This window comes from Massilia sp. YIM B02763 (assembly GCF_030412015.1).
GTDB lineage: Bacteria > Pseudomonadota > Gammaproteobacteria > Burkholderiales > Burkholderiaceae_D > Telluria.
The window spans coordinates 458,428-514,507 of sequence record NZ_JASNRD010000001.1 but is presented as its reverse complement, the minus strand read 5'-3'; the positions used below and the strand labels follow the sequence as shown (position 1 = coordinate 514,507).

Genomic DNA, 56,080 nt, shown 5'->3' with positions numbered 1-56,080 from the left:
ACCACATGAGCGAGGCCGGGGCCGATGTGGATGTGGATGCGGATGCGGACATGGCGCCGCGGGCCGACGTGCTGCCGCCCTACGAACTCGATCCCCAATACAGCCTCAAGCTGGGCGAGCTGGCGTCCTTCCTGAAGCAGCCGGCGCGCTACTTCTTCCGGCGCCGCCTGGCCGTGAACTTCAACGACCTGGAAGTGGTGGGCGAGGACGAGGAACCGTTCGCGCTGAACGCGCTCGACCGCTACTTCCTGGAAGACACGCTGCTCGACGACAGCGGCATGCCCGAGCCGGAGCACGAGGTGCGCCAGGTGCTGGAAGCGCGCGCCGAACGGGTGGCGCGCGAAGGCGTGCTGCCCATCGGCCTGGTCGGCCGCCAGTGGCAGCAGCAACTGGTCGAGGAGCTCGTGCCCGTGCGCCGCGCCTGGCTAGCGCTGGGCGCCCGCTTTCCGCAGGCGGCGCCGAAGCTCGCAGTGGACCTGCAGCTGGGCGACATCCGCCTGGACGACTGGATCGACCGCCTGCGCACGGACGGCACATCGACCGTGTGGCTGGTGCAGATCTCGTCGAAGGTGCTGGACCGCAAGGGCGCGCCCCGCGGCGACAAATTGATCGCGCCGTGGCTGCGCCAGCTGGCCGCGTCCGCCATGGGCGCGGGCGTCACGGGCCACCTGGTGGCGCGCGACGGCATGGTCGAGATGGCGCCCATCGCCCAGGACATGGCGCTGGCCCGCCTGGAGGAACTGGCGCGGCTGTGGCGCGCCAACCTGGACCGTCCGCTGGCCGTGGCCTGCAAGACGGCGCTCGCCGAACTGTCGGGCGGCGATGCGCGCGAAGCCTATGACGGCGGCTTCGAGATCGACGGCGAGGTGGCCGATCCGTGCCTGGCGCGCCTGTGGCCGGAATTCGACCTGCTGCGCGCCGCCGGCGACTGGCCGGCCGTCGCCCGCGCGCTGTATGGCCCCCTGCACGACTGGCTGCAGGAAGGGGTGAGCGTCACCCGCTTCGACGGCGGCGCGGACGGAGGTGCGGCATGAGCCAGCTGCTGGACGCCCTGACGTTCCCCCTGCACGGCTCGCGCCTGATCGAAGCCAGCGCCGGCACGGGCAAGACCTGGACGATCGCCGCCCTGTACCTGCGCCTGGTGCTGGGCCATGGCGGCGCGGACGGCTACGCGCGTCCCTTGCTGCCGCCGGAAATCCTCGTGATGACCTTCACGCGCGCCGCCACGCGCGAGCTGTCGAACCGCGTGCGCGAGCGCCTCGTGCAGGCCGCGGCCTTCTTCCGCGGCGAGGAATTCTTCGACGATCCCTACCTGGAAGCGCTGGCCGACAGCTACACGGACGAGGCCCAGCGCCTGGTCGCCGCGCACCGCCTCGTGCTGGCCGCCGAGACGATGGACGAGGCGGCCATCTTCACCATCGACGCCTGGTGCCAGCGCATGCTGCGCGAGCACGCGTTCGACAGCGGCAGCCTGTTCGACGAGGAACTGGTCAGCGACGAGCGCGGCCTGTTCGAGGACGCGGCCCACGACTACTGGCGCCAGCACGTGTACCCGCTGGGCGGCCGGCTGCTGGCGGCGCTGCTGGGCGCCTGGCCGGACGTGGAGGCGATGAAACACGGCGTGCGCGAGCTGGTGCAGCGCGCCGAGCTGCTGGGGCCCGACTGCCTGGACGAGGAGGGCGGTCCGGGCGGCATGGAGCCGCTCGGCAAGCTGGTGGCGCGCATCGAGGCGCGGCGCCAGGCCGAACTGGCGCGCGTCAAGGAAGGCTGGGCCGAACGGGCCGACGCGATGGAAGCGTGGATCGATGCCCAGCGCGGCGCCCATCCGAAAGCCTTCAACGGCACCAAGATGCGCCCCGACACCCTGGTGAAGTGGTTCGAGGCGCTGCGGCGCTGGGCCGCCGATCCCGCGCTGGCGGAGCCGGACCTGACCGACACGGCCTGGCGTCGCCTGACGCCGGACGGCATCATCGACGCCTACGGCAAGGACTTCGACGCCGCCGTGCCCGAATGCTTCGAGCATACGGCCAGCCTGCGCGCCGCGCTCGACGCGATCGAACCGCTGAAGCACCAGCTGCTGCGCCACGCCGCCTGCAATATCGCGCGGCGCATGGTGGAACTGAAGCGCCGCAACCGCCAGTTCGGCTTCGCCGACATGCTCGCGCGGCTGAAGACGGCGCTGGAAGGACCCAACGGCGAGGCGCTGCGGCGCCGCATCGTGGAGCAGTTCCCGGTGGCGATGGTCGACGAATTCCAGGACACCTCGCCCGAGCAGTACCGCATCTTCGACCTGCTGTACCGCGTGGCCGACAACGATGGGGGACGCGGGCTGTTCCTGATCGGCGACCCGAAGCAGTCGATCTACGGTTTCCGCGGCGCCGACATCCACAGCTACCTGTCGGCGCGGCGCGCGACGACGGGTCGCCACTACCAGCTCGGCACCAACTACCGTTCGACGAAGCAGCTGGTGGCGGCCGTCAACCGCCTGTTCGACTACGCCGAGGGTGGCTATGCGGCGGGCGCCTTCCGTTTCCGCAAGGATGGCGAGAACCCGCTGCCGTTCGAACCCGTCGACGCGGCGGGACGGCGCCAGCAGCTCGTGGGCGTCGAAGGCGCCTACCAGGCCCTGGCCATCGGCATGACGGAGCGCGACGACCTCAAGGCCGAGGACTACCGCGAATTCTTCGCCCAGCACTGCGCCGAGCACATCGTCGAACTGCTGAACGACGAGCGCGTCGGTTTCGCGGACGATGAAGGGAACTTCAAGCGCCTGATGCCGGCCGATATCGCGATCCTCGTGCGCGACCGCCGCGAGGCGGGGGCGATCCGGCGCGCGCTGGTGCGCCGGCGCGTGGCCAGCGTCTACCTGTCCGACCAGGACTCGGTGGTCGAGAGCGAGGAAGCGCGCGACGTGCTGCGCTGGCTGCAGGCCGTGGCGAATCCGCTCGACGGCGGCCTGGCGCGCGCGGCGTTCGCCACCGCCACCTGCGCGCTGCCGCTGGGCGAGCTGGCGCGCCTGTCGAGCGACGAGCTGGCCTGGGAGGCAAGGGTCGAGCAGTTGAAGGCCCTGCACCAGGCCTGGCAGCGCCAGGGCGTGCTGGCCATGCTGCGCCGCTTCATCCACGAGCTGGGCCTGCCGTCGACGCTGCTGCGGCAGACGGGCGGCGAGCGCAAGCTGACCAATCTGCTGCACCTGGCGGAGCTGCTGCAGGAAGCCAGCCGCGAACTCGACGGCGAACAGGCGCTGATCCGCTGGTTCGCCGAACAGATCGAGGGCATGGGGGCGAGCGGCGACGAGCGCGTGCTGCGCCTGGAAAGCGACGCGGAGCTGGTCAAGGTCGTCACCGTGCACAAGTCGAAGGGCCTCGAGTACCCGCTCGTGTACCTGCCGTTCGCTGTCACGGCGCGGAAGACGGATAAACGCAACCGCGCCTTCTTCGAATACGTGGACGAGGGCGAGCGCCGCATCGACCTGGGCCTGTCCGACGCGGCACTGGAAGCCGTCGACCGGGCGCGCCTGGAGGAAGACCTGCGCCTGCTGTACGTGGCGCTGACGCGCGCGCGCCACTTCCTGTGGCTGGGCGTGGCCGCCGTGGCGGGCCGCAGGAAGGGCGAGAACCGCCTGCACGACTCCGCGCTGGGCTACCTGCTCGCGGGGGGCGAACCGGTGGCGGCCGCCGACATGGGCGCGCACTGGGAGCGGCTGCGCGGCGACGCGGCCGGCATCGAGCTGCGCACGCTGGACGAGCCGGGAGGCATCACCGTGCTGCGGCGCGCCGACGTGCGCCCCGAACTGGTGGACGCCGCCCATTTCGACGGCCGCTTCGAGCGCAACTGGGCGGTGGGCTCGTTCACCTCGCTCACCCGCCACACGGTGGCGCCGCCCACGCGCGCCCAGGACGAGAACCTGATGGAAGAAGCGGAGCCGGGCACGGTGGAGCCGGTACGCGCCGAGGACGCGCCGTGGCATCCGCCTTGGCACCGTTTTCCGCGCGGCTCCACGCCCGGCAACTTCCTGCACGAGCAGCTCGAATGGATGGCGCAGGAAGGTTTTTCCATGGTCGACGACGAAGGCTTCCAGGAACGCCTGGCGCAACGTATCGGGCGCGCCGGCTGGGGCAACCGCCTGGACGATGCGCTGGCCTGGCTGAGGATGATCGCGACGACGCGCCTGCCGCCGTTCCAGGCCGCGCTGGCCGACATCGCCGCGCCGCTGCCCGAGATGGAATTCTGGTTCCCCAGCCGCCAGCTCGACGTCGGCGCCCTGGACCGCCTGTGCCGGCGCCGGCTGCTGGGCAACGTGGCGCGCCCCACGCTGCCCGAGCGCCAGCTGCACGGCATGCTCAAGGGATTTACCGATCTCGTGTTCGAGCACGAGGGGCGCTACTGGGTGCTCGACTACAAGTCGAACGCGCTGGGTCCGGGCGACGCGGCGTACACGCGCACGGCGATGGCGGCCGGCATGGCCGAGCACCGCTACGACATCCAGGGCGCGATCTACCTGCTGGCGCTGCACCGCCTGCTGCGCGCGCGCCTGGGCGAGGACTACGCGCCCGAGGAGCAGCTGGGCGGCGCCGTGTTCCTGTTCCTGCGCGGGATCGCCAACCCGGCCACGCACGGCTGCTACCTGATCGAGCCCGACCTGGAACTGCTCGACGGACTGGATCGCCTGCTGGGCGATGGACGACACCATGAAGATTGAAGAAGCACACCCGGCGTTCTGGCACGAGGTCGAGCGCCTGACCGAGGCGGGAGAATTGCGCCGCCTGTCCGGCGCCTTTTCCCGTTTCGTCGCCAGCTTGGGCGCCGCCCCCATGCCGTTGCTGCTGGCGTCCCTGGTGCTGTCCGAACTGGAAGGGCGTGGCCACAGCTGCCTGCTGCTGGACGACCTTGCCAGCGAGCCGGCCACGCTGCTGGGCTGGGCCGACGAGGACTGGAAGGCGCTGGCCAAGGCCGCCAAGCCGCTGCCCAAGGGCGCCAAGGGCTGGATCGCGCAACTGTCCAACGTGGAGCAGGTCTGGCGCGTCGGCGACCTGGACTACGGCCAGCCGCTCGTGCTGGACGGCGCGCGCCTGTACCTGCGCCGCTACTGGCGCGACGAGACGCTGGTCGCGGCCAGCGTGCGCGAACGGGCGCTGGCGCGCCGCGCCGTCGACCCGGCGCCGGTGCGCACCTGGCTCGACGTGCTGTTCACGTCGCCGCGCGCGTCCGACCAGCAGCCCAGGCCCGACTGGCAGAAGCTGGCCTGCGCCATCGCGCTGCGCGGGTCGATCGCCATCATCACGGGCGGCCCCGGCACCGGCAAGACCTATACGGTGGCGCGCCTGCTGGCGCTGCTGTTCGCGACGGCGCCCGATGCCGGCCGCCAGCGCATCGCCCTCGCGGCGCCCACCGGCAAGGCGGCCGCGCGCCTGAAGCAGTCGATCGACAAGGCGCTGACCGAGCTGGCCGACCGCGTCGGCGGGGCGCTGCCGCTGCGCGAGCTGACGGCGCGCATGGGCGCGGCGCGCACGCTGCACAGCCTGCTGGGCGCGCGCCCCGACACGCGCGCGTTCGCCCACCACCGCGGCAATCCGCTCGACGTCGACGTGCTGATCGTCGACGAAGCCTCGATGGTGCACCTGGAGATGATGGCCGCGCTGCTGGACGCGTTGCCGCCCGAGGCGACGCTGATCCTGCTGGGCGACAAGGACCAGCTGGCCTCGGTGGAGGCGGGCGCCGTGCTGGGCGATCTGTGCCACGACGCCCAGGCCGGCAACTACGACGGCGCCACGCTGGACTACGTGCAGGCAGCCAGCGGCGAGGCCATTCCGGACGCGTATGCCGGCGCGGGCGGCCCGCTGGCCCAGCAGACCGTGATGCTGCGCCACAGCCGCCGCTTCGGCGGCCCGATCGGCCGGCTGGCGCTGGCCGTCAACGGCGGCGACGTCGATGGGACCATGGCCGTGCTGCGCGACGAGGCCGACGCGGATGCGCTGCGCTGGATCGAGCACGCGCACCAGCACCACCTGCTGCAGCTGGCCGGCGACGGCTACCGCCCCTACCTGGAACTGCTGAAGGCGGGCCCGCGGGGCGCGCACGAGGACTGGGTGCGCGGCGTGCTGCAGCAGTTCGAGCAATTCCGCATCCTGTGCGCGCTGCGCGAAGGCGAGTGGGGCGTCGAAGGCCTGAACACGGCCATCGAGGGACGCCTGGACCACGCCGGCTTGATCTCCCGTTCAGGCGAATGGTATGTGGGCCGTCCCGTCATGGTGACGCGCAACGACTACGGCACCCGCGTCTTCAACGGCGACATCGGCCTGACGCTGGCCGACCCGGACCGTCCCGGTTCGCTGCGCGTCTACTTCCTCGAAGGCGACGAGGTGCGCAGCGTGCTGGCCACGCGCCTGCGCCACGTCGAGACGGGGTTCGCGATGACGGTCCACAAATCGCAGGGCTCGGAATTCGCGCACACGGTGCTGGCGTTGCCCAAGGAGGGCGGGGCGGTGCTGGCGCGCGAACTGGTCTACACGGGCATCACCCGCGCCAGCCGCATGTTCACGCTGACGACCCCGACCCCTTCCGTGCTCGGCGACGCCATCCTGCGCCGCACGCACCGGGCCAGCGGCTTGCGGGGCATGATCGAGCGCTGAGCGCTTGTCGCCCCGGCGCAGGCCGGGGCCCGATTTTATTCGCGGGCCGAGCGATGAGCTTGTGCCCCGGCTGCGCCGGGGCGACGCGTTAGCGCCCCAGTTCGATCGCCGACAGTTTCCAGCCCCACAGCCCGTGGCGCGTGAAGACGAGGCCGCCTTCCGACCCCTTCCACGTCAGCGCGAACCGGTTCCAGCCGCGGTAGGCCGCAGCGTATTCCGGCTTGCCGTGTTCGTCGCGCTGCGGCTGCGCATCGTCCGCCCCGCGGCGCTTGGCCAGGTTGACCTTGCCGTTTTCCATCATTGCGATGACGCCCGCCGGCGACACCAGCGCGTCGACCATCGGATTCAGGAAGGCGAGGGCCAGCGACTTGCCCAGGCCCGCCAGCGGGTTCGTGCTCGTATCGGCCGCCAGATCCTTGCTGACCGATGCCATCAGCTGGCCCTTGACGCTGTCGCGCAGGGCCGGGAAGTCGACGTGGGCCGAGACGGCATCGGCGTCGTGGCGCTCGACGGCGGCGCGCAGCTGGCGCAGTTGCCAGTACGGGCTGGCGTAGACGGAGGCGGCCAGCAGGGCCAGGATGACGGCGCCGATGGCGAGGAGACGATGGCGTTTCATGGAGTCAGCGGGAATGGCAAAGCCGTCATCATAAACAAAAAGCCGGAACGGTTGCCCGTCCCGGCCTTGTCGCGACGACGCCTGGGCGCCGATCAGCGGTGCTTGCGGTGGCGTACCACGGCCTTCTTGCGCGCGCTGCGGGCCGAGGCCTTGACGCGCACGCCGCCGGCGGTCGCCTTGATGCGCGGCGCCTTGGTGGCGGCCGTCGCGGTCGGGATGGTGTCGCCCAGCACGTGGCGGCGGATGTTCAGCGCGTCCAGCATGCGCACCGACGAGGCGCCGGCGTTGAGCAGCACCAAGGTCGCGTTCTTGCCGGCAGCCTTGATGCGCATGATCAGGCAGCGGCCCGCTTCCTGCGTGTAGCCGGTCTTCGACAGGCCGATGTCCCAGCCCTTGGCGCCGACCAGGCGGTTGGTGTTGTGGTACTCGATCTCGCGGCCCTTGATGTTGACCATGTGGTCCGACGAGGTGGTGATGCGGGTGATCTCGGCGTAGTTCGAGGCGGCGGTCGCCATCTTGACGAGGTCGGCGGCGGTCGAACGGTTATGCGGGCTGAGGCCGGTCGGTTCCTCGATCACGGTCTGGTGCATGCCCAGCGCGGCGATCTTGCGCTTGACGGCCGCCGTGAAGGCCGGCATGCCGCCCGGATAGGTGCGGCCCAGGGCGGCCGCGGCGCGGTTGTCCGAGGACATCAGTGCCAGCTGCAGCACGTCGCGGCGCGGGATGGTCGAGCCGACCGGGACGCGCGAGCTGCTGTGCTTGAGCATGTCGACGTCGCTCTTGTCGATTTCGATCATCTCGTTCATGTCCTGGTGGGCGTCGAGCACCACCATGGCGGTCATGAGCTTGGTCAGGGAAGCGATGGGCACGACATTGTCGGCGTTCTTTTCGAACAACACCTTGCCGGTATCGTCTTCCACCACCAGCACCGATTGCGATCCGAACGGCACGGCGAGGGCGGCCGCACTGGAAAGCGTCATCAGCACGGCGGCGAGGAATTTTTTGATCATGGGTATCGTGTAGGTACGGGTTAATGGTCGGGCGCCGATTGGCGGCGGAGCATCAAAACGTCAAGCCAGCTATTAGCGTCGCGCTAAATAGCGAAATTTTATTGGTCTTGCGCCAATGAATGACATATATCAATGTCTCTCAAAGGAAATCAAGATCAACGGCAAGATTCTACAAGAAAAAAAGGCCTCGCGTTGTCGCAAGGCCTTATTTTCGAACGGAAATTTAATTGATGAGCAATTTATGTTCGTTAAAAAACCACTCAGCAATCGTTATCTGCGTTCCCGGCTGTATATTTGTACAGCATAAAATGCTTTATCGGTGCCGGAACTGTATATCTATCCAGCCAATTCCTTGCCGAGTATTTATCGGGATTATTTCGACTGGTAGATCTTGTCGAATTCGCCGCCATCGTCGAAGTGGCGTTTCTGCGCCGCGCGCCAGCCGCCGAACACGTCGTCGACGGTAAACAGCTGGATCGGTTTGTAGTTGGCGGCGAACTGCTTCATCACTTTCTCGTTGCGCACGCGCATATAGTGCTTGGCGCCGATCGCCTGGCCCGTTTCCGAATACAGGAAGTTCAGGTAGGCGGTGGCCTGCTTGCGGGTACCGTTGCGGTCCACGACCTTGTCGACGACGGCCACCGGCGATTCGGCCAGCACGGAAATGCTCGGGTAGACGACCTCGAAGTCGTTGCCGAATTCGGCACGCACCAGGTTCACTTCGTTTTCGAAGGTGACGAGGGCGTCGCCGATCTGGCGCTGGGTGAAGGTCGTGGTGGCCGCGCGGCCGCCGCCGTCCAGCACGGGCACGTTCTTGAAGATGCGGCCGACCAGGTCGCGCGCCTGCGCTTCGGTGCCGCCCTTCTTGACGACGGCGCCCCAGGCGGCCAGGTAGGTGTAGCGGCCGTTGCCGGCGGTCTTCGGATTCGGGATCACGACCTTCACGCCCGGCTTGGCCAGGTCGGCCCAGTCGCGGATCTGCTTCGGATTGCCCTTGCGGACCAGGAACACCATGGTCGAGTAATAGGGCGCCGCGTTGTTCGGGAACTTCTTGGCCCAGTCCTTGGCGACGAGACCGCGGTCGGCCAGCATGTCGATGTCGTTGGCCTGGTTCATCGTCACGACCGAGGCCTGCAGGCCGTCGGCGACGGCGCGCGCCTGCTTGCTGGAGCCGCCGTGCGACTGCTTGATGACGATGTCCTCGCCGGTCGTCTTCTTCCATTCGGCGATGAAGGCGGGGTTGGCATCCTTGTACAGCTCGCGTGCCACGTCGTAGGACACGTTCAGCAGCTCGGTCTGGGCGGCGCGCGCCTGCACGGCCGGCAGGATGGCGCTGCCCAGGGCCAGCGCCAGCAGCAGGCGGCGCAGCGGGGAGGTGGTCGGGGTCATGTTGTTCTTCCTCGGGGAGGTGCAATGGTAACGGGGGCATGATCCGTTAATAAATGGCAAAACAAAAGTACATTTTCATCATATGCTTACAACCAAATCCGGAATGCATACCTGGACAGCAGAGATCCCGGGATTGCGTTATAGTCCGGCCTTCGCACGGCTTTCTTATTGCATCGACGTTTTTCCAGCGCTAGATCATGGGTATCGACATTCGCCAGGCACGACCTTCCGACGCAACCGACGCGTGCACGCTGCTGCGCCGCTCGATCGAGGAAGGTTGCGAGCAAGACCACGGCGGCCGGCCCGAGATCCTGCAGGCCTGGCTCGGCAACAAGACCCCGCAGAACGTCCTGGGCTGGTTTTCCTCGCCCGCGAACTACGCCGTCGTGGCCGAGATGGGCGATGGCGAAGGGCGCGAACTGGTGGGCCTCGCGCTCGTGAACCAGGCCGGCAAGCTGGCGCTGTGCTACGTGCGCCCGGACCAGGTCAAGAACGGCGTCGGCCGCCTGCTGCTGGATGCCGTCGAGGCCCAGGCGCGCGCCTGGAACATCAGCAAGCTGCATATGCACGCGCCCAGTTCCTCCAGCCCCTTCTTCGAACGCCTCGGCTATATCAATGCGGGCAAGGACAAGGCCTGCTTCGGCATGGAATGCGATTTCCTCTGGAAGCAGGTCGATGCCTGCGCGGCGCCCGCCAATAAACGCTTTTGCAAGTGCACTGGCTGACCCGCGCATCGTTCGCGGTTCCGCGCTATTCAGGCTGTCGCAAAAGGCGCATGGCAGCGTTGCGGCGCCTCGCCGTGCACTCGCACTGTCTTCAGCGCCGCGCCTTGCCCTGCACCTTTTGCGGCAGCCTCTGTTGTGCGGACCGCTGTCGCGCGCATCTGTAATGTGTGCTCATCTTTTTTCCTGTTATTGCTTGCGTTATAGTAAGCAGGTTGCAACGATGAGTAACTTATGGCTTCCCGTAGAGATTTCCTTCACAAGGGCTTGCGTCTGACCGCCGCCGGGCTGGTCGCCGTGCCGCTGCTCGATGCGCGCGCCCGCGCCGCAGCCCAGTCCAGCACCGAGCTGGAACCGCCTCCCGATCTGTTCGACGCCCAGGTGGTCGACCTCGACTTCTGGGTCAAGCCGCGCACGCTGTCCGTCATCCGTCCGGCCAGCGGCGAGCGTACCAAGGTGCTGTACTGGAAGGACGGCGAGATCATCGATTCGGCCTACCAGGAGCTGTGCCACATCCTGCGCGACGTGAACGGCAAGGCGTCGATCCCCATCGATCCGAAGCTGTTCGAGACGCTGTGGGCGTCGCAAGCCTTCGTGGCCCGCTACGGCCTGGAGCATCCGCTCGAGATCCTGTCCGGCTACCGCACGCCGGCCTCGAATGCCCGCCTGCGCGAGCAGGGCGTGCCGGCTGCGCGCCAGTCGCTGCACATGTCCGGCAAGGCGGCCGACGTGCGCATCGCCGGCCTGACCGAGGAAGTGCTGGGCGGCCTGGTGAAGAGCTTCCGCAAGGGCGGCGTCGGCTTCTATTACCGTTCCGGTCCGAAGGGCGGCTGGATCCATGCGGATACGGGATTGAACCGTACCTGGCAAGGCTGAGCGGAAAAGGGGAAAGGGGCCGGCGCCGTCCCATGGCGGCGCGCGCCTCCCCGCGTTTTTGCTATCTTTACGTGACGGCCGGCGGACCGCGGTTCCGGTTCGCCCCGTTCACTGACCCGTAACCTTCCACGGAGGACATGATGGCAACCATGAACGCACCCACGATGGAACGCCGGCACCTGCCGGAACGGCGCGCTGCCGTGCGCGAAGGCACGACATCGATGTCGGCAGTCGACTATATCGCCATGGCGCTGCTGATCGTCGGCGGCTTGAACTGGGCCATGGTCGGCCTGTTCGATGTCGACGTCGTCGCCACGCTGTTCGGCGCCGGCAGCCCGGCGACCCGCCTGATCTACGTGCTGGTCGGCATCTCCGCCCTGTATTCGATCTGGACGGCGATGAAGATGGGCCGCAGGCATTGACGCGGCTGCGCATCGGCCTCGTCTCCGATACCCACGGCCTGCTGCGTCCGGAAGCGCTCGACTTCCTGGCCGGCAGCGACCACATTGTCCACGGCGGCGACATCGGCGGCCAGGAGATCCTGGCGCGCCTGGCGCAGATCGCGCCGTTGACCGTGGTCCGCGGCAACAACGACACGGCCGCCTGGGCCGATGCCTTGCCCGAGACGGACACGCTGGACGTCGGCGGCGTGCGCCTGCTGGCGATCCACGACTTGAAGGCGCTGACGATCGAGCCGCGCGCGGCCGGCGTGCGCGTGGTCGTGTCCGGCCATTCGCACCGGCCGTCCTGCACCGAGCGCGACGGCGTGCTCTACGTGAATCCGGGCAGCGCCGGCAAGCGCCGCTTCAGCCTGCCGATCGCGGCGGGCGAACTGCTGGTCGACGCCGGCCGCGTCGAGGCACGGCTCGTGACCCTGGTGCCGGCGACCTGAGGCATGGCCGAGTGCGCCAAAATGCCGTAGCATACGCGCCGTCTCATTCACTCCCGCACCCCTTTACCTATGACGCAAGACGCCAAGCCCGACTCGAACTCCACCACGCGCGACGGCGAACGTCCACGCTTCCGTCCCGTCCCCTGGACCCCGCTGGAAACGCCGCAGGACGTGGAACTCTGGATCGAGGAGCACAACCGCACGATGCAGGAACTGGTGCGGCCCCAGGAAACGGGCGTCGGCGTGCGCTTCCAGCTGGCCGTGGGCGGCGACATCTACATGCAGACGCTGGACGATGCCGTGATCCTCGACGTCGAGCCGGACGCGAGCTGGGTCGCCCCCCTGATCATGGCCGCCACCGGCGCCGAGCAGCCCAGCGGGCAACTCTGGATCTTGCCAAACGACAAGCTCGTGCAACTGCTGCTGGGCCTGTCCACCCTCGTCGAGACCTCGCTGATCGTCACGGGCCACAATTTCGGCAAGCACGGCCGCCAGCGCTGGTGATGCGCTCCTGATATTATTCGGTGACAACTTCTGCCTTGCGCTGCGCTGTGCGCCGGTGCGGGGCGGTCTTCGATCCGTGTTGTCTTCGACTGGAGTGTTGAACTACATGCAAATGGTATCCCTCACGCGTGGCGGCAAGCGTCGCTCCCTGCTGGCCGGCGCCGGCCTGCTGGCACTTGGCCTGGCGTTCCCCGTCCACGCCGCCGACCTGCTCGACACCGTCAAGAGCCGCGGCACGCTGCGCATCGCCCTCGAGGGCACCTATCCGCCGTTCAACTTCAAGGATGCGAAGACGGGCCAGCTGTCCGGCTACGACGTCGATGTCGCCAAGCTCGTCTGCGCCAAGCTGGGCGTGAAGCCGGAATTCGTCACCACCGAATGGGCGGCGATCCTGGCCGGGCTGGGCGCCGGCAAGTACGACGCAATCGTCAGCCAGGTCGGCATCAACCCCCGCCGCCAGCAGGCGTTCGACTTTTCCCAGCCCTATACGTATTCGTCGCCGCAACTCATCGTGCGCAAGAACGAGCGCAACGAGTACGCCAGCCTGAACGACCTCAAAGGGAAGAAGGTCGGCGTGGGCCAGGGCAGCGTCTACGAGCAGCAGGCCAAGGCCGTGGCGGGCATCGACGTGAAGAGCTATCCGGCGGCGCCGGAAAACCTGCAGGACCTGGCATTCGGCCGCATCGACGCCGCGCTGAACGACAGCCTGATGGTGTCCTACCTGCTGAAGAATTCCCAGTTGCCGATCCGCCCCGGCGCGCGCGTGGGCGCCGTCGAGCGCATGGGCGTGGCAATCAAGAAGGGCAATCCGAAGCTGCTGGCCGCCATCGACAAGGCCCTCGACGACGCCCGCGCGGACGGCAGCCTGAAGCAGGTATCGCTCAAGTGGTTCGGCAGCGACGCCAGCCGGGCGCCCTGAGGAGTTCCCGGCCGCGATGGATGTCCATGAATTGACGGCGCTGCTGGCCGAGGCGGCGCCGACCATGCTCAAGGGGGCCGGCTATACGCTGGTCTTCGCCGTGGCCGCCATGGCCGGCGGCCTGGTGCTCGGTTTCCCGGCCGCCGTGCTGCGCGTGGTGCCCTGGGCGCCGTTGCGCTGGCCGGCGGCGCTCTACGTCAGCCTGTTCCGCGGCACGCCGCTGCTGGTGCAGCTATTCGTCATCTATTACGGGTTGCCCAGCGTGGGCATCGAATTCACGCCCGTCACGGCCGGCATCCTGGCCTTGTCGCTCAATTCCGGCGCCTACCTGTCGGAGAGCCTGCGCGGCGCCGTCCTCGGCGTCGCCCAGGGGCAGTGGCGCGCCGCGTTCAGCCTGGGCCTGACCTGGCCGCAGGCCCTGGGCCACGTCGTGCTGCCCCAGGCATTGCGCATCGCCGTACCCGCGATGAGCAATACGCTGATCAGCCTGATCAAGGATACGTCGCTGGTTTCCGTGATCACGATGACGGAACTGATGCTAGTCACCAAAGAATTGATCTCGGTCACATTCCAACCTTTGCCCTTGTACATCGCAGCCGCCATCATCTACTGGTTGCTGAGCCTGTCTTTCGAGGCACTGCAGCGCCGCGCCGAACGCCGCTTCAACCGGGCCCACCAGCCTCATTAGAGCGCGCCCGGCAAGCGCCTCGTGCAAGGCCGACGAGGCGCTTGCCGGGCGCCCGGGCGTCGGCGCATCGTGTTTCCGAACGCAGCACCGACGACGAGCGAGGCGCAATGGACAAGGACGTGCAGGCCGGCCGGCGGGCCGCGGACCGGATGGGCGACGCGCAGGATCCCTACGACGAGCTGCACCTGCTGGCGCCCGGCGGCCATCTGTTGGCCGGCGCCGACGGCCGCATCCTGCGGGCCAACGTGGCGGCCGCGCGCATGCTGGGCATCGACCGCTCGGGCAGCGGGCGGCAATTGCGCGACTTCGTGGCGCCCGGCAGCCGGACGCGCTTCGATGCCTTCTTCCACGCCGCGCTGGGCAGCCACCTCCCCCTGCCGTGCACGCTGGAACTCGCGTGGACGGGGCGCGCGGAGGTGCTGAGCGTGGCGCTGGCCGCGCACGCGGACGGCAGCGGCCAGGCCTGCCGCATCGCCATCGAGCCGGGCGACCCGGCCGAACGCCTGGCGCTGCTTGCCAGGAGCGAGGAACGCTTCCGCCGCATCGTCCACTGCGCCGACGTGGGCATCTGGGAGACCGACGCGCAAGGTCGCATCGCCTTCGTGAATCCGCGCATGGCGGCGCTGCTGGGCTGCGCCATCGAGGACCTGCTCGGCCGGCCGCTGGCCGACTTCATGGACGAGGAGGGGCGGGCCCGCCTCGACGCCCACGGCGTGCGCCGGCTGCCTTCGCACGCGGCGGGCATCGGCGCGCGCGCCGAGCTGACCTTTATCCGTAGCGACGGCGCCGTGCTGTGGGCCAGCGTGGCGACCACGCCGATCGTCGACGCGCTCGGGGGCGTGACGGGCACGCTGGCCCTCGTCACCGACATCACGCGCCAACGCGCCTCGGCCGAGCGCATCTGGCACCAGGCCAACTACGACGAATTGACGGGCCTGCCGAACCGCCACATGTTCCGCGACCGCCTGCGCCAGGAAATGCACCGCTCCGACCGCAATGCCACCTTCCTGGCGCTGCTGTTCATCGACCTGGACCGCTTCAAGGAGGTCAACGACCGCCTCGGCCACGCGGTGGGCGACGTGCTGCTGGCCGACGCGGCGCGCCGCATCAAGGGCTGCGTGCGCGCGTCGGACACGCTGGCGCGCCTGGGCGGCGACGAATTCACGCTCATCCTGGCGGGGCTGGACCGGGTCGGCAACGTCGACCGCATCGCCCAGGCCATCGTCGACGCGCTCGCGCGGCCGTTCGAGCTGCCCTGCGGCCAGGCCGAGGTGTCGGCGTCGGTCGGGATCGCGCTGTACCCGGCCGATGCGCACGACCTGGGCGAACTGCTGGCCAGCGCCGACCAGGCCATGTACGCGTCCAAGAACGGCGGCCGCAACCGCTACTGCTATTTCACCCCGGACCTGCAACAGGCCGCGCTGCGCCGCCAGGCCATCGGCGCCGACTTGCGCCGCGCGCTGGACGGCGGCCAGTTCGAGATCCTGTACCAGCCGATCGTCTCGCTCCGCAGCGGCGCCGTGCGCAAGGCCGAGGCGCTGCTGCGCTGGCGCCATCCGCGCCGGGGCCTGCTGCAGCCGGCCGAATTCATCCCGTTCGCCGAAAGCTCGGGCCTGATCGTCGAGATCGGCGACTGGGTGTTCCGCGAGGCGGCGCGCCAGGTGCAGGCCTGGCAGCGCAGCATCGCGCCCGACTTCCAGGTGAGCGTGAACAAGTCGCCCGTGCAGTTCCGGCGCGACGCGGCGCTGTACCAGGGCTGGTTCGACTACCTGCAGGAACTGGGCCTTCCTCCGCGCAGCATCGTCGCCGAGATCGGGGAGAACGTGCTGCTGGACGGCACCGAGCGAGTCGTGGAACGCCTGCGCCAGTACCGCGCGCTGGGCCTGCAGGTGGCGCTGGACCACTTCGGCAGCGGCCACGGCTCGCTGGCGCACCTGCAGCGCCACGCGATCGACTTCGTGAAGGTCGACGCCGCGACCGCCGGCGCGGCCGACGGCGAGGCGGCGCTGGTCGAGGCGATCGTAGCCATGGCGCACAAGCTGGGCCTGGAAGTGGTGGCGGAAGGAGTGGAGACGGAGGAGCAGCGCCGGCTGCTGGTGCAGGCGGGGTGCGACTACGGGCAGGGCTATGTGTTCGGGGCGCCGATGACGGCGGGGGAACTGGAGGCGATGGCGGTTGAACGCGTGGACGGGAAACCCGTCCACCCTACGTAGGGTGGACGGCTCGGCCGTCCACGCGTTCAACGAACGTGGACGGACCAGCGCTTACATGTTCGGGTAATTCGGCCCGCCGCCGCCTTCCGGCGTCACCCACACGATGTTCTGCGTGGGATCCTTGATGTCGCAGGTCTTGCAGTGCACGCAGTTCTGCGCATTGATCTGCAGGCGATCCTTGCCTTCGTCCGTCTTCACGAACTCGTACACGCCGGCCGGGCAGTAGCGCTGCTCGGGGCCCGCGAACTTGGCCAGGTTCACCTCCACCGGCACGCTCGGGTTCTTCAGCGTCAGGTGCACGGGCTGGTCTTCCGCGTGGTTGGTGTTCGAGATGAACACCGAGGACAGGCGGTCGAAGGTCAGCTTGCCGTCCGGCTTCGGGTACACGATCGGCTGGAACTCGGAGGCCGGGCGCAGGCATTCGTGGTCGGCGTGCTGGTGGTGCAGCGTCCACGGCGCCTTGCCCTTGAAGACGATCTGGTCGATGCCCGTCATGATCGTGCCCAGGTACAGGCCCTTGCTCATCCACGGCTTGAAGTTGCGCGCCACGTGCAGCTCTTCCTTCAGCCACGATCCCTCGAAGGCGGCCGGGTAGGCCGAGAGTTCGTCGAACTGGCGGCCTTCGCCCAGCGCGGCGAAGGCGGCGTCGGCGGCCAGCATGCCGGTCTTGATGGCGGCGTGGCTGCCCTTGATGCGGCTGACGTTCAGGAAGCCGGCGTCGCAGCCGAGCAGGGCGCCGCCCGGGAACACGGTCTTCGGCAGCGATTGGAGGCCGCCCGCCGTGATGGCGCGCGCGCCGTAGGAGATGCGCTTGCCGCCTTCGAAGAAGCCGCGGATGCTCGGATGCGTCTTATAGCGCTGGAATTCCTCGTACGGCGACAGGTAGGGGTTCTGGTACGAGAGGCCGACGACGAAGCCGACGGCGACCTGGTTGTTCTCCAGGTGGTACAGGAAGGAACCGCCGTAGGTGGAGGAATCCAGCGGCCAGCCGGCCGTGTGCACGACGAGGCCCGGCTGGTGCTTGGCCGGGTCGATCTCCCACAGCTCCTTGATGCCGATGCCGTAGACCTGCGGGTCGCGGCCCTTGTCCAGGCCGAACTTGGCGATCAGCTGCTTGCCCAGGTGGCCGCGCGAGCCTTCGGCGAACAGCGTGTACTTGGCGTGCAGCTCCATGCCCAGCTGGAACGCGTCGGTCGGCTCGCCGTGGCGGTTGATGCCCATGTTGCCGGTGGCGACGCCCTTCACGGAACCGTCCTCGTTGTACAGGATCTCGGCGGCCGGGAAGCCCGGGAAGATCTCGACGCCCAGCGCTTCCGCCTGCTGGCCCAGCCAGCGCACGACGTTGGCCAGCGAGATCACGTAGTTGCCGTGGTTGGTCAGCGCCTTGGGCACCATGAACGAGGGCGTGGCGTAGGACTTGGTCTCGGTGAGGAACAGCACGCGGTCTTCGGTGACCGGGGTGTTCAGCGGCGCGCCCAGTTCCTTCCAGTTCGGGAACAGTTCGTCCAGCGCGATCGGGTCCATGACGGCGCCGGACAGGATGTGCGCGCCCAGTTCGCCGCCTTTTTCGAGCACGCAGACCGATACCTCGCGGCCTTGCTCCGTGGCCAGCTGCTTCAGGCGGATGGCCGCTGCCAGGCCGGCGGGACCGCCGCCCACGACGACCACGTCGTACTCCATTGCCTCGCGGGGGCCGTACTGTTCGAGGATGCTGTTGGTCTGTGTCATTGTTCTAATTGGTGTCAAAAAAATTTAAGCACGAGTGTGCACTTTTTTGCGTTGCTTGGCAACGGCGTGCGCCATTGTAGGGCAAGTATTAGATGCGGCAATCTAAACAGCGCGAATTTGGTGAAGTATGTAATCATTATGTCTTCGCAACAGAATATAGTTCGGGCTCGTCCGCGCGGAGGATCGTAAAGTGGGTATTGAAGTCAACTTCGAAGGCAAGATCGCGATGGTCACGGGGGCATCCAGCGGGCTGGGCGCGCGTTTCGCCAAGGCGCTGGCCGGCGCCGGCGCCCAGGTCGTGCTGGCGTCGCGCCGGCTCGAACGCCTGAAGGAGTTGCGCGCCGAGATCGAAGCCGACGGCGGCGCCGCCCACGTCGTCTCGCTCGACGTCACCGACCTTGCCAGCATCAAGGCCGCCATCGCCCACGCGGAAACGGAAGCGGGCCCGATCGACATCCTGGTCAACAATTCCGGGGTGCAGAACACCCAGCGCCTGCTCGACGTGAGCGAGGACGACTACGGCTACATCATGGACACCAACCTGCGCGGCGCCTTCTTCATGGCCCAGCAGACGGCCAAGCGCATGATCCAGCGCGCCAAGGGCGACCCGCGCAAGCAGCACCGCATCGTCAACATCGCCTCGGTGGCGGGCCTGCGCGTGCTGCCGCAGATCGGCGTCTACTGCATGAGCAAGGCGGGCGTCGTGCAGATGACCAAGGCCATGGCCGTCGAATGGGGCCGCTACGGCATCAACGTCAACGCCATCTGCCCAGGCTATATCGCTACCGAGATGAACGAGGATTATTTCGAGACCGAGCAGGGCAAGCGCCTGATCGACATGCTGCCGCGCCGCCGCACCGGCCGCCCGGAAGACCTGGACGGCCTGCTGCTGCTCCTCGCGGCGGAAGAGGCCCACTTCATCAACGGCGCCATCATCACGGCCGACGACGGCATGACGGCGCAATGAGTTTGCAATGAGCGCGCAATGAACGATCCACTCGTCGTCGTCCACGGCCTGTTCAACGCCTTCGCCCCGATCGAACCGCAGCGCCTGCTGCCGGGCGTGGACGTGCGCGTGCCCGACCTGGCCGGCTACGGCCGCCTGCGCAGCCAGGAGGAGGGCATCGACCTGCCGTCCCAGGCGCGCGCGCTGGCCGCCTACCTGCGCGACGAGGTCCGGCAACCGGCCTGGCTGCTCGGCCACAGCGTGGGTGGTGCGCTCGCATGGCTGGTGGCCGACCTGGCGCCGGACCTCGTGCGCGGCATCGTCGACGTCGAGGGCAACTTCACGCTGAAGGACGCCTTCTGGTGCGGCCGTATCGCCGCGTTGCCGGACGCGGAATGGGCGGCCGAGTATGGCGCCATGGAAGACGCGCCCGCCGCCTGGCTGGAACGGATGGGCATCGAGGCCAGCGACGAGCACATCGCCTTCGCGCGCGAGATGCTCGCCAACCAGCCCTATACGACGCTGCAGCGGCTCGCGCAATCGGTGCTGGACGTGACCGGCGTGGCGGACTACCTCGAACTGGTGCGGCGCGTGCTGCTGCGCGGCACGCCCCTGTGGCTGGTCGGCGGCGAGCAGTCGGCGGCCGGCTGGGACATTCCCGAATGGGTGATGACGGCGGCGCGCAGCATCCACATCCAGCCGAAGACGGGCCACATGATGATGCTGGAGGACCCGGTCGGTTTCTGCGCCATCGTCGCGCGGATCCTGGCCGAGGGGAACCCGGCCTGAACGATTTTTTCAACGAAGCATTGCAATCGAAGCGATTAACAATAATGAGCGACAAGAAACTGGTTCACACGATGCGTCAGGCCATCCGCTGGGGAGACATGGATGCGCTGGGACACGTCAACAACACCGTCTATTTCCGTTACATGGAAAGCGCCCGCATCGCCTTCCTGGAAGAAGCGCAGGGCAGCATCGATCCGAAGGGCGAAGGCCCGGTGATCGTCACCGCCTACTGCAACTTCATGAAGCAGCTGACCTATCCGGGCGACATCGAGGTGCGCACCTTTGCCGGCACGCCGGGCCGCTCGAGCGTCGAGATCACGCACGAGATGCGCCTCGTCGATGCGGAAGGCAAGGCCGAGGTCGTGCATGCCGAAGGCGGCGCCAAGGTCGTGTGGGTGAATTTTGCGGCGGAGAAGTCGGTGCCGTTGCCGGAGGGGTTCAGGGCCTTGTTGGCCGGGAGCTGACGCCATACTGCAGTACGGGACGGCACGCCGTCCCATCTCATCGCTGTCGTTGCACAGCCACAAACAGCAACATCTGCAAGCCATTGTGACATTTGGTGAGCTTTTGGTGCCTTGCGATATGGCAATATCGCAACCGTCAATAACAGGCGCCAACCTGCGGTAATCCGTCCGACTCGCTCGCCTTTGGCACATTCCCCAAGTCATGAGTTCGCGTTGCACGCGCGTGCAGCGGGTGTCGTCCTCGCGTGTCATTCATGCGCATTGCATGTTGCAAAACCGCGTGTGAATACGGAAAGTTGTTCCCGCAGGGAAATCCGACGATTATAATATTTACCAGTTTTGCGCGTCGCACGGTTGCGCCACCTCTCATCTTTGCTGTGATTTATGTCTGACAACGAGGTCGTCTTTTCCATCGCCCGCCATGCAGCCTGGGCACCCGGCATGGCCTCGTCCGAGCGCTGGGCCGCGTGGGCGCGCGAGCCGTGGCGCTTCGACGGCGACGACGAACCGAAGGTTGCGGCCATGCCGGCAATGCTGCGCCGCCGTGCCGGCTTCCTCGGCCGAATGGCGCTCGAGGTGGCTTACCAGTGCCTGGGAGAGGATGCCGGCGTGCCGACCGTCTTCTGCTCGCGCCACGGCGAAGTGGCGCGCTCGCTCGACCTGCTGGACGACCTGGCACGCGGCGAACCGCTGTCCCCGACCGCATTCGGACTGTCCGTGCACAATGCTAGCGCCGGCCTGTTTTCGATCGCGCGCGCCGATCGCGCCAACCACGTCGCTCTGGCCGCTGGCACCGCGACGCTGGAACATGCCGTTATCGAGGCGTGCGGCCTGCTGAACGATGGCGCGTCGATGGTGCTGGTGGTGGCGTGCGACATGCCCTTGCCGGACGCCTATGCGCAGTTCCAGGATTGCGACGAGCAGCCCTATGCCTTCGCGTGGGCGCTGGTGCCCGCCGGCGCGGAGCCGCTGCGCCTGTCGTGGCGGGTCGAAGCGCCCGGCGCCGCCGCGCCGCGCATGCCGGGTGCGCTCGAGGTGCTGCGTTTCCAGTTGGGGGCCGACGCGGTCCTGGTGCGCCACGCGGCGCAGCAGCGCTGGACCTGGAGCCGCGATGCTTGACGCGCTCGGTCGTGGTTGGCGCGTGCTCGCGACCGGCTTGAGTTTCGCCTTGTTCGGCCTGGGCGGTCTGCTGCTGCGTGTGCTGGTCTTTCCCCTGCTGACGCTGTGCGTCTCCGATCCCGAGGCGCGCGTGCGCGCCGCGCGCGCCACGGTGCGCCTGAGTTTTCGCGCCTTCGTGGGCACCATGCGCCTGCTCGGCGTGCTGCGCTATGAAGTGCGCGGCCTGGACAAGCTGGCGCGCGAGGGCCAGCTGATCCTCGCGAACCACCCGACCCTGATCGACACCGTGTTCCTGATGGCGTTCGTGCGCAACGCCGACTGCATCGTCAAGGGCGGCCTGTGGAACAACCCGTTCACGCGCGGCCCGGTGCGTGCCGCCGGCTACATCTGCAACGACCGCGGGCCGAAACTGGTCGACGACTGCATCGCCTCGCTGCGCGCCGGCGGCAACCTGATCATCTTCCCTGAAGGGACGCGCACGCCACGCGACGGCAGCATGGAACTCAAGCGCGGCGCCGCCAACGTGGCGGTGCGCGGCGAGCGCGCCGTTACGCCGGTGCGCATCTCGTGCGAGCCGCTCACGTTGGGGAAGGGCGACAAATGGTGGCACGTGCCGCCGCGCCAGGCCGCGTTTTGCATCGAAGTCATGGACGACATCGGTCCCGAGCGCTTCCTCGGTCCGGACGTCACCGACGTGCTGGCCGCGCGCCGCCTCACTCAATACTTGCAACATTATTTTATGGAAGAAGGCCAGCAACATGCTTGAACAGCAAGTGAAGGAACTGATCGTCGACGTGCTCCAGCTCGAGGACATCGCCCCTGCCGACATCGACAGCGACGCGCCGCTGTTCGTCGAAGGACTCGGCCTCGATTCGATCGACGCCCTGGAAATCGGCGTGGCGCTGCAGAAGCGCTACGGCATCACGCTGCCGCCCGAAGCGCAGGAAACCCGGCGCCATTTTGCCTCGGTGCGCGCGCTCGCATCGATGATTGAAACCCACCGCAAGAAGTAGGAGAAGGCCATGGTAGCCCTGAACGAGATGAACCGCGACGAATTGTTTGCCTGGGTCGCTGATTTGCTGGCCGAGATGTTCGAGCTCGATCGCGCGGCGCTGACCCCCGCGTCGAACCTGTATGCCGACCTGGACATCGACAGCATCGATGCCGTCGACCTGGCCGTGAAGCTCAAGCAGATGACGGGCAAGCGCCTGCAGCCGGAAGTCTTCAAGACCATCCGCACGATCGGCGACGTCGTCGACGCGCTGGTCGACCTCGGCCAGGCCCAGCCGGAAGCCCAGGCGGAAGCGCAGGCGGCTTGACCGGTGGCGTGGAACGTCCTGGCCGGCGCGCTGACGCTCGTGTATCCGCTGGCGATCTGGCTCGGCAATGGCGCGATCGAGCCGCGCTGGCTCGCCTGCCTGCTGTTGCTGGCCGCGGCCACGCGCCTGCCCGCATTCAGCCTGAGCGCGTCCGCACGCTGGGCGGCGTTGGCCGCACTGGCCCTGGCCGGCGTCGCCATTGCGGCCAACGCGGTGCTGCCGCTCAAGCTGTACCCGGTGCTCGTCAACGGCGCGCTGCTGGCGGCCTTCGGGGCCAGCCTGGTGTCCGGTCCCTCGATGGTGGAACGGCTGGCGCGCTTGCGCGAACCGGACCTGCCGGCTGCCGCCGTGGGCTACACGCGGCGGGTGACCCAGGCCTGGTGCGTGTTCTTCCTCGTCAACGGCGCGATCGCCCTGGGCACCGCGCTGTTCGCCCCCGAAGCCGTGTGGTCGCTGTACACGGGTGTCATCTCGTACGGGCTGATGGGCCTGATGTTCGGCGCTGAATACCTGCTGCGCATGCGTTTCAAACGGCTGCATCATGCTTGATTTCTTCGATCGTCTCGCTGCGCGCGCGCCCGGCGCGCTGGCCGGCCGGCGCGGCGGCGAGCCGGTACGCCATGCCGAGCTGCTGGCGCGGATCCGCGCCTGGGCGACGCTCGGCCGCCGCGGCGCCGGGCGCCGGATCGCCTTGTACCACGAGGACAGCCTCGAATTCGCCGCCGCGCTGGCCGGCGCCTGGCTGGCCGGCAAGACCGTCTGGCTGGCCGCCGATGCCTTGCCGGCCACCTGTGCCGCGCTGGCCGGCGAGGTCGACGCGTTCTGGGGCCAGTTCCCCGCGCACGTGGCGCCGCAACTGGCCGCTGCCGGCGACGACGACGGCGTGCCCTGGACCGCGCCCGCGCCGGACTTCGACGCGCTCGTCGTGTTCACGTCGGGCAGCACGGGCGCTCCCGTGCCGATCCCGAAGCGGCTGGAACAGCTGACCGGCGAGGTCGCTATGCTGGAAGCCCAGTTCGGCGTGCTCCTCGATGGCGCCGAGGTACTGGCCACCGTCTCGCACCAGCACATCTACGGTCTGCTGTTCCGCGTTCTGTGGCCGCTCGCGGCGGGCCGCGCGCTGCATGCCGAACGCCATGAATTCCCCGAGACCCTGGCGCCGGCGCTGGCCGCGCGCCCCTGCGTGCTGCTGGCCAGCCCGGCACACCTGAGGCGCCTGCCCGGACACCTGGACTGGCGCAGCGCCGCCGCGCAGCTGCGGGCCGTGTTTTCGTCCGGCGGCATGCTGGAGGCGGAGGCCGGCCGCCACGCGGCTGCGCTGCTCGGTACGGTGCCGATCGAGGTCTACGGCAGCTCGGAGACGGGCGGCGTGGCCTGGCGCCGCCGCACGGACGGCGCGGACGAGGGCTGGACGCCGCTGCCGGGCGTTGCCTGGCGTGCCGATGACGAGGGACAGCTGTCCGTACGCTCGACGCAGGCTGGCGCCGGCTGGACCGGCCTCGCCGACCGCGTCGGCAACCTGGGTGGCGGCCGCTTCCTGCTGCGCGGCCGCGCCGACCGCGTCGTCAAGATCGAGGAAAAACGCGTGTCCCTCGATGCCGTAGAGGCGGCGCTGCTGGATGGCGGCCTGGTGCGCGCGGTGCGCGTGCTGGCGTGCCCGGGAAAGGATCAGACGCGCCAGCTGCTCGCTGCCTTCGTCGTGCCGTCCGACGCCGGGGGCGCAGTACTGGAGTGGGACGGCAAGGCGGCGCTGAATGGGCGCCTGCGCGCGCAGCTGGCGCCGGCGTTCGAGGCGGTGGCGCTGCCGCGCCGCTGGCGCTATCTCGACAGCCTGCCCGTGAATGCCCAGGGCAAGACCACGGCGGCGCAGTTGCTGGCGCTGCTGGACGGCGCCCCGGCGGAACGCCCGCGCCATCCGGCCGTGCGCCTGCTGGAAGCGGAGCCGGCGCGCGCGCTGCTGGAGCTGACCGTGCCGGCCGACCTGCTGTACTTCGACGGCCACTTCGCGCAGGCGCCCGTGCTGCCGGGCGTCGTGCAGGTCGACTGGGCGATTCATTACGGCGCCATCCACGTGGGGCCCAACGGGACCTTCGCGGGCATCCAGGCTTTGAAATTCCAGCAGATGATCCGTCCCGGCCAGCCGGTGCGGCTCGAGCTGGTGCGCGACACGGTCAAGGGCCAGCTCCAATTCCGTTACTTTTCCGAGGCCGGCGCCCACGCGAGCGGGCGCATCCTGTTCGGACCCGATCAAGCATGCTGAACAAAAAATTCTCTCCGCCGCGCCAGAGCGCCTTCGACGCCCGTTTCGAAGCCCAGAAGATTGCCTTCGGCCCGGTCGTGTTCCAGTGCGTGCGCTATGCGTGGAAGCGCGGCATCCTGCAGGCCATCGCCGATGCGGGCGACACCGGCCGCTCGGTCGACTCGCTGGCCGAGGAAGGTCGCTGGAGCTCCTACGTGCTCAAGGTCGTGCTGGAAACCTGCCTGTCGGCCGGCGTCGTCTACCTGGACGAGGGCAACTACGTGCTGGACAAGACGGGTTTCTGCATCCTCACGGACAGCATCACGCAGGTGAACATCGACTTTAACCACGACGTCTGCTACCAGGCCCTGTTCGGGCTCGAACAGACGCTGGACGCCGAGAAACCGCTGGGCCTGAAGGTGTTCGGCGACTGGCCGACGCTGTACGAAGGGCTGGCGCAGCTGCCGGAGCCGGCGCGCAACAGCTGGCTGGCCTTCGACCACTATTATTCCGATACGTCGTTCCCTGCGATCATGCCGGACGTGTTCGCAACGGCGCCGCGGCGCGTGATGGATATCGGCGCCAACACGGGCAAGTTCTCGCTGGCGGCGCTGGCCGCCGACGCGGCGGTCGAGCTGCATGCCGTCGACCTGCCGGGCCAGCTCGCGGTGCTGGAGACGAACCTGCGCGAGGCGGGGCTGCGCGAGCGTGTCGTGCTGCATCCGACCGACCTGCTGGACGATGCGGCCGCACTGCCGGGCGGGATGGACCTGGTCTGGATGAGCCAGTTCCTCAGCTGCTTCTCGGAGCAGGCCATCGCCAGCATCTTCCGGCGCGTGGCCGCGGCGCTGGCGCCGCGCGGCCAGGTGCTGGTCATGGACACGTTCTGGGACCGCCAGCGCTACGACATCGCCTCCTACTGCCTGATCAATACTTCGCCGTATTTCAACAACCTCGCCAGCGGCAACAGCAAGGTGTACGAAAGCGCCGACTATATCCGCCTGGCGCGCGCCGCCGGGCTGGAACTGCTGACGGCGCGCGACGGCATCGGCTACTGTCATTCGCTGCTGCGCTTCGCCCGGGCCGACTGATATGTTCAAGCCCTGCGTCGTCATCCCCGTCTACAACCACGAGCACGCGATCGGCAAGGTGCTGGCGCGCGTGCTGCAACACGGCTTGCCTGTCATCCTGGTCGACGACGGTAGCTCGCCCACCTGCGCGGCCGTGCTCGATGCGCTGGCTGCCGCGCATCCGGGCGCCGTCGTCCTCGAACGCCACGCCGTCAACCAGGGCAAGGGCGGCGCGGTGCTGACGGGCTTCGCGCGCGCTGAACGCGAGGGCTACAGCCATGTGCTGCAGGTCGATGCCGACGGCCAGCATGACGTGGCCGACGTGCCGCGTTTTCTTGACGCCGGGCGCGCCCGTCCGCACGCGGTCATCGCTGGCTGCCCGCTGTACGACGAGTCGGTGCCGGCGCTGCGGCTGTATGCCCGCTACCTGACCCACGTCTGGGTTTGGATCAACACGCTGTCGCTCGCGATCCGCGATTCGATGTGCGGCTTCCGCGTCTATCCGGTGGCGCCCGTGCTGGCGCTGGCGCGCCGCCGCCGCTTGGGGCTACGCATGAATTTCGACATCGAGATCCTGGTGCGCCTCTACTGGGACGGCCTGGAGATCGCCAACCTGCCGACGCGGGTGGGCTACCCGGAAGACGGCGTGTCGCACTTCCAGGCCTGGACCGACAACGTCCTGATCAGCCGCCTGCACATGACGCTGTTCTTTGGCATGCTGCCCCGTGTCCCTTCTCTGCTGGTGCGGTCATGGCGCAAGTGAGGCAGGCCGCCGACGCGCGCCACTGGGCGTCGATCAACGAAGCCAGTTTCGTGGCCGGCATGCGCTTCCTGTTCTGGGTATGCCGCGTGTTCGGGCGCTGGCCGTTCCGCGTGGTGTTGTATCCGGTGCTGCTGTGGTATGTCGCCACCCAGCCGCGCGCGCGCCGCGCCTCGCACCGCTACCTCGCGCGCGTGGGCCGGTCGGACGGCGTGACGGGGGTGCTGCGCCACTTTGGCGCCTTCGCGGAAGCCATCCTCGACAAGATGCTGCTGTGGGGCGGGCTGTTCGATTTCGACCGGGTCGGCCTGCACGGTGCGGCGCCGCTGCTGGAGATGGCGCGGCGCGGAGAGGGGGCGCTGCTAGTCTGCGCCCACCTGGGCAACCTCGATCTGTGCCGCGCGTTGTCGCTGCGCACGCCGGGACTGAAGGTGACGGTGCTCGTGCATACGCGGCATGCGCAAGCCTTCAATGCGATGCTGGCCCGGCTCGATCCGCGCAGCCAGCTGAACCTGATGCAAGTCACGGACATGGGCCCGGCGATGGCGATGCAACTGGCCGAACGCATCGCGCGCGGCGAGTTCGTCGTCATCGCCGGCGACCGCGTGCCGGTGGCCGACAATCCGCGCACCGTGCGTGCGCCTTTCCTCGGCGCGGACGCGGCGTTTCCCGTGGGCCCCTACGTGATGGCGGCGACACTGGGCTGCCCGATGTATGCGATGTTCGCGACCCGCGAAGGCAACGGTCACGCCGTGCACTTCGAATTGCTCCGCGAAGCAGTCACGCTGCCGCGCCGCAGCCGCGAGCAGGCGCTGGCCGAGCTGGCGTCGCAGTATGCGGCGCGCCTCGAACACCATGTCCGGCGCGCCCCGCTGGAATGGTTCAACTTCTACGATTTCTGGCATTTACCCGATACGGACCCCCACGATGCTGCTCAGTGACATCACCACGCCCCGGCGCAACGTGCGCTTCGACCGCAAACGCCTGGCGCTGGAAGACATCGTCGACATCGCGCGCGGCAGTGCCCGCCCCGTTCTGTCGGACGACCCAGCCTTCCGCGCGGCGATCGCCCGCGGCGCCGACTTCCTCGACCGCTTGCTGCGCGAGGAGGGCGCGATCTACGGCGTGACGACCGGCTACGGCGATTCCTGCACCGTGGACGTGCCGCTCGACCTGGTGCCCGAGCTGCCGCACCACCTGTACACCTACCACGGTTGCGGCCTGGGCACCTGGCTGACGCCGGAGCAGACCCGCGCCGTGATGGGTGCGCGCCTGGCCTCCCTGTCGAAGGGGTATTCGGGCGTGAGCGTGGGCTTGCTGGAGCAGATCGTGCGCCTGTTCGACGCCGGCCTGCTGCCGCTGATCCCGAGCGAGGGTTCGGTGGGCGCCAGCGGCGACCTGACGCCCTTGTCGTATCTGGCTGCCGTGCTGTGCGGCGAGCGCGAAGTGCTGCGCGACGGCGTGCAAGTGCCGGCCGCGCAGGCGCTGGCTGATGCCGGGATCGCGCCGCTGCGCCTGCGTCCGAAGGAAGGCCTGGCCATCATGAACGGCACCGCCGTGATGACGGGCCTCGCCTGCCTGGCGTGGGACCGCGCGGACTACCTGGCGCGGCTGGTCACGCGCATCACGGCGCTGGCCTCGTTCGCGCTGGACGGCCACGACCACCATTTCGACGAGTCCCTGTTCGCGGTCAAGCCGCACGCCGGCATGCAGGGCGTTGCCGCCTGGCTGCGCGCGGACCTGGAGTATGCGGGTCAGCGCGAGCGCAACGGCAAGCGCCTGCAGGACCGCTACTCGATCCGCTGCGCACCGCACGTGATCGGCGTGCTGGCCGACGCGCTGCCGTTCTTCCGGACGGCCATCGAGAATGAGCTTAACAGCGCCAACGACAATCCCATCATTGACGCGGAAGGCGAGCGCGTGCTGCACGGCGGCCACTTCTACGGCGGCCACATCGCCTTTGCGATGGACGGCATGAAGAACGCGGTCGCCAACCTGGCTGACCTGCTGGACCGCCAGATGGCGCTGCTGGTCGACGCCCGCTACAACGCGGGGCTGCCGGCCAACCTGTCCGGCATGGAGGGCCGCGAGGCCGCCATCAACCACGGCCTGAAGGCGCTGCAGATCAGCGCCTCGGCCTGGACCGCGGAAGCGCTCAAGCTGACCATGCCGGCTTCGGTGTTCTCGCGCTCGACCGAATGCCATAACCAGGACAAGGTCAGCATGGGGACGATCGCCGCGCGCGATTGCCTGCGCGTGCTGGAACTGACCGAGCAGGTGGCGGCCGCGCTGCTCGTCACGGTGCGCCAGGGGGCCTGGCTGCGCCTGCGCGTGGACCCACGGCGCGCCGTGCCGGCGCCGCTGGCGCGCATGCTCCACCTGCTGGGCCAGGACATCGCCCCGGTGACCGAAGACCGCCGCCTCGACCCCGAGCTGCGCCTGCTGCTGGGCCGCATCCGCGACCAGGCCTGGAGCCTGTATGCGTAAGGTCAAAGCGCCGTCGCGCTGGAGCGCCGAGGTCGAGATCCAGGTGCAGTTCTTCGACCTCGACCCGATGGAGATCGTCTGGCACGGCAACTACGTCAAGTACCTCGAAGTGGCGCGTTGCGCGTTGCTCGACAATATCGGCTACAACTACGTGCAGATGAAGGAATCGGGCTATGCGTGGCCGATCATCGAGATGAACCTGCGCTACGCGGGATCCGCGAGCTTCGGCCAGCGCCTGCTGCTGCGCGCCGACATCGTCGAGTGGGAAAACCGCCTGCGCATCGATTACCTGGTCAGCGACGCCGCCAGCGGCAAGCGCCTGAACCGGGCGACGACGACCCAGGTCGCCGTCGACATCGCGAGCGGCGAGATGTGCTTCGTCTCGCCGCGCATCCTGTTCGAGAAGCTGGGAGTGCCCGCACCATGAAACACCTCATCGCCGGCCTGCTGGCCGCCGCCTGCCTGTCGGCGCAGGCGGCCGCTCCGGTTGCCACTATCCAGGCCATGCTGGCCAAGCCCGACCAGCTGTGCGGCCGCTTCGACCAGAGCAAGCAGCTGGCCGGCATGAAGAAGCCGCTGGCCTCGAGCGGCAAATTCTGTGTCGTCGCCGGCAAGGGTGTGCTGTGGCGCACCCTGAAGCCGTTCGCGAACACGCTGCGCCTGACCCGCGACGAGATCGTGCAGACCCAGGGCGAGCGCGTCGCGATGCGTCTGGAAGCCAGCCGCGAGCCCACCGTGCGCATGATCAACGGCGTGCTGTTCTCGCTGCTGTCGGGCGACCTGCATCAGTTGGAATCCCTGTTTGAGGTCGACGGCAGCGTGAGCGGCGACACGTGGAAGGTCAGCCTGAAGGCGCGCAATGCGGCGCTGGCGCGCGCGGTCGGCACGATTTCGCTGGATGGCGGCGCCTACGTGCGCACCATCCGCATGGTGGAGGAGAGCGGCGACCGCACCGACATCCGGTTCCTGGACATCAAGACCGGCGCCGGCGCCGTCTTGCCGGAAGAGGCGGCGCAGCTTTGACGACCCAGCGCCGCCTGGCACTCGCCTGGGCCTTCATCGTCTGCCTGCTGCTGGGCCACAACGCCTGGCTGTGGCTGGGCCAGCGCATCGTGCCCGATACGGACATCCTGGCGCTGCTGCCGGCGGGCGAGCGCGACCCGGTGCTGCAGCAGTCGTTCACGCACATGGTCGACAGCGCCCAGCAGCGCGTCGTGGTGCTGGTCGGCGCGCCGGGATGGAACGACGCCGTGCGCGCCGCCGATGCCTATGCCGCCGTGCTGCACCCGCACGGCGCGCTGCTGCGCCAGGATGCCGTCGGCGACGAGGCGCAGGCGGGCTGGCTCGCCGGCCTGCAGCCGCACGCGACGCTGCTGCTGGCCGCGGCCGACGAAGCCGCGCTGCGCAGCCGACCGGCCGGAGAATGGACGCAGGATGCGCTGGCGCGGCTGTACAACGCGTTTTCCGGGCCGAAGCTGGGTGCATTCCGCGACGACCCGTTCGGTCTCTTCGCGAACTGGATGCAGGAGCGCGCCGGCGAAACCCCCGTGCGTCCGCGCGAAGGCCGCCTGTTCGTGGCCGGGGAAGGTCGCCAGTACGTGCTGCTGACCTATACGCTGGCCCCATCGGCATTCTCGCTGGCCGCGCAGCGCGAACTGGTGCCGCTGCTCGACCGCGCCACGGCGGCCGCACACGGCGCCTTGCCGGCGGCCGAGGTGATCCAGGCTGGCGTGGTGTTGCATGCGGCGGCGGCCGGGCGCCAGGCGAGCGGCGAGGTCGAGACTATCGGCGTCGGCTCGCTGCTGGGCATCGTGCTGCTGACCTGGCTGACCTTCCGTTCCGTCAAGCCGATCACGCTGGTGCTGCTGGCGATCGGCATCGGCTTTCTCGGCGCCCTGTCCGTGTGCTGGCTGCTGTTCGGCCGCATCCACCTGCTGACGCTGGTGTTCGGCGCGAGCCTGATCGGCGTCGCTCAGGACTACGGCTTCTATTTCCTGTGCCATCGCCTTGGCGCGGACGCCCGCCTGGATTCGCCTGCGCTGCTGCGAAGGCTGCTGCCCGGCCTCGGCCTGACGCTGCTGGCCGCCGTCATCGGCTACCTGGGACTGGCGTTGACGCCGTTCCCCGGATTGCGTCACATGGCCGTGTTCTCGGCGCTGGGGCTGGCGTTCGCCTGGCTCACCGTGGTGTGCTGGTTCCCGCTGCTGATCGGACCGCGCACGCTGCGCGCGGGCTGGCTGGTGCGGCGCGTGCACGTGGCCGCGGCGCGCTGGCCGCGCCTGTCGGCCCGTCCGCCGGCGCTGGCCACTGTGGCGCTGCTCGCCGCGATCGCGGCGGTCGGCTGCGCGCGCTTGGGCACGAACGACGACATCCGTTCGCTGCAATCCTCGCCGGCGCACCTGGTGCAGGACCAGATCAAGCTGGGCCGCCTGCTGGACGCGCCGACGCCGGTGCAGTACTACCTGGTGCGGGGCGCGTCGCCCGAGCAGGTGCTGCAGCGCGAAGAGGCGCTCAAGCAGCGCCTCGACCCGCTCGTCGCACAAGGCGAGCTGCGCGGCGTCCAGGCTCTGTCCAACTGGGTGCCGTCGGCGCGGACGCAGGCGCGTCGGCTGGCGGCGCTGGACACGACCCTACTCGCGGCGGATGGCCCGCTGGCGGCGCTGGCGCAGGCCGTGGGGGAGGACGACGCATGGGCCGAGGCCACGCGCGCGCAGCTGCGCGGCCGCGCCGCGCCGCTCACGCCCGATGCATTCCTGCGCACCCCGGCCAGCGAGCCGTGGCGCCACCTGTGGCTCGGCGAGGTCGATGGTGTATATGCGAGCATCGTCGCCCTGCGCGGCATGCGTTATGCCGCCATTCCCGCGCTGGCGCGCGCCGCCGACGGTATCGACGGCGTGCAGTGGGTGGACAAGGTCCGCGGCATTTCGGCGCTGCTCGGCCGCTACCGGACCTATATGGGTGCCGTCGTGCTGGGCGCCTACGTCCTCGTGTTCGCGGTCCTATATCCGCGTTACCGCGGCCGTACCTGGCGCGTGCTGGCGCCGACCGCCGCCGCGAGCGTGCTGACGCTGGCCGTCCTGGGCCTCACCGGGCAGGGGCTGCAGCTGTTCCACGTGCTGGCGCTGATGCTGCTGCTGGGCGTGGGCGTGGATTACGGCATCTTCATACAGGAAGACGCGGACAAGCGGGACGTCGCGCCATGGCTCGCGGTCGGGCTGTCGGCGGCGAGCACGCTGCTGTCGTTCGGCCTGCTCGCGCTGAGCGGCACGCCGGCGCTGCACGCGTTCGGACTGACCATGCTGCTCGGCACCGCGCTGGTCTGGCTGGCCGCCCCGTGCTTCACCATCACCGAAAAGGAACGCCATGACACGCCTGTCGCTGCCTGAACGCCTGCTGCGCCACGCCGCCTGTGCCGTCGCGCTGGTGCTGGCCGGCTGCGCCACCACGCACGAAGGGCCGGCGCGCCTGGGCTTGCGCTTGCCTCCCGCCGCGCTGGGCGCGTCGATCAGCGTGCAGCAGCACCTGACCGTGCAGCGCGCCGGCAGCACCAACGACCTCGACGTGGCGCTCGAGGTCGATCCCGCCCACGTCAAGCTGGTCGGGCTGGCATTCGGCCAGCGCGTACTGAGCATGGACTTCGACGGCCGCGCGCTGAACGAATGGCGCCATCCGATGTTGCCGGCCCAGGTGCGCGCCGCCGACGTGCTGGAAGACCTGCAGCTGACGCTGTGGCCGGTCGACGAGATCGCGCGCGCGCTGCCGCCCGGCTGGCAGGTCGAGGACCGCGGCCTGCGCCGCACGCTGCGGCGCGACGGCGCGGTGGTGGCGACCATCGACTATGGCGGCATGCCGCGCTGGCAGGGCACGGCGGTGCTCGAGAACGTGCGTTACCAATACCGGCTGACCATCGAGTCGGCCACCGAATGAGGTCCCAGATGTTGTACCTGAACGATTGCGCCATCGTGTGTGCCCTCGGCAGCGGCCGGGAAGCGGTCCAACGCCGCCTGCTCGACGAGGCGAAAAGCGGCCTGCGCGTGTCCGATGTCTGCTCGCCGGGCCGCCCACTGCCGCTCGGCCGCGTCGACGCCGCGTTGCCAGACGTCGGCCACCTGCCGCTCCCGCTGCGCAGCCGTAACAATCAGCTGGCGCTGGCCGCGCTGGCGCAGATCCGTCCCGCCGTGGACGCCGCCATCGCCCGTTACGGCAGCGCGCGCGTGGGCGTCGTGGTCGGTACCAGCACGTCGGGCGTGGCCGCGGCCGAGGCGGCGCTCGCCGCGCACGCGCACACGGGCGCGCTGCCGCAGGACTTCCACTACGGCCAGCAGGAGATGGGCTCGCCGGCCGACCTGCTGGCGCGCGAACTGGGCGCGGGCGGCCCGGCCTACGTACATTCCAGCGCCTGCTCGTCGAGCGCTAAGGCGCTGGCGAGCGCCGCGCGCCTGATCCGCATGGGCGTGTGCGACGCAGTCGTGGCGGGCGGCGCCGATACGCTGTGCGGCTTCACGGTAGCCGGCTTTGGCGCACTCGATTCCGTCAGCGCGGCGCCCTGCAATCCGCTCGGCGCGCAGCGCGACGGCATCAACCTGGGCGAGGGCGCCGCCCTGTTCCTGATGAGCCGCGAGCCTGCCGCCGTGGCATTGTGCGGCTGGGGCGAGTCGTCCGACGGTTACCACATGTCCGCGCCCGATCCGGCAGGCGGCGGCGCGCGCCTGGCGATGACCGCGGCGCTGCGGCGCGCCGGCATCGATGCGGACGCCATCGACTACATCAACCTGCATGGCACCGCCACCGTGCAGAACGACGCGATGGAGGCACGGGCCGTGGCCGACCTGTTCGGCAGCGCCGTCGCGGTCAGCTCGACTAAGCCGTTCACCGGCCACACGCTGGGCGCTGCCGGTGCCGTGGAGGCGGCGCTGTGCTGGCTGGCCATGCAGGACGACAACCCGGACGGCAAGCTGCCGCCGCACCTGTGGAACGGCGAACGCGATCCCGCCTTGCCGTCCTTGAACGTGGCCGTTCCTGGAGCGCGCCTGGGACGCCCGTTGCGCTGGGCGCTGAGCAATTCGTTCGCCTTCGGCGGGTCGAACGCGACCCTGGTGTTCGGGAGGACGCGATGAACCTCCCCGACATCGCAGCGCTGGTTCCCCACTCGGAGACGATGCTGTTGCTCGACCGCGTGCTGGCGGCCGACGCCGACACGCTGGATGCCGAAGTCGCGATCGGCCCCGACACCCTGTTCTGTGCCGACGGCGCCGTCGGCGCCTGGGTCGGCGTCGAGTACATGGCGCAGGCGGTGGCCGCGCATGCCGGTCATGGTGCACACCAGCGCGGCGAGCCGGTGCGCGTGGGCTTCCTGCTGGGCACCCGGCGCTATACCTGCGCGCAAGCCGCCTTCCCGGTGGGAAGCGTGCTGCGCGTGCACGTGGAGCGCGTGCTGCAAGGCGAGAACGGCCTGGGCGCCTACGAGTGCCGGATCCTGGCGCCCGACGGCGCCGAGCTGGCCGGCGCCACGATCACGGTCTTCCAGCCCGATAACGTAGAAGAGTTTTTGCAACGGAGTTCCGAATGAGTAGTATCGACAAGAGTGTGCTGGTGACGGGTTCCTCGCGCGGCATCGGCAAGGCGATCGCGCTGCGCCTCGCGCGCGACGGTTACCGCGTAGTCGTGCATTGCCGGAGCCGCCGCGCCGAGGCGGACGCCGTCGCCGCCGAGATCGCGGCCGCCGGCGGTGCCGCGCGCGTGCTGCAGTTCGACATCGCGGAACGCGACGCCACGGCGGCGGCGCTGCTGGCCGATGTCGAGGCCCATGGCTGCTACTACGGCGTGGTCTGCAACGCCGGCGTCGCGCGCGACACCGCCTTCCCGGCCATGACGGGCGAGGAATGGGACCAGGTGCTGGGGACCAACCTGGACGGCTTTTTCAACGTGCTCAACCCGCTCGTGATGCCGATGATCCAGCGCCGCAAACCGGGCCGCATCGTGACGATGGCGTCCGTGTCGGGGCTGATCGGCAACCGCGGCCAGGTCAACTACAGCGCCGCCAAGGCCGGCATCATCGGCGCGACCAAGGCGCTGGCACTGGAACTGGCCAAGCGCGCCATCACCGTCAATTGCGTGGCGCCCGGGCTGATCGAGACCGACATGATCGGCGACGTTCCGCTCGACGAGGCACTGAAGCTGATCCCGGCGCGCCGCGTCGGCCGTCCCGAAGAGGTGGCGGCGGCCGTCAGCTACCTGCTGTCGGAGGACGCCGGTTACGTGACGCGCCAGGTCATTTCGGTGAACGGAGGGCTGGCATGAGCAGGGAGATGAAACGCGTCGTCGTCACCGGCATGGCCGGCATCAGCCCGCTGGGCAATGACTGGGCCGCGATCCGTACGCGCCTGGGCGCATGCCGCAATGCGATCGTGCGCATGCAGGACTGGGAGGATTACGAAGGACTGAACACGCGCCTGGGCGCTCCGGCCGCGCCGTTCGCGCTGGGCGAGCGCTACAACCGCAAGGCCATCCGCAGCATGGGCCGCGTGGCCCTGATGGCGACCCGCGCCAGCGAACTGGCGCTGCAGGACGCCGGCCTGCTCGACCATCCGCTGCTGACCAGCGGCATGATGGGTGTCTCGTTCGGCTCGTCGGCCGGCACCCCGAGCGCCATCGGCGACTTCGGCCGCATGATGGAAGAGCGCACCACCAAGGGCATCAACGCGACCACCTACATCAAGATGATGGCCCACACGGCGCCCGTGAACATCGGCGTGTTCTTCGGTGTGACTGGCCGCGTGTTCACGACTTCGTCGGCCTGCACCTCGGGCAGCCAGGGTATCGGCTACGCGTACGAGGCGATCAAGAGCGGCAAGCAGACCGCCATGATCGCCGGCGGCGCGGAGGAGCTGTGCGCGACCGAGGCGGCCGTGTTCGACACGTTGTTCGCGACCAGCGTACGCAACGACGCGCCGCACACGACGCCGCGCCCGTTCGACCGCGACCGCGACGGTCTCGTGATCGGCGAGGGCGCCGGCTGCCTGATTTTGGAAGAGCGCGAGCATGCGCTGGCGCGCGGCGCGATCGTCTACGCCGAGATCGTCGGCTTTGGCACGAATAGCGACGGCTGCCACGTCACGCAACCGAATGCCGCCACCATGCGCGTCGCGATGGAACTGGCGCTGGCCGACGCGGAACTGGCGCCGGAGGCCATCGGCTACGTCAACGCACACGGCACCGGTACCCAGCATGGCGACGTCGCCGAAACGGCGGCGACGGCCGCGGTGTTCGGTCCGCGCATGCCGATCAGTTCGCTCAAGAGCTATATGGGCCACACCCTCGGCGCCTGCGGCGCGCTGGAGGCATGGATCAGTATCCAGATGATGCGCGAGGGCTGGTTCGCGCCGACCATCAACCTGGATGCGATCGATCCGCAGTGCGGCGAGCTGGACTATATCCGGGGCGAGGGCAGGCACCTGGATTGCGAGTATGTGATGTCGAATAATTTTGCGTTCGGCGGCATTAATACATCATTGATTTTCAAACGGTAATTCCACAAACTGAAAGGGAGAGAAATGTATAACAAACACCATACCGTCCTGATTGCTTCCGCCGTACTGAGCGTCGGCCTGCTGCAAGGCTGCGCCACCCGCATCAAGGCGTCGTCTACCGACAACCCGCCGCCGGCCCAGGCCTTCTCCGCCTACAGCCGCATCGACGTCAAGCCGGTCGTGTTCAAGCAGGGCTACAAGGGTGACTATGCGGGCCTCGCCAAGATCGAAGAGAACATCAAGAAGGACCTGGCGCCGAAACTGGAACAATGGAACCAGCGCGCTCCGAACGGCCGCACCCTTGTGGTCGAGCCCGTCATCGAGGAGATGTCGTTCAAGCATGGCGCCAAGCGCGTGCTGCTGGGACCGCTGGCCGGCAGCTCGGGCGTGCTGATGCGCGTAACGTTCCGCGACAATACTGGCAAGGTGATCGCGACGCCAGAGTTCTTCCAACGTGCGGCTGCGTTCAGCGGCGGCTTTACCTTCGGCGCGATGGACAACATCATGCTGACCCGTGTCGCCAACCTGACTACCAACTACATCATTGCCAACTACGACAAGGCGGTGGGTGGTCCAACCGGTGCCGACGACAGGGCCGTTCAACCGAACTGAACTTCGCCGACGGCAATCGAGAAGAAGTAAGGAGCGGGCGTGCCATATCAAGCAATCGTCTGGTTGATGGATGCGGACAAGCTTGCCGACGGAGTCCTGGCACCCTATGTCGACTTGCTCGGAGACTCCGAAAAGCAGCGTCTCGCTCACTTCTTGCGTCCCGTCCGGCGTCGTCAATATCTAGCGGGACGCGTGCTTGCGCGGCATGCGTTGGCGCAGGTATTGGATGTCGATCCCCGAAGCATTAGCTTGGAAGAGCGACATGGTGCCGCACCCGTGCTCGCCGTGCCACCCGATCAGCATGCGGGTTTCAGTATCTCGCACAGCGGCCGCTGGGTTGCCTGTGCTGCCAGTGCGGGCTCGAAGCTGGGCCTGGATATTGAGACGGTCGACGCTACGCGCGACATGCAGGCAATTGCCGAGCACGCGTTCGATGAAGCGGCAAGAAATTGGCTGGCTGATCGTCCCGATGAAACCCGGGTGCGGGATTTCTTTCACCTGTGGAGCAGCATGGAAGCGCAATTCAAGCTGGGCACGACCGCCGCATCGCAGTTTTGTTTGTCGACGCAGCAGTTGTCAATCGTGCTGTGTTGCGAGCAAGTCTTGTCAGATCTTCCAACGCTGGAAGTGAAAGAATTTCTTCCGTGACCCAAAATTAGACCAAGTGGATGAGTGAGTGAAAATAAGAATGAAGAAGCTATTCTGGATGATTAGTCTTGGCATGTTCCTGGTAGGCTGTGCCGCCTCCACGTTCAATGGCGCGCGTTCGAAAGCAAACCTCGTCACGAACGGCATGAGTGTCGAACAGGCGATCGAGGTCATCGGTAGTCCGCCTACGTACCAGACGGAACGCAGCCTCGAGTGGCGACGAGGGACCGCGCAGGAATATGACGCCACGCCGGCTGGCGCGATCCGCTTCCGCCTGCAAGCCGGTCTCGTGACCGATGTGCCTCCGGGCGGTATCTTCAGTCCAGAAGCCCGCCGCCGCTTCGTCGCAGAATGGGCGGCGGAGCGCGACCGCCGCCAGCTTGTCATGCAGCAAGAACAGGACGAGGCGGCGCGCGCCGCGAAACAAGCCGCTCTCCAACGTGCTGTGCTGGCAGCAGACGAAGCAGAAAAAAACCGTGCACAAGTAGCGGCGGAGATCGCAGAGGAGGGACGTGCCGCTGCAGCCGCACGGATCGCGTGCAACGTGAAAACAAGCTGCGCAAAAGTATTCGCATTGGCTCAGATTTACATTGCGACGGAAACAGACCAGAAAATCCAGGTTGTAACCGACTCGGTCATCCAGACCTATAATCCGACCGAAGCCGGCCATGTCGGCGCGTCGATCATCAAGATGCCGCAGCGTGGCGATGGCGCAGAGGTATCGTTGAGCTTGTCGTGCAAGGTCGACCAGTACGACACAGGTTCCCTCTGTCGACTGAAGAAAACCAACCTGTATAAACGATTCCGACCGTTCATCGAAAGCCGTCTTGCGCTGTAGGCAGGTCCTGCCTCAGCGCGTCACCCCCACCAGCTTGTGCACCAGTTCCGACGAGGTCGACGCCGAAAACTTGCGCATCAGCTTGGCCCGGTGCATCTCCACCGTGCGCGGCGACAGGTCGGTTTCGCGGGCGATGATCTTGCTGGTCTTGCCTTCGACCAGCAGTGCGGCGATTTCCCGTTCGCGCGGGGTCAGTTCGGCCGTGACGGGGCGTTTTTCGCTGACGTCCTCGAAGGTCCAGACGCCGGCGCCCAGCGGCTGCTGCGGGTCGAGGGCACGGCCCGTCACGTGGCACCAGAACAGCTCGCCGTTGCCGCGGCGCATGATGCGTTCGTCCGAGTAGCGGCCCTTCGTATTCATGATGGGGATGATGCGGTCGCCCGTGCGCAGGAACTCGTCCATGGTGGGGTAGAGCACGGCGAAGGACTGGCCGTCCAGTTGCGCGCGCGCATAGCCGAACATCGCGGCGAGGGCATCGTTGCAGGATTGGATGACGCGGTCCACCGAGATGCACATGCCGACGGGCGCGTGCTGGAAGATCATCTCGTAGTCGATGGCGTATGATGCGTTCATCTGATGCAAGGGTGTCTCCGCTCGGCGTTTTGCCGGTAGTTCTACGGTATTGTGCTTTGAAGGGGGCTATTTTATTCTGAGATTCTACTCTGCTGTACAGAAAGAGCTTCCAGCTTAACTATTAAAGGGACGGGTATGAACAAAGTGTATCCTGACGCGCGGTCCGCGCTCGAAGGCGTCGTCGCGGACGGCCAGACCATCGCCGTCGGCGGCTTCGGCCTGTGCGGCATTCCGGAGGCGCTGATCCTGGCGCTGCGCGATTCCGGCGTCAAGAACCTGACGGCCATTTCGAACAATGCCGGCGTCGACGACTTCGGCCTGGGCCAATTGCTGACCACGCGCCAGATCAGGAAGATGATCGCGTCCTACGTGGGCGAGAACAAGGAATTCGCGCGCCAGTACCTGGCCGGCGAACTGGAACTGGAATTCACGCCGCAGGGCACGCTGGCCGAGAAGCTGCGCGCCGGCGGCGCCGGCATCCCCGCCTTCTTCACCAAGACGGGCTACGGCACCATCGTCGCGGAAGGCAAGGAGACGCGCGAATTCGACGGCGAGATGTACGTGATGGAGCGGGCGCTGCTGCCGGACGTCTCGCTGGTCAAGGCCTACATGGCCGACCGCGCCGGCAACCTGGTGTTCCGCAAGACGGCGCGCAACTTCAACCCGAACGTGGCCACCGCCGGCAAGGTCTGCATCGTGGAAGTGGAAAAGCTGGTCGAGGTCGGCGAGATCGATCCGGACCAGGTGCACACCCCGAGCATCTTCGTGCACCGCATCGTTCACAACCCGACGCCGGAAAAGCGCATCGAGCAGCGCACCGTGCGCCCAGCATAAGACCAGGATCGGAGACACACCATGGCATGGACTCGTGATGAAATGGCCGCGCGCGCGGCACGGGAGCTGCAGGATGGCTTCTACGTCAACCTGGGCATCGGCTTGCCGACCCTGGTGGCAAACTATGTACCCAAGGACATCGAAGTCTTCCTGCAGTCGGAAAACGGCTTGCTGGGCATCGGCCCGTTCCCGACGGACGGCGAGGTCGACGCCGACCTGATCAACGCCGGCAAGCAGACCGTGACGGCGCTGCCGGGCGCGGCCTATTTCAGCTCCGCCGATTCCTTCGGCATGATCCGCGGCGGCAAGATCAACCTGGCGATCCTGGGGGCGATGCAGGTGTCGGAGCGCGGCGACCTGGCCAACTGGATGATTCCGGGCAAGATGGTCAAGGGCATGGGCGGCGCGATGGACCTGGTGGCGGGCGTCAAGCGCGTCGTCGTCGTGATGGAACACGTGGCGACGGCCAAGGACGGCTCGACCAGCCACAAGATCCTCAAGAAGTGCGACCTGCCGCTGACGGGCGTGGGCGTGGTCGACCGCATCATCACGGACCTCGCCGTGATCGACGTGACCGAGTCCGGCCTCAAGCTGGTGGAGCTGGCGCCGGGCGTGACGAAGGAAGAGGTGCTGCAGGCCACGTCGGCCGAACTGGACGTATCGGCCATCTAGAACGACGACAGCGACGCATTCCGCCGTCTTCGAACCGCGATGCCTGGGTCTCCGGGCATCGCGGTTTTATTTTGCGTTTTTGCCGGGCGCTTACTTCAGCGTCCAGACGTACTGCACCTTGGTCCAGTCCTTGACGGGCTTGCCGTTCTTCGTGGCGGGACGGAAGCGGCATTTCATGATCGCGGTGCGTGCCGCTTCGTCCATGGTGGCGAAGCCGCTCGATGTGACGACCTTCGAGTCTCCGACCTTGCCGTCCTGTTCGACGAGGAAGCTCAGCGTGACCGTGCCCTGGTGGCCGGCCTGCACGTCGGCATGCGGATACATGGGCTTCGCGCAGCTGTTGAAGTCGACGATGGCATGCTCGTCGACCTTGCTGTCGGCGGCGGTGGCGCAGCCGGCGATGCCCAGCATGACGGCGGCCAGCAGGGCGGCGCAGGATTGCTTCGATTGCTTGCTGTGATACATGGTCTTCTCCTGGTTGATGAGCGCGCGGCTCGTTTCTTACGGACGTGACGATGCGCCGTGCGGCTGGCGCAAGGATGCCGGCGCGGTGCGCCGGTAGGGCAAAACGGGAGGCAGGCTAAGCGGACGGCGTCATTCGAGCGTCCACACGTATTGCACGCTGGTCCACTCGGTCACGGGGCGGCCTTGATGGAGTGCCGGATGGAAGCGGCACCGGCGCAGCGCACCGTGCGCCGCCTCGTCCATCGAGGCGAAGCCGCTCGAACGGAGTACTTTGGAGTCGGTGACCGTCCCGCGCGGGTCGACGAGGAAGCTCAGCGTGACGGTGCCCTGGTGGCCGGCGTCGATGTCGGCTTGCGGATACTGCGGCTTGGCGCAGCTGCCGAAATCCGCAAGGGCGCTGCGTGTCGCGTTGGCGGTGCGCTGCCCCGCGACCAGCGCGTCGCGGCTCGTCAGTGCGTGGGCGGTGGCGGCCCACACCAGCGCCAGGCACAGGACGGGGATCGCGGCAGTCAGCCCCGTCCACCCGGTCGGGCGGGGAGCCGGATGCAGCAGGCGCCGGATACGGTCGGCAAGGTCGCCGCCGCTGGCGGCCTGGGCCAGGTGCTGGCCCGAGAACTGCAGGCGCTCGAGTTCGGACAAGGCCAGCGCGAGGCGGCGCGGCTCGCCCAGGTGGCGCGCGGCGAAGCCATCGGCGATCTGTTCGCGCTCCACGCGGATGCGGCGCGACAGCCACCACACCGCCGGATGGTAGAAGAGCAGGGCTTCGGCCACGTTCTGCAACAGGTTCACCAGGTAGTCGTGGCGCTTGATGTGGCCCAGTTCGTGCGCGAGCAGCGCTTCCAGCAGGTGGGAAGGCATGCCCGTGACGAGCGCCGCCGGCACGAGCACGACCGGGCGCCACCAGCCGGCCGTGACCGGGCTCGCGAGGCGGTCGACGACGCGCAGCCGGATGTCGCGCGCGATGCCGCAGCGTGCGGCCAGCGCCGACAGGCGTGCCTGCCAGGCGGGGTCGCCCGGCTGCGTCCGCACGACGTGCCGGAGCCATGCCAGGCCGAGCGCCATGCGCATGCCGAGCGTGCCGACGCAGGCCGCCCACAGGGCGACGATCCAGCCGAAACGCAGCTGCAGCCACGCCACCAGCCCATTCGATTCCAGCGCCGGGGTGCCCGCGCCGCCGAGTCCGGGAAGATGTCCGCCGCCATCCGCGCTGCCATTGCTCGCCAGCAGGGCTGCGAAGTTGAGGATGGGCCAGACGAGGCAGCACAGCAAGCCCAGGCAGGCGACCGCATAACGCAGCTCGGGCCGCGCGCGCCGCAGCAGCACCAGGAGCTCGGCCGTCGCAAGGGCGACCACGATGCCCTGCCAGACGAAATGCAGCAGGGTCCAGCCGAGGCTGGCGACGAGGCTGCCGACGAGGGTGGACGTTCCCATGGCCGCGCTCATCGCTCGTCTCCGTCCTTGAGCAGCTTTTCGATCTCCTCCCTTTCCTTCTTGGAGATGCCGGTCTTGAGCGCCGCCAGCACCAGGGCCGTGGCGGAGCCGGAGAAGGCGCGCTGCATCAAGTCCTTCAGCAGATTCGTTTGCAGCGATTCCTGCGCCTGGGCCGGGGCATACACGTGGGACCGTTCGCTCTCGTCGCGGATCAGGAGGCCCTTGCCGTGCATGATCTGCATCAGCCGCAACACGGTCGCGTAGGTGACGTCCGGACGCTCCTTGACGATCGCGTCGTGGACCTGGCGGGCGGTGGCGGCGCCCAGTGGCCACAGGACCTGCAGCAGGTCGAGTTCCGCCGGGGTCGGCTTGGGTAGCGCAGGGGACTTGGCCATGGAGACTCCTCGAGACGGCAATAGATATTCGATAACCTAGACTAAACCGTCTAGATCGCTTTGTCTACACATTTATTTTGCGCGTGACAGGTTGCCGCCGCAGGCGGAAGCGGCCTAACATAGAAAACATTGTCTACAAATGGAGCGTCCGATGATCCTGCCGCACACCCGCCTTGCCGCATCCTGCCTCGCCGTGTTCCTCGTCCTGTCCGGCACCGCCGGCGCTGCCGACCTGCCCGCCTACCCCTTCGTGCACGTGACGGGCAGCGCCTTCCAGGCCGCCCTGCCGGACATCGGCAGCCTCGACTTCGAGATCGTCGCCGTCGACGCCGACCCGGCCGCGGCGCGCGCCGTGCTGGAGGCGCGCATGGGCGAGGTGCATGCGCTGGTACGGCAGGTGGGACTGGACCCGGAAGACGCCCAGGCGCGCGAGGTGCGCCAGTCGGTGCGCAAGGGCGAGCAGGGCGCGTCCGGGGAGCCGCTGTACGAATTGCGCTGCGACGTGCGCATCGACGTGAAGAACCTCACCACGTGGCCGGCGCTGGCGGGCGGCCTGCTGGGCAAGCCCAACCTGGACAGCTTCGCCTCGTCCTTCGACCTGTCGACGATGGACCAGCTCAACGACGAGCTGGTCACCGAGGCCATCCGCGACGCGCGCCGCCGCGCCGACGTGATGGCGGCCGCCGCCGGGCGCCGCGTCGGCGCCGTGATGGGCGCCACGCCGGACCAGCTGAAGAACCTGACGACCGCCATGGGCCTGGAGCGGGGCGATTTCCGCGAGACGGCGCGGCGCGCGGGCGGCGGGCGCGCCGAGCAGAGGGACCGCGAGCAGCTGCTGACGATCCCCGCGCTCCGGCTGCGCCAGCCCGTGGACGTGGTGTTCCGGCTCGAGAACCTGCCGGCCGGGCGCGCCGCCAGGAAATAACCCATCGGGGCCGGGCAGGCGGCGTTTGCCCGTGCACTCGCGCGGTTTCGCTTGTCCAAGGAGGATAGCCGCCATGCCGACGATCCGTGGACACGCCAGACCAGACCCGTGAGGACGCAGCCGCCAGCCGGGCGGCGCGGCGCCGCTTCGTCCTCGAGCTGTGGTCCGTGATGCGCGCCTGGCGCTGGCGCATCGCGGCATCGGTCGGCCTGTTGCTGGTGGCTAAGGTCGCCACCGTGGCCGTACCGCTGTTGCTCAAGCGCATCATCGACGCGTTTTCCCAGCCGAATCTGCCTGCTCGCCTGCCCATCTACCTGCTGGTGGGCTACGCGGTGCTACGCTTCGCCGCGACGCTGTTCAACGAGTGGCGCGACCTGCTGTTCGCGCGCGTCACGCTGAGCGCCGTCCGGGGCTATGCGCGCCAGACGTTCGCCCACCTGTTCGCGCTCGGCCCGCGCTTCCACGCCCAGCGCCAGGTCGGCAGCCTGCTGCCGGACATCGACCGCGGCACGGGCGGCATCGCCTTCCTGCTCGGCGTGGGACTGTTCACCATCGTGCCCACGCTGGTGGAGATCGGCCTCGTGCTGGCCGTCATGCTGCGCCGCTACCCGGGCGGCTTCGCCCTGATCATCCTCGCCACCTTCCTCGTGTATTGCGGCTTCACGCTCGTGTTCACGGCGCGCCGCGTGGTGTACCAGCGCCGCGTCAACAAGCTCGATGCAAGGGCCAAGGGGCAGCTGGCGGACAGCTTGCTGAACCTGGACACGGTCAAGTATTTCACCAATGAATCCGTCGAGCTGGACAAGTTCTCGAAGATCATGGGGCAGTGGCAGGAAGCCGGTCTGGGCAACCAGCGCGCCCTGTTCATCCTGCACGTGGGGCAGAGCTTCATCATCGGGATCGGCGTGGCGGCGATCATGCTGCTGGCCGGGATGGCCGTGCTGGAGCGGCGCCTCAGCGTGGGCGACCTCGTGCTGATCAATGCCTATGCGCTGCAGGTCTGCCTGCCCCTGAATGCCCTGGGCTTCGTCTACCGCGAATCGCGCGACGCCTGGGTGAATGCGGAGCGCCTGTTCGCGCTGCTGCGCGTGCCGCCCGACATGCCGGGCGCGGAACGGCTGCCGCCCCTGCAGGCGACGGCCGGCGACGTGGTGTTCGAGGACGTGCGCTTCGGTTACGAGCCGGGCCGGCCCGTGCTCGACGGCGTCAGCCTGCGCATCGCGCCGGGGACGACGCTGGCGGTGGTGGGAAGGAGCGGATCGGGCAAGTCGACGCTGGCGCGCCTGCTGCTGCGCTTCTACGATCCGGACGGCGGCCGCATCCTCGTCGACGGCCAGGACATCCGCCTGCACAGCCCTTCCAGCGTGCGCCGCGCGATCGGCGTCGTGCCGCAGGATGCCGCCCTGTTCAACGACAGCATCGGCAACAATATCGCCTATGCGCGGCCGGGCGCGGATGCGGCGGCGGTCGAGGCGGCGGCGCGCGCCGCCCAGCTGCACGACACCATCGCCGCGCTGCCGGAAGGTTATGCCAGCGCGGCGGGCGAGCGCGGGGTGAATGTTTCCGGGGGCGAGCGCCAGCGCATCGGCATCGCGCGCGCCATCCTGAAGGCGCCCCCGATCCTGATCTTCGACGAGGCGACCTCTGCGCTCGATTCGGTGTCGGAACACGCGATCGTCGAGGAACTGGAACGGCTGGCCCGCAACCGCAGCACGCTCGTCATCGCCCACCGCCTGTCGACCATCGTGAACGCCGATCGCATCGTCGTCATGGAGCGGGGGCGCATCGCCGAGCAGGGCACCCATGCGGAACTGTTGCGCGCCAAGGGCATGTATGCGCGGCTGTGGCTGCTGCAGCAGCGCCTGGAGCGCGAGCGGGAGTAGGTCGCCGGGCCGTTCCGGTCCGCCAATAAAAAACGCCGGGACGAACCCGGCGTTTTTCAGGATGGTGCGATTCAGGCGGCTTCGCGCACCGGACGCGGATCGACTTCCGGGGTCGGGTCATTGGCCGGATTGTCCGGGGTCGGATTCTTCAGTTCGGCGGTCAGGCGAGCCTGGTCGAGTTCACCTTCCCACTTCGACACGACGATGGTCGCGACGCCGTTGCCGATGATGTTGGTCAGGGCGCGGCATTCGCTCATGAACTTGTCGATGCCCAGGATCAGCGCCATGCCGGCCACCGGGATGGTCGGGACGACGGCCAGGGTGGCGGCCAGCGTGATGAAGCCGGCGCCGGTGATGCCCGATGCGCCCTTCGAGGTCAGCATCGCCACCAGCAGGATCGTCAGTTCCTGGGTCAGCGTCAGGTCGGTGTTGGTCGCCTGGGCAACGAACAGCGCGGCCATCGTCATGTAGATATTGGTGCCGTCCAGGTTGAACGAGTAGCCGGTCGGAACCACCAGGCCGACGACCGATTTCGGGCAGCCCAGTTTTTCCAGCTTGCGCATGATGGCGGGCAGCGCGCTTTCCGACGAGCTGGTGCCCAGCACGATCAGCAGTTCCTCGCGGATGTAGGACAGGAAGCGGAAGATCGAGAAGCCCGTCATCTTGGCGATGGCGCCCAGCACGATGACGACGAACAGCGCGCAGGTCAGGTAGAACGAGCCGACCAGCGACGCCAGCGGGATCAGCGACTTGACGCCGTATTTGCCGATGGTAAAGGCCATGGCGCCGAAGGCACCGATCGGGGCGGCTTTCATGATGATGTTCACGACGCCGAAGATGGCGTGCGACAGCTCCTCGATCAGGTGGGCGACGGGACGGCCGCGCTCACCCAGCATCGACAGCGAAAAGCCGAACAGCAGCGCCACGAGCAGCACCTGCAGGATCTCGCCCTTGGCGAAGGCATCCACGAAGGTGGTCGGGATGATGTGCATCAGGAAGTCGACGGTCGAGAGCGAACCGGTCTTTGCCGTGTACTGGGCAATCGCGTGGGTGTCCAGCGTGGCCGGGTCGACGTTGAAGCCGGCGCCCGGCTTTACCAGATTGGCGACGATCAGGCCGATCGCCAGCGCGAAGGTGGACACGATCTCGAAGTAGAGCAGGGCCTTGCCGCCGACGCGGCCGACCTTCTTCATGTCCTGCATGCCGGCGATGCCGGCGACCACGGTACAGAAGATCACCGGTGCGATGATCATCTTGATGAGCTTGATGAAGCCGTCTCCCAAGGGCTTCATCTTTTCGCCGAGTGCAGGGTCGAAGATACCCAGGAGGACGCCCACGATAATGGCGAACAGCACCTGGATATACAAGACTTTATAGAATGGTTTTTTCATGACTGGGGTCATACGCGATTGATAACACGGTCATCATCACAAAAAATATCTGCGGCAGCTATTGTGGAAAACCGCAGGCTTTGTGTTGATATCAGGATATCCGTTCAACATATAACGAAATATGTTGCCTCAAGGGATTATTGCTGCCTGCGGTGAATAACGCCGCCTTTCATCACGAAACCGACCTTGCGCAGCGCGGCGATGTCCGCCGTCGGATCGCCGTCGACGGCGACCAGGTCGGCCAGGTTGCCGTTGCGGATCGCGCCGAGCTCTGGCTTGGCCAGGATGCCGGCCGCGACGACGGTGGCGGCGCGCAGCGCGTCGGTCGGGCTCATGCCCAGGCGTACCATCCACTCCAGTTCGCGTTCGTTGCTGCCGTGCGCGAAGACGCCGACGTCGCTGCCGTTGCCGATCGTGACGCCCAACTTGCGCGCCAGCTGGAAGGCGCGTGCCGCCTGCTGCATGGCCGGCGTCGGGGCGCCGCCGCGCTGGTGCTTCTGGAAGTATTCGCCGATGGCTTCCGGCGCCGTCAGCGTGGGCACATAGGCCGTATGGCGTTCCAGCATCAGTTTGAAGGTCGCTTCGCTGGCGCCGTAGCCGTGCTCGATGGAATCGACGCCGGCCAGCACGGCGAGGCGGATCGCGTCGTCGCTGCTGGCGTGGGCGGCCACCTTGCGGCCGCTCACGTGGGCCGCGGCCACGATCGCCTTCATCTCGTCCAGCGTGAAGGTGGGGCGGGTGCTGCCGTCGACGCCGGTGCGGTAGTCGGCATAGAACTTGATCCAGTCGGCGCCATGCGACGCCTGCTCGCGCACGGCCTTCGTGACCTCGTCGACGCCCGTCGCCTGCTGGGCGCCGTAGGGAATGTCCATGTCGGGGCGGTAGCTGCGCTCGGCCGGGCCGTAGCTGGCCGTGGCGACGATCGCGCGGGTCGCCACGAGCAGGCGCGGGCCCGGGACCTGGCCTTCGTCGATGGCGCGCTTGATGCCGACGTCGGCATAGTCGGCGCCTTCGGTGCCCAGGTCGCGCAGCGTCGTGAAGCCGGCCTGGAGCGTGTCGGCCGCGTGGCGCACGGCCAGCGCGATGCGGTAGGCGGGCGCTTCCTTGATGACCTGGTCGTCCCAGGTGGTCTCGTTATACGGATGCAGCAGCACGTGGGAGTGCAGGTCGATCAGGCCCGGGATCAGGGTCTTGCCCGGCAGGTCGATGCGTTCGGCGTCGGCCGGCACCGTCATGCCGGACGCCGGGCCGACGGCCTGGATGCGGCCCTGCGCGACCAGCACGCTCCAGCCCTGGTGCGGGGCGCCGTCGCCGGTCCAGACGCGCTCGGCGCTGATCAGCACGGGGCGGGCCGGTGCAGGCGCATCAGCGGCGTGCGCCGCGGCGCCGAACAGGGTGAGGGTGGCGAGAGCGAGTGAGCTGGCCCAGGTCCGCATGCTTGTCTTCCTTATAGTTGTGGAAGTGCAATCATACTGGCTAAAGCCCATCCTATGAGGTAATGCCGTCCAGTCAACCACGTCGTCCCTGCGAAGGCAGGGACCCAATGACCGCATGCGTCGCCATCACGCTTGCAAGATCGGGTCCCCTCCTGCGCGGCGAGCCGTACGGCGGGCACCACGTGCCCCCACATGCTTGCGCTACGTCTGCGCCCGGTGGGCACGTGGTGCCCACCCTACGGGTATCACTCCATGTCTTGCATGGACTGCCGGATGCCTTCCTCGACATCGGCCAGGAACGCTCCGCCGCGCGCCGACAGCGCGATGTTCGGCACGGCCAGCTCGACCAGGCAGGCGAGCGCCTGGCGGAACCATTCCATGTCGGTGCCCATCAGCGGCAGCGCATGGGCGTCGATGAGGTAGTGGACGGCGCGCGCCAGCAGGGCCGTGTCGCGGCCGCCGTTCGCGATCATCAGGGCGAAGTCGGCCGCTTCGCGCTCGAAGCGGGAGGCGAGCGTTTCGAGGATGTCGCGCGACACCTCCGGCTGGCCCGCCGCCAGGACGACGTGGGCCAGTTCGATGCAGGCCTCGTGCAGGCCGGGGATTTCGATAGGATCTTCGTTCATGCGCGCCATTGTAGACGAGGCGCCGCATGCGCGATGCCAAGCGTATCGTTATTGCGCCACCCAGCCCCCATCCATGTTCCAGGCGGCACCGCGCACCTGGTTGGCGGCCGGGCTGCAGAAGAACACGGCCAGCGCGCCCAGCTCTTCCGGCGTGACGAATTCGCCGGACGGCTGTTTTTCCAGCAGCAGGTCCTTCTTGGCCTGTTCGCCGCTGACCCCTTCGCGCGCGGCGCGGTCGTCGACCTGCTTCTGCACCAGCGGGGTCAGGACCCAGCCCGGGCAGATGGCGTTGGCGGTGACGCCCGTCGCCGCCGTCTCCAGCGCGGTCGACTTGGTCAGGCCGACCAGGCCGTGCTTGGCCGCCACGTAGGCCGATTTCTGGGCCGACGCCACCAGGCCGTGGGCCGACGCCAGGTTGATGATGCGGCCCCAGTTCTTCTGCTTCATGTAGGGCAGGGCGAGGCGGCTCGTGTGGAAGGCCGAGGTCAGGTTGATGGCGATGATGGCATCCCATTTCTCGACGGGGAAGTCCTCGACGTTGGCCACGTGCTGGATGCCGGCATTGTTGACGAGGACGTCGACGCCGCCGAACTTGTCGCCGGCAAAGCGCATCATCGCCTCGATCTGGTCCGGCTTGGACATGTCGGCGTTGTGGTAGGCCGTCCGGACGCCGAATTCCTGGCCGATGTCGGTGTACAGCTTCTCGATCTGCTGGGCGTCGCCGAAGCCGTTGAACACGATGTTCGCGCCCTGTTCGGCCAGTGCGCGGGCAATGCCGAGGCCGATACCGGAGGTCGAGCCGGTAACGAGCGCGGTCTTGCCGCTTAACATGGTGGATTGCATGACATCTCCTTCGATGGACAGGTTGAACGGTACGCCAGGCTGGAGCGCCTGGGACTTATTGGCCAGACTTGGTAGAATTCTAATCGTATCGCCGTTTAAAATGTTGGCGGCGCGTCTAGACGGAAGACCAGGGACATGAGCGAAGCGAGGCTGAAGTCCGTGCAGTGCAGTTCGCCGGCCGGCCTGCACCGCATGGCGTACAAGGAGTGGGGCGACCCGGCCAACCCGCGCGTGCTCGTGTGCGTGCATGGCGTGACGCGCGTGGCCGACGACTTCGATGCGCTGGCGGCCAGCTTGTCGGATCGCTATCGTGTCGTGTGCCCGGACGTTGCCGGGCGCGGCCGCTCCGAGCGCCTGCGCGACCCCGCCGACTACGCCGTGCCCCAGTACGTCGCCGACATGGTCACGCTGATCGCCCGCGTGACGCAGGACAGTGCGAAGGACGGCGCGGAGGACGGCGCGGACGGCGACGCGGGCGTGCACTGGTTCGGCACCTCGATGGGCGGCCTGGTCGGCATGATCCTCGCCTCGTTCGCGGACAGCCCCGTCAGGCGCCTGGTGCTGAACGACATCGGCCCCGTGCTGGACCCGGCCGCGCTGGCGCGCATTGGCGAGTACATCGGCCAGGACCTGCGCTTTGCCAGCTACGAGGCGGGCGCCGCCTACGTGCGCGAGGTATCGGGCGCGTTCGGCCCGCACAGCGATGCCGAGTGGGACAAGCTGGCGCGCGACGTGCTGGTGCGCCTGCCCGACGGGCAGTGGACGCGCCACTACGACCCGCGGCTCGCGGCCCCGTTCGCCGCGCTCACGCCGCAGCGGGCGCGCGCGGACGAAGCGCGCCTGTGGCAGGCGTTCGACGCGATCCGCTGCCCGACGCTGCTGGTGCGCGGCGCGCTGTCCGACCTGCTGTCGCGCGCCACGGCCGAGGAAATGACGAGGCGCGGGCCGCGTCCGCGACTGGTCGAGATCCCCGGCGTCGGCCATGCGCCGACCTTCGTGCAGCCGGAGCAGATCGCGATCGCACGAGCGTTCTTGACCGGCTGAAGGCCGGTAACGATTGTTCGACCGGTTGAAGGCCGGTACGGTTTAACTACTGATTGAAGAAAGAGATTATGGAAATCAAACGACTCCACGTCGGCAAGCGCCTGTCCGAAACCGCCATCCACAACGGCACCGTGTACCTGGCCGGCCAGATCGCCGAAGACACGAGCCAGGACATCGTGGGCCAGACCCGCGAAGTGCTGGGCCACGTCGACCGCCTGCTGCAGGAAGCGGGCAGCGACAAGACGCGTATCCTGTCGGCCCAGATCTACATCGCCACGATGGCCGACTTCCCCGGCATGAACAGCGTGTGGGACGAATGGGTCGTCCAGGGCCATACCCCGCCGCGCGCGACCGTGGAGGCAAAGCTCGCGAATCCCGCCTGCCTCGTCGAAGTCGTCATCGTCGCGGCCCAGCCCTAAGACCGGCGCATGGTTTCGACAGCAGCGCTCGGCGACGCCACCACCCAGCTCGTGCACGGCCTCGGGCCGGACGATTGCGCGCGCGTGCATGCCGCCCTCGACTTCGCGCTGGCCGCCTACGGCGAGCGCGTGGCCACGTCCGGCCAATCGGCCTGCGAGTTTTCGGTCGGCGTGGCCGGCACGCTGGCCATGCTGCGCAGCGATGCCGAGACGCGCATCGCCGGCCTGCTGTTCGAGCTGTGCATCATGCAGCCGCACCTGGCCGAGCAGATCGAGGAACGCTTCGGCAAGGAAGTGGCGGACATGGTGCGCGGCGTGCACCAGCTGATCCGCCTGCGCGACTTGACCGCCGCCCCGGTGCCCGTCGGCCGCGGCAAGAACGCGGCCCAGGAAGCGCTGGCCCAGATCGAGACGCTGCGCAAGATGCTGCTGGCGATGGCCAGCGACATGCGCGTGGTGCTGGTGCGCCTGGCGTCCTGCGTGACGACGCTGCGCCACTTCGCCGAAAGGAAGCGCTTCGACGAGGTCACCAGCAACTACGGCCGCGAAGTGCTGGACCTGTATGCGCCGCTGGCGAACCGCCTCGGCATCTTCCAGCTCAAGTGGGAGCTGGAAGACCTGGCGTTCCGCATGATCGAGCCGGAGAACTACAAGCGCATCGCCAAGATGCTCGAAGAGAAGCGCATGCTGCGCGAGAGCTTCGTCGCGTCCTCGATCGAGCGCCTGCAGAAGGAACTGGCGGCGGCCGGCATCAAGGCCGAGGTCAGCGGCCGGCCCAAGCACATCTACAGCATCTGGAAGAAGATGCGCGGCAAGGACCTCGACTTCACCGAGCTGTACGACGTGCGCGCGTTCCGCGTGATCGTCGCCGACGTCAAGACCTGCTACACGGTGCTGGGCGTCGTGCACAATATCTGGACGCCGATCCCCAAGGAATTCGACGACTACATCTCGCGCCCCAAGCCGAACGGCTACCAGTCGCTGCACACGGTCGTGAACGCGGACGACGGCCGTCCGCTCGAGGTCCAGATCCGCACCCAGGAAATGCACGGCTTCGCGGAGTATGGCGTGGCCGCGCACTGGCGCTACAAGGAAGAAGGCGGCTCCAACTTCAAGAGCCAGCAGTACGACGAGAAGATCGCCTGGCTGCGCCAGCTGCTGGCGTGGAAGAGCGAGGTCGCCGATGCCGTCACGGGCGCCGGCGACGAGGAACTGCAGCGCGAGTGGGTCGAGAAGCTGAAGTCGACCACGCTGGACGACCGCATCTTCGTGCTCACGCCGCAGGCAAGGGTGCTGGAGCTGCCGGTGGGCGCGACGCCGATCGACTTCGCCTACCACCTGCACAGCGAGGTCGGGCACCGCTGCCGCGGCGCCAAGGTCGACGGCGTCATGGTGCCGCTGAACACGCCGCTGAAGAACGGCCAGACCTGCGAGATCATCACGGCCAAGGGCGCGCCCGGCACCGCCGGCCCGTCGCGCGACTGGCTGGGCAACGACTACACGGTCAGCAGCCGCACGCGTACCAAGATCCGCGCCTGGTTCCACGCCCAGGAACTGGCCGAGACGCTCGCCAACGGACGCGCGCTCGTGGAAAAGACGCTGCAGCGCGAGGGCAAGACGGCCGTCAACCTGGACGCGCTCGGGCACAAGCTGGGCTTCGCGAAGGTCGACGACCTGTTCATCGCCGTCGGCAAGGACAAGTTCAGCCTGCGCCACGTGGAAGCGGCGCTGCACGAACCCGTGGCCGCGCCCGAGCTGCAGGACGTCGACGTCGTCAACAAGAGCCGCGCCTCGAGCGTGGAGCAGGGCGCCAAGTCGGGCGTGCTGGTGGTCGGTACCGAAGGCCTCATGACCCAGCTGGCACGGTGCTGCAAGCCGGCGCCGCCGGACCCGATCGTCGGCTTCGTCACGCGCGGGAAGGGCGTGTCGATCCACCGCGCCAGCTGCAAGAACTTCGCCGAAATGGCCGCAAAGGCGCCCGAACGGGTGCTGGACACGGAGTGGGGCGCGACCGGTTCCGACACCGTGTACCCGATCGACATCTTCATCCTGGCGCAGGACCGGCAAGGCCTGCTGCGCGACATCTCGGAAGTGCTGACGCGCGAGAAGATCAACGTGATCGGCGTGAACACGCAAAGCGCCAAGGGCCAGGCGCGCATGGTGTTCACGGCGGAGATCGGCTCGACGAGCCAGCTGCAGAAGGCGATCGGCGCCATCGGCGAGGTCCAGGGCGTGATCGAAGCCAAACGCACGTGACGCCGGCGTGTCGGCGGGCTTCGCATGCCCGCCGCCGCCGCAGCCCAACCGTATCGCAGCGCCGATAGTATTGACTGTATCATCCCACCATGCCGCTCTCATCGCTCCTGTACATGAAGCCGTCCCGCTGGGGCGTCCACGCCGCGCGCTACCTGCGCAGCTGGTGGAACATGCTGCACCTGGGCGCGGTGGCCCTCGTGATGGCGCTGTCGCCGTCGACCTGGAACCGCGCCAACCGCCTGGCGACCTCGCGCCACATCCACGCCAGCACCTGGCAGGTGCTGCCCTGGTTCACGCTGCTCACGGCGCTCGTCAGCCTCGTGATCATCCGCATCGTCCTGGTGACGGCGCAAAGCTACGGACTGTCGCGCTTCGCGCTGGAGATGGTGGTGCGGGTGCTGGTGCTGGAACTCATCCCCCTGTCGGCGGCGCTGTTCGCGGCGCTGCGCTCGGGCATGGCCTTCGATGCCGCCGCGCTGGGCCTCGCACGAAGCGGCGTGCCCGTCGATGCCGCCGCCGGCGAGGCGCTGCTGCGCCTGCGCCGCGACCTCGTGCCGCAGGTGCTGGCCAATGCCTTTTCCGTGCTCAGCCTGGCGATGGCGAGCAGCGTCGTCGTCCTCGTCCTGGCCTACCTGAATGTCTACGGCCTGTCGCCATGGGGCATCGGCGACTACACGCGCACGGTGGGCCGGGTGTTCGATCCGACCGTCACCGTGGGCTTCGTGTGCAAGACCGTGCTGTTCGGCCTGGCCGTGGCCGTGATCCCGAGCGCGGCGATCCTCGACACGCTGCGCCACGGCTGGCGCCAGCGTTCGAACGTGCAGCCGGGCGCGCTGCGCCTGCTGTTCGTGCTGCTGCTCATCGAAGCGAGTTCGCTGGCACTGAAGTACGTCTGAACCCAGTACGTCTGAACCCGATACGTCTGAACCCGACTGTTTAAAAAAGTAAAAGGACCACGCATGGCGGAACCGCTCCCGGACGAACCGAAACACGTCGAGACCAAGGCCCTGATCCTGCTGGTCCTCATCGGCGCCCTGATCGTCGCCTTCTTCCTGTACGTGATGTACGCGCGCGGCGTATTCCAGGAGACCCAGCGCCTGACCCTCGTGGCCGACGATTCCGAAGGCGTCATCCCCGGCATGGACATGACCTTCGCCGGCTTTCCCATCGGCAGGGTGCGCCAGGTGGACCTGGGCGCGGACGGCAAGGTCAACATCCAGGTCGACATCGCCCGCGACGATGCCAAATGGCTGCGCACCACCAGCGTGTTCACGCTCGAGCGCAGCATCGTCGGCGAGACCCGGCTGCGCGCCTACAGCGGCATCCTGACCGACCCGCCGCTGCCCGACAAGTCGCAGCGCCCCGTGCTGCGCGGCGACGCCACGGCCGAGATCCCGCGCCTGCTGGGCACGGCGCGCACACTGCTGGAAAACCTGGAGGCGCTGACCCGCGCCGATTCCGCCATCGGCAACACGCTGAACAACGTCGAGACGCTGACGGGCAAACTCAACGGCCGCTACGGCGTGCTGGGCACGGCGCTGGGCGGCGACGCCGAGGCGCAGCAGCTGCTGCAGACGCTGCGCCGGGTCGACACGATCCTGGCCAAGGCCGACCGCCGCGTGTTCGGCAAGGATGGGGTGATGGACGATACCCAGGCCGCGCTCCAGCAATTGAACGGTGTGCTGAAGGACGCGCGCACGACGCTGCAGAAGGTCGACGCGGTGCTGGTCGAGGCCCAGGCCATCGGCGCCAATACCCGCACCGCCACCCAGGACCTGGGCCGCCTGCGCGGCGAGGTCGACGCCAGCCTGCGCAAGGTGAACCGCCTGGTCGACGAGATCGACCGCAAGTGGCCGTTCAAGAAGGATACGGAGATCA

At 68.0% G+C, this 56,080-nt stretch carries 56 protein-coding genes (2 of these 56 running past the window's edge); 44 read left to right on the top strand and 12 right to left on the bottom strand.

What is annotated here, in order from left to right; translation table 11 throughout:
- The 3 genes in view from recC to recD are tightly spaced (each overlapping or abutting the next) and all read left to right on the top strand, a layout consistent with a single transcriptional unit that may run on beyond the window.
- Positions 1-1,034: the 3' end of an exodeoxyribonuclease V subunit gamma gene (gene recC / locus QPK32_RS02215; protein WP_290411142.1), read on the top strand. It extends 2,416 nt beyond the left edge of the window; the window shows 1,034 of its 3,450 coding nt (coding positions 2,417-3,450); its start codon lies off the left edge, out of view; it ends in the stop codon at positions 1,032-1,034.
- Positions 1,031-4,702 (top strand): exodeoxyribonuclease V subunit beta, encoded by a 3,672-nt coding sequence (recB, locus tag QPK32_RS02210; RefSeq protein WP_290411141.1) that lies wholly within the window; start codon positions 1,031-1,033, stop codon positions 4,700-4,702. The genes recC and recB overlap by 4 nt, the downstream gene beginning before the upstream one ends.
- Positions 4,692-6,632 (top strand): exodeoxyribonuclease V subunit alpha, encoded by a 1,941-nt coding sequence (gene recD / locus QPK32_RS02205; protein ID WP_290411140.1) that lies wholly within the window; start codon positions 4,692-4,694, stop codon positions 6,630-6,632. The genes recB and recD overlap by 11 nt, the downstream gene beginning before the upstream one ends.
- Before the next feature lie 88 nt (positions 6,633-6,720).
- On the opposite strand, the gene QPK32_RS02200 is transcribed toward recD, so the two are convergent.
- The 3 genes from QPK32_RS02200 to QPK32_RS02190 all read right to left on the bottom strand — a co-directional run bounded on the left by QPK32_RS02200 (position 6,721) and on the right by QPK32_RS02190 (position 9,647).
- Positions 6,721-7,248 (bottom strand): DUF2939 domain-containing protein, encoded by a 528-nt coding sequence (locus QPK32_RS02200; protein ID WP_290411139.1) that lies wholly within the window; start codon positions 7,246-7,248, stop codon positions 6,721-6,723.
- Between the two features lie 92 nt (positions 7,249-7,340).
- Positions 7,341-8,258 (bottom strand): serine hydrolase, encoded by a 918-nt coding sequence (locus QPK32_RS02195; RefSeq protein WP_290411138.1) that lies wholly within the window; start codon positions 8,256-8,258, stop codon positions 7,341-7,343.
- Between the two features lie 372 nt (positions 8,259-8,630).
- Positions 8,631-9,647, bottom strand: coding sequence for a sulfate ABC transporter substrate-binding protein (locus tag QPK32_RS02190; RefSeq protein WP_290411137.1), 1,017 nt, complete (start codon positions 9,645-9,647; stop codon positions 8,631-8,633).
- A gap of 197 nt (positions 9,648-9,844) precedes the next feature.
- Here QPK32_RS02190 and QPK32_RS02185 point away from each other — a divergent pair, with 197 nt between their 5' ends.
- From QPK32_RS02185 to QPK32_RS02150, 8 genes are all read left to right on the top strand, one after another.
- Positions 9,845-10,372: a GNAT family N-acetyltransferase gene (locus QPK32_RS02185; RefSeq protein ID WP_290411136.1), complete on the top strand. Its 528-nt coding sequence runs from the start codon at positions 9,845-9,847 to the stop codon at positions 10,370-10,372.
- Between the two features lie 231 nt (positions 10,373-10,603).
- A complete protein-coding gene (locus QPK32_RS02180; protein WP_290411135.1) occupies positions 10,604-11,245 on the top strand; it encodes a DUF882 domain-containing protein in 642 nt (213 codons plus the stop codon).
- A gap of 149 nt (positions 11,246-11,394) precedes the next feature.
- Positions 11,395-11,667, top strand: a complete 273-nt coding sequence (locus QPK32_RS02175) for a DUF378 domain-containing protein (RefSeq protein ID WP_308632413.1) — start codon at positions 11,395-11,397, stop codon at positions 11,665-11,667.
- Positions 11,668-11,672: 5 nt separating this feature from the next.
- On the top strand, positions 11,673-12,137 hold the full coding sequence (locus tag QPK32_RS02170; protein WP_290411390.1) for a metallophosphoesterase family protein: 465 nt from the start codon (positions 11,673-11,675) through the stop codon (positions 12,135-12,137).
- 69 nt (positions 12,138-12,206) lie between these two features.
- Entirely contained in the window at positions 12,207-12,641 is a 435-nt protein-coding gene (locus tag QPK32_RS02165) for a hypothetical protein (RefSeq protein ID WP_290411133.1), read from the top strand.
- Positions 12,642-12,747: 106 nt separating this feature from the next.
- Positions 12,748-13,560 carry a cystine ABC transporter substrate-binding protein gene (locus QPK32_RS02160; RefSeq protein ID WP_374046684.1) on the top strand — a complete coding sequence of 271 codons (813 nt, stop codon included), beginning with the start codon at positions 12,748-12,750 and terminating at the stop codon, positions 13,558-13,560.
- 16 nt (positions 13,561-13,576) lie between these two features.
- Positions 13,577-14,248, top strand: coding sequence for an amino acid ABC transporter permease (locus QPK32_RS02155; protein WP_290411132.1), 672 nt, complete (start codon positions 13,577-13,579; stop codon positions 14,246-14,248).
- Positions 14,249-14,355: 107 nt separating this feature from the next.
- A complete protein-coding gene (locus tag QPK32_RS02150; protein WP_290411131.1) occupies positions 14,356-16,461 on the top strand; it encodes a bifunctional diguanylate cyclase/phosphodiesterase in 2,106 nt (701 codons plus the stop codon).
- A gap of 51 nt (positions 16,462-16,512) precedes the next feature.
- Here QPK32_RS02150 and QPK32_RS02145 read toward each other — a convergent pair whose 3' ends face one another.
- Positions 16,513-18,189 (bottom strand): electron transfer flavoprotein-ubiquinone oxidoreductase, encoded by a 1,677-nt coding sequence (locus QPK32_RS02145; protein WP_290411130.1) that lies wholly within the window; start codon positions 18,187-18,189, stop codon positions 16,513-16,515.
- Positions 18,190-18,379: 190 nt separating this feature from the next.
- Between QPK32_RS02145 and QPK32_RS02140 the strand changes: the two genes are divergently transcribed.
- The 24 genes from QPK32_RS02140 to QPK32_RS02025 all read left to right on the top strand — a co-directional run bounded on the left by QPK32_RS02140 (position 18,380) and on the right by QPK32_RS02025 (position 39,009).
- On the top strand, positions 18,380-19,156 hold the full coding sequence (locus QPK32_RS02140; protein ID WP_290411129.1) for an SDR family oxidoreductase: 777 nt from the start codon (positions 18,380-18,382) through the stop codon (positions 19,154-19,156).
- Between the two features lie 18 nt (positions 19,157-19,174).
- Complete coding sequence (locus QPK32_RS02135; RefSeq protein WP_290411128.1) at positions 19,175-19,924, top strand: alpha/beta fold hydrolase; 750 nt, start codon at positions 19,175-19,177, stop codon at positions 19,922-19,924.
- Between the two features lie 44 nt (positions 19,925-19,968).
- Entirely contained in the window at positions 19,969-20,388 is a 420-nt protein-coding gene (locus tag QPK32_RS02130) for a thioesterase family protein (protein ID WP_290411127.1), read from the top strand.
- Positions 20,389-20,772: 384 nt separating this feature from the next.
- Positions 20,773-21,507, top strand: a complete 735-nt coding sequence (locus tag QPK32_RS02125; protein WP_290411126.1) for a beta-ketoacyl synthase chain length factor — start codon at positions 20,773-20,775, stop codon at positions 21,505-21,507.
- Entirely contained in the window at positions 21,500-22,273 is a 774-nt protein-coding gene (locus tag QPK32_RS02120; RefSeq protein ID WP_290411125.1) for a 1-acyl-sn-glycerol-3-phosphate acyltransferase, read from the top strand. Before QPK32_RS02125 ends, QPK32_RS02120 begins: the two co-directional genes overlap by 8 nt.
- Entirely contained in the window at positions 22,266-22,520 is a 255-nt protein-coding gene (locus QPK32_RS02115; RefSeq protein ID WP_290411124.1) for a phosphopantetheine-binding protein, read from the top strand. The genes QPK32_RS02120 and QPK32_RS02115 overlap by 8 nt, the downstream gene beginning before the upstream one ends.
- A gap of 9 nt (positions 22,521-22,529) precedes the next feature.
- Positions 22,530-22,826 (top strand): acyl carrier protein, encoded by a 297-nt coding sequence (locus tag QPK32_RS02110; protein WP_290411123.1) that lies wholly within the window; start codon positions 22,530-22,532, stop codon positions 22,824-22,826.
- A 3-nt stretch (positions 22,827-22,829) separates the two neighbouring features.
- On the top strand, positions 22,830-23,375 hold the full coding sequence (locus QPK32_RS02105; RefSeq protein ID WP_290411122.1) for a hypothetical protein: 546 nt from the start codon (positions 22,830-22,832) through the stop codon (positions 23,373-23,375).
- Complete coding sequence (locus tag QPK32_RS02100) at positions 23,368-25,086, top strand: AMP-binding protein (protein ID WP_290411121.1); 1,719 nt, start codon at positions 23,368-23,370, stop codon at positions 25,084-25,086. Before QPK32_RS02105 ends, QPK32_RS02100 begins: the two co-directional genes overlap by 8 nt.
- Positions 25,080-26,156 (top strand): class I SAM-dependent methyltransferase, encoded by a 1,077-nt coding sequence (locus tag QPK32_RS02095; protein WP_290411120.1) that lies wholly within the window; start codon positions 25,080-25,082, stop codon positions 26,154-26,156. Before QPK32_RS02100 ends, QPK32_RS02095 begins: the two co-directional genes overlap by 7 nt.
- A 1-nt stretch (position 26,157) precedes the next feature.
- Positions 26,158-26,898, top strand: coding sequence for a glycosyltransferase family 2 protein (locus tag QPK32_RS02090; protein ID WP_290411119.1), 741 nt, complete (start codon positions 26,158-26,160; stop codon positions 26,896-26,898).
- Positions 26,886-27,836, top strand: coding sequence for an acyltransferase (locus QPK32_RS02085; RefSeq protein ID WP_290411118.1), 951 nt, complete (start codon positions 26,886-26,888; stop codon positions 27,834-27,836). The genes QPK32_RS02090 and QPK32_RS02085 overlap by 13 nt, the downstream gene beginning before the upstream one ends.
- Positions 27,823-29,382, top strand: a complete 1,560-nt coding sequence (gene hutH / locus QPK32_RS02080) for a histidine ammonia-lyase (protein ID WP_290411117.1) — start codon at positions 27,823-27,825, stop codon at positions 29,380-29,382. The genes QPK32_RS02085 and hutH overlap by 14 nt, the downstream gene beginning before the upstream one ends.
- Entirely contained in the window at positions 29,375-29,809 is a 435-nt protein-coding gene (locus tag QPK32_RS02075; RefSeq protein WP_290411116.1) for a thioesterase family protein, read from the top strand. The genes hutH and QPK32_RS02075 overlap by 8 nt, the downstream gene beginning before the upstream one ends.
- Entirely contained in the window at positions 29,806-30,405 is a 600-nt protein-coding gene (locus QPK32_RS02070; protein WP_290411115.1) for an outer membrane lipoprotein carrier protein LolA, read from the top strand. The genes QPK32_RS02075 and QPK32_RS02070 overlap by 4 nt, the downstream gene beginning before the upstream one ends.
- Complete coding sequence (locus QPK32_RS02065) at positions 30,402-32,768, top strand: MMPL family transporter (RefSeq protein WP_290411114.1); 2,367 nt, start codon at positions 30,402-30,404, stop codon at positions 32,766-32,768. Before QPK32_RS02070 ends, QPK32_RS02065 begins: the two co-directional genes overlap by 4 nt.
- On the top strand, positions 32,746-33,309 hold the full coding sequence (locus QPK32_RS02060) for a DUF3261 domain-containing protein (RefSeq protein WP_290411113.1): 564 nt from the start codon (positions 32,746-32,748) through the stop codon (positions 33,307-33,309). The genes QPK32_RS02065 and QPK32_RS02060 overlap by 23 nt, the downstream gene beginning before the upstream one ends.
- Before the next feature lie 8 nt (positions 33,310-33,317).
- Positions 33,318-34,499 (top strand): beta-ketoacyl-ACP synthase, encoded by a 1,182-nt coding sequence (locus tag QPK32_RS02055; protein ID WP_290411112.1) that lies wholly within the window; start codon positions 33,318-33,320, stop codon positions 34,497-34,499.
- Positions 34,496-34,951 carry a 3-hydroxylacyl-ACP dehydratase gene (locus tag QPK32_RS02050; RefSeq protein ID WP_290411111.1) on the top strand — a complete coding sequence of 152 codons (456 nt, stop codon included), beginning with the start codon at positions 34,496-34,498 and terminating at the stop codon, positions 34,949-34,951. Before QPK32_RS02055 ends, QPK32_RS02050 begins: the two co-directional genes overlap by 4 nt.
- Complete coding sequence (gene fabG / locus QPK32_RS02045; protein ID WP_290411110.1) at positions 34,948-35,682, top strand: 3-oxoacyl-ACP reductase FabG; 735 nt, start codon at positions 34,948-34,950, stop codon at positions 35,680-35,682. Before QPK32_RS02050 ends, fabG begins: the two co-directional genes overlap by 4 nt.
- Positions 35,679-36,911 carry a beta-ketoacyl-ACP synthase gene (locus QPK32_RS02040; protein WP_290411109.1) on the top strand — a complete coding sequence of 411 codons (1,233 nt, stop codon included), beginning with the start codon at positions 35,679-35,681 and terminating at the stop codon, positions 36,909-36,911. The genes fabG and QPK32_RS02040 overlap by 4 nt, the downstream gene beginning before the upstream one ends.
- Before the next feature lie 24 nt (positions 36,912-36,935).
- Complete coding sequence (locus QPK32_RS02035) at positions 36,936-37,523, top strand: hypothetical protein (RefSeq protein ID WP_290411108.1); 588 nt, start codon at positions 36,936-36,938, stop codon at positions 37,521-37,523.
- A gap of 39 nt (positions 37,524-37,562) precedes the next feature.
- Complete coding sequence (locus QPK32_RS02030; RefSeq protein ID WP_290411107.1) at positions 37,563-38,171, top strand: 4'-phosphopantetheinyl transferase superfamily protein; 609 nt, start codon at positions 37,563-37,565, stop codon at positions 38,169-38,171.
- A gap of 40 nt (positions 38,172-38,211) precedes the next feature.
- On the top strand, positions 38,212-39,009 hold the full coding sequence (locus tag QPK32_RS02025) for a hypothetical protein (protein WP_290411106.1): 798 nt from the start codon (positions 38,212-38,214) through the stop codon (positions 39,007-39,009).
- A 12-nt stretch (positions 39,010-39,021) separates the two neighbouring features.
- Here the strand turns inward: QPK32_RS02025 and QPK32_RS02020 are convergent, their stop codons facing one another.
- Positions 39,022-39,582, bottom strand: coding sequence for a PAS and helix-turn-helix domain-containing protein (locus tag QPK32_RS02020; RefSeq protein WP_290411105.1), 561 nt, complete (start codon positions 39,580-39,582; stop codon positions 39,022-39,024).
- A gap of 135 nt (positions 39,583-39,717) precedes the next feature.
- On the opposite strand from QPK32_RS02020, the gene QPK32_RS02015 reads away from it, so the two are divergent.
- Positions 39,718-40,416, top strand: coding sequence for a CoA transferase subunit A (locus QPK32_RS02015; RefSeq protein ID WP_290411104.1), 699 nt, complete (start codon positions 39,718-39,720; stop codon positions 40,414-40,416).
- A 21-nt stretch (positions 40,417-40,437) separates the two neighbouring features.
- Positions 40,438-41,088, top strand: coding sequence for a 3-oxoacid CoA-transferase subunit B (locus QPK32_RS02010; protein WP_290411103.1), 651 nt, complete (start codon positions 40,438-40,440; stop codon positions 41,086-41,088).
- 90 nt (positions 41,089-41,178) lie between these two features.
- On the opposite strand, the gene QPK32_RS02005 is transcribed toward QPK32_RS02010, so the two are convergent.
- From QPK32_RS02005 to QPK32_RS01995, 3 genes are all read right to left on the bottom strand, one after another.
- Positions 41,179-41,553, bottom strand: a complete 375-nt coding sequence (locus QPK32_RS02005; protein WP_290411102.1) for an energy transducer TonB — start codon at positions 41,551-41,553, stop codon at positions 41,179-41,181.
- Between the two features lie 129 nt (positions 41,554-41,682).
- Positions 41,683-42,984, bottom strand: coding sequence for a M56 family metallopeptidase (locus QPK32_RS02000; protein ID WP_290411101.1), 1,302 nt, complete (start codon positions 42,982-42,984; stop codon positions 41,683-41,685).
- Positions 42,985-42,992: 8 nt separating this feature from the next.
- Positions 42,993-43,379 carry a BlaI/MecI/CopY family transcriptional regulator gene (locus QPK32_RS01995; protein ID WP_290411100.1) on the bottom strand — a complete coding sequence of 129 codons (387 nt, stop codon included), beginning with the start codon at positions 43,377-43,379 and terminating at the stop codon, positions 42,993-42,995.
- A 151-nt stretch (positions 43,380-43,530) separates the two neighbouring features.
- Here QPK32_RS01995 and QPK32_RS01990 point away from each other — a divergent pair, with 151 nt between their 5' ends.
- Both QPK32_RS01990 and QPK32_RS01985 read left to right on the top strand, forming a co-directional pair.
- Positions 43,531-44,304 (top strand): SIMPL domain-containing protein, encoded by a 774-nt coding sequence (locus QPK32_RS01990; protein WP_290411099.1) that lies wholly within the window; start codon positions 43,531-43,533, stop codon positions 44,302-44,304.
- Positions 44,305-44,390: 86 nt separating this feature from the next.
- Positions 44,391-46,187 carry an ABC transporter ATP-binding protein/permease gene (locus tag QPK32_RS01985; protein WP_290411098.1) on the top strand — a complete coding sequence of 599 codons (1,797 nt, stop codon included), beginning with the start codon at positions 44,391-44,393 and terminating at the stop codon, positions 46,185-46,187.
- Between the two features lie 71 nt (positions 46,188-46,258).
- Here QPK32_RS01985 and QPK32_RS01980 read toward each other — a convergent pair whose 3' ends face one another.
- From QPK32_RS01980 to QPK32_RS01965, 4 genes are all read right to left on the bottom strand, one after another.
- The gene (locus QPK32_RS01980; protein ID WP_290411097.1) at positions 46,259-47,578 is read right to left on the bottom strand and encodes a dicarboxylate/amino acid:cation symporter; all 1,320 of its coding nucleotides are present in this window, start codon (positions 47,576-47,578) and stop codon (positions 46,259-46,261) included.
- A 137-nt stretch (positions 47,579-47,715) separates the two neighbouring features.
- Entirely contained in the window at positions 47,716-49,014 is a 1,299-nt protein-coding gene (locus QPK32_RS01975; protein WP_290411096.1) for an amidohydrolase family protein, read from the bottom strand.
- A 245-nt stretch (positions 49,015-49,259) separates the two neighbouring features.
- A complete protein-coding gene (locus QPK32_RS01970; protein ID WP_290411095.1) occupies positions 49,260-49,640 on the bottom strand; it encodes a hypothetical protein in 381 nt (126 codons plus the stop codon).
- Positions 49,641-49,688: 48 nt separating this feature from the next.
- Positions 49,689-50,483: a 3-hydroxybutyrate dehydrogenase gene (locus QPK32_RS01965; protein WP_290411094.1), complete on the bottom strand. Its 795-nt coding sequence runs from the start codon at positions 50,481-50,483 to the stop codon at positions 49,689-49,691.
- A gap of 135 nt (positions 50,484-50,618) precedes the next feature.
- On the opposite strand from QPK32_RS01965, the gene QPK32_RS01960 reads away from it, so the two are divergent.
- The 5 genes from QPK32_RS01960 to QPK32_RS01940 all read left to right on the top strand — a co-directional run.
- A complete protein-coding gene (locus tag QPK32_RS01960; protein WP_290411093.1) occupies positions 50,619-51,527 on the top strand; it encodes an alpha/beta fold hydrolase in 909 nt (302 codons plus the stop codon).
- 68 nt (positions 51,528-51,595) lie between these two features.
- Positions 51,596-51,946, top strand: a complete 351-nt coding sequence (locus QPK32_RS01955; protein ID WP_290411092.1) for a RidA family protein — start codon at positions 51,596-51,598, stop codon at positions 51,944-51,946.
- Positions 51,947-51,955: 9 nt separating this feature from the next.
- On the top strand, positions 51,956-54,202 hold the full coding sequence (locus QPK32_RS01950; protein ID WP_290411091.1) for a bifunctional (p)ppGpp synthetase/guanosine-3',5'-bis(diphosphate) 3'-pyrophosphohydrolase: 2,247 nt from the start codon (positions 51,956-51,958) through the stop codon (positions 54,200-54,202).
- An 89-nt stretch (positions 54,203-54,291) separates the two neighbouring features.
- A complete protein-coding gene (locus QPK32_RS01945; RefSeq protein ID WP_290411090.1) occupies positions 54,292-55,098 on the top strand; it encodes an ABC transporter permease in 807 nt (268 codons plus the stop codon).
- A 63-nt stretch (positions 55,099-55,161) separates the two neighbouring features.
- Positions 55,162-56,080, top strand: the 5' portion of a protein-coding gene (locus QPK32_RS01940) for an MlaD family protein (protein WP_290411089.1). The gene runs 11 nt beyond the window's last position; 919 of the gene's 930 nt are visible here — the first part of the coding sequence; the start codon lies at positions 55,162-55,164; the stop codon falls past the right edge of the window.

Bases quoted from the DNA above. Each gene is read 5' to 3' on its own strand.
- recB (WP_290411141.1), top strand. From the start codon at position 1,031: ATGAGCCAGCTGCTGGACGCCCTGACGTTCCCCCTGCACGGCTCGCGC.
- recD (WP_290411140.1), top strand. From the start codon at position 4,692: ATGAAGATTGAAGAAGCACACCCGGCGTTCTGGCACGAGGTCGAGCGC.
- QPK32_RS02200 (WP_290411139.1), bottom strand. From the start codon at position 7,248: ATGAAACGCCATCGTCTCCTCGCCATCGGCGCCGTCATCCTGGCCCTG.
- QPK32_RS02195 (WP_290411138.1), bottom strand. From the start codon at position 8,258: ATGATCAAAAAATTCCTCGCCGCCGTGCTGATGACGCTTTCCAGTGCG.
- QPK32_RS02190 (WP_290411137.1), bottom strand. From the start codon at position 9,647: ATGACCCCGACCACCTCCCCGCTGCGCCGCCTGCTGCTGGCGCTGGCC.
- QPK32_RS02185 (WP_290411136.1), top strand. From the start codon at position 9,845: ATGGGTATCGACATTCGCCAGGCACGACCTTCCGACGCAACCGACGCG.
- QPK32_RS02180 (WP_290411135.1), top strand. From the start codon at position 10,604: ATGGCTTCCCGTAGAGATTTCCTTCACAAGGGCTTGCGTCTGACCGCC.
- QPK32_RS02175 (WP_308632413.1), top strand. From the start codon at position 11,395: ATGAACGCACCCACGATGGAACGCCGGCACCTGCCGGAACGGCGCGCT.
- QPK32_RS02165 (WP_290411133.1), top strand. From the start codon at position 12,207: ATGACGCAAGACGCCAAGCCCGACTCGAACTCCACCACGCGCGACGGC.
- QPK32_RS02160 (WP_374046684.1), top strand. From the start codon at position 12,748: ATGCAAATGGTATCCCTCACGCGTGGCGGCAAGCGTCGCTCCCTGCTG.
- QPK32_RS02155 (WP_290411132.1), top strand. From the start codon at position 13,577: ATGGATGTCCATGAATTGACGGCGCTGCTGGCCGAGGCGGCGCCGACC.
- QPK32_RS02150 (WP_290411131.1), top strand. From the start codon at position 14,356: ATGGACAAGGACGTGCAGGCCGGCCGGCGGGCCGCGGACCGGATGGGC.
- QPK32_RS02145 (WP_290411130.1), bottom strand. From the start codon at position 18,189: ATGACACAGACCAACAGCATCCTCGAACAGTACGGCCCCCGCGAGGCA.
- QPK32_RS02135 (WP_290411128.1), top strand. From the start codon at position 19,175: ATGAACGATCCACTCGTCGTCGTCCACGGCCTGTTCAACGCCTTCGCC.
- QPK32_RS02130 (WP_290411127.1), top strand. From the start codon at position 19,969: ATGAGCGACAAGAAACTGGTTCACACGATGCGTCAGGCCATCCGCTGG.
- QPK32_RS02125 (WP_290411126.1), top strand. From the start codon at position 20,773: ATGTCTGACAACGAGGTCGTCTTTTCCATCGCCCGCCATGCAGCCTGG.
- QPK32_RS02120 (WP_290411125.1), top strand. From the start codon at position 21,500: ATGCTTGACGCGCTCGGTCGTGGTTGGCGCGTGCTCGCGACCGGCTTG.
- QPK32_RS02115 (WP_290411124.1), top strand. From the start codon at position 22,266: ATGCTTGAACAGCAAGTGAAGGAACTGATCGTCGACGTGCTCCAGCTC.
- QPK32_RS02110 (WP_290411123.1), top strand. From the start codon at position 22,530: ATGGTAGCCCTGAACGAGATGAACCGCGACGAATTGTTTGCCTGGGTC.
- QPK32_RS02100 (WP_290411121.1), top strand. From the start codon at position 23,368: ATGCTTGATTTCTTCGATCGTCTCGCTGCGCGCGCGCCCGGCGCGCTG.
- QPK32_RS02095 (WP_290411120.1), top strand. From the start codon at position 25,080: ATGCTGAACAAAAAATTCTCTCCGCCGCGCCAGAGCGCCTTCGACGCC.
- QPK32_RS02090 (WP_290411119.1), top strand. From the start codon at position 26,158: ATGTTCAAGCCCTGCGTCGTCATCCCCGTCTACAACCACGAGCACGCG.
- QPK32_RS02085 (WP_290411118.1), top strand. From the start codon at position 26,886: ATGGCGCAAGTGAGGCAGGCCGCCGACGCGCGCCACTGGGCGTCGATC.
- hutH (WP_290411117.1), top strand. From the start codon at position 27,823: ATGCTGCTCAGTGACATCACCACGCCCCGGCGCAACGTGCGCTTCGAC.
- QPK32_RS02075 (WP_290411116.1), top strand. From the start codon at position 29,375: ATGCGTAAGGTCAAAGCGCCGTCGCGCTGGAGCGCCGAGGTCGAGATC.
- QPK32_RS02070 (WP_290411115.1), top strand. From the start codon at position 29,806: ATGAAACACCTCATCGCCGGCCTGCTGGCCGCCGCCTGCCTGTCGGCG.
- QPK32_RS02060 (WP_290411113.1), top strand. From the start codon at position 32,746: ATGACACGCCTGTCGCTGCCTGAACGCCTGCTGCGCCACGCCGCCTGT.
- QPK32_RS02055 (WP_290411112.1), top strand. From the start codon at position 33,318: ATGTTGTACCTGAACGATTGCGCCATCGTGTGTGCCCTCGGCAGCGGC.
- QPK32_RS02050 (WP_290411111.1), top strand. From the start codon at position 34,496: ATGAACCTCCCCGACATCGCAGCGCTGGTTCCCCACTCGGAGACGATG.
- fabG (WP_290411110.1), top strand. From the start codon at position 34,948: ATGAGTAGTATCGACAAGAGTGTGCTGGTGACGGGTTCCTCGCGCGGC.
- QPK32_RS02040 (WP_290411109.1), top strand. From the start codon at position 35,679: ATGAGCAGGGAGATGAAACGCGTCGTCGTCACCGGCATGGCCGGCATC.
- QPK32_RS02035 (WP_290411108.1), top strand. From the start codon at position 36,936: ATGTATAACAAACACCATACCGTCCTGATTGCTTCCGCCGTACTGAGC.
- QPK32_RS02025 (WP_290411106.1), top strand. From the start codon at position 38,212: ATGAAGAAGCTATTCTGGATGATTAGTCTTGGCATGTTCCTGGTAGGC.
- QPK32_RS02020 (WP_290411105.1), bottom strand. From the start codon at position 39,582: ATGAACGCATCATACGCCATCGACTACGAGATGATCTTCCAGCACGCG.
- QPK32_RS02015 (WP_290411104.1), top strand. From the start codon at position 39,718: ATGAACAAAGTGTATCCTGACGCGCGGTCCGCGCTCGAAGGCGTCGTC.
- QPK32_RS02010 (WP_290411103.1), top strand. From the start codon at position 40,438: ATGGCATGGACTCGTGATGAAATGGCCGCGCGCGCGGCACGGGAGCTG.
- QPK32_RS02005 (WP_290411102.1), bottom strand. From the start codon at position 41,553: ATGTATCACAGCAAGCAATCGAAGCAATCCTGCGCCGCCCTGCTGGCC.
- QPK32_RS02000 (WP_290411101.1), bottom strand. From the start codon at position 42,984: ATGGGAACGTCCACCCTCGTCGGCAGCCTCGTCGCCAGCCTCGGCTGG.
- QPK32_RS01995 (WP_290411100.1), bottom strand. From the start codon at position 43,379: ATGGCCAAGTCCCCTGCGCTACCCAAGCCGACCCCGGCGGAACTCGAC.
- QPK32_RS01990 (WP_290411099.1), top strand. From the start codon at position 43,531: ATGATCCTGCCGCACACCCGCCTTGCCGCATCCTGCCTCGCCGTGTTC.
- QPK32_RS01980 (WP_290411097.1), bottom strand. From the start codon at position 47,578: ATGAAAAAACCATTCTATAAAGTCTTGTATATCCAGGTGCTGTTCGCC.
- QPK32_RS01975 (WP_290411096.1), bottom strand. From the start codon at position 49,014: ATGCGGACCTGGGCCAGCTCACTCGCTCTCGCCACCCTCACCCTGTTC.
- QPK32_RS01970 (WP_290411095.1), bottom strand. From the start codon at position 49,640: ATGAACGAAGATCCTATCGAAATCCCCGGCCTGCACGAGGCCTGCATC.
- QPK32_RS01965 (WP_290411094.1), bottom strand. From the start codon at position 50,483: ATGCAATCCACCATGTTAAGCGGCAAGACCGCGCTCGTTACCGGCTCG.
- QPK32_RS01960 (WP_290411093.1), top strand. From the start codon at position 50,619: ATGAGCGAAGCGAGGCTGAAGTCCGTGCAGTGCAGTTCGCCGGCCGGC.
- QPK32_RS01955 (WP_290411092.1), top strand. From the start codon at position 51,596: ATGGAAATCAAACGACTCCACGTCGGCAAGCGCCTGTCCGAAACCGCC.
- QPK32_RS01950 (WP_290411091.1), top strand. From the start codon at position 51,956: ATGGTTTCGACAGCAGCGCTCGGCGACGCCACCACCCAGCTCGTGCAC.
- QPK32_RS01945 (WP_290411090.1), top strand. From the start codon at position 54,292: ATGCCGCTCTCATCGCTCCTGTACATGAAGCCGTCCCGCTGGGGCGTC.